Raw genomic sequence first — 57,671 nt, 5'->3', positions numbered from 1 at the left:
GAAATTTTTGCCGGACCTTCTGTATATTCAATTTGTGCCAATTCTTGAAGCGGAATTTGTTCACCATTTGGAGTTGGAACATACAGATTTCTCAAATTATCAATATCTTGACGGTTGGTTTTATCTAAACGAATTACCATATCAAAACGTTTTTCACCTTCAAAGACAGTTCCAACAGTTTTTCCAGCAAAACCAAGTGCTATCATTTCATTCAAGTCGGCAATATTCAATCCGTATCGAGCAATTTTCGAACGATTGTAAACTACGCTCATTTGAGGCAAACCTTCAGTTTTTTCGATAATAATATCGGATGCACCTTCTACATCTGCAATGGCATATTTAATTTGTTGTGCTCTTTTTGCTAATACATTCAAATCTTCTCCAAATATTTTAATAGCAACATCACTTCTAGTTCCTGAGATTAATTCGTTGAAACGCATTTCTATTGGTTGCGTGAATTCGATTTCCATGTTTGGAATTTGCTTTTCTATCTCGGTTTTAATTTTATCTGCTAATTCGTCTTTTGAATCAGCTGAAACCCAATCCCCTTTTGGTTTCAATTTCACAATAATATCTGATTCTTCCATGCTCATAGGATCGGTTGGCACTTCGGCTGCTCCAATTCTACTTACAACTTGGGTAACTTCTGGGAAATTTTTTAGAATAATCTTTTCAATTTTTGTTGTAGTTTCTATTGTTTTAGTTAATGAAGTTCCTGTTTTTAAAACCGGTTGAATTACAAAATCACCTTCATCTAAAGTTGGAATAAACTCGCCACCCATTGTTGTAAAAAGTACAATTGCAAAGACTAATAATGATATTGCTCCATAAATTACTTTTTTGGTATTACTTAAAGCCCAGGTGATTACAGGCAAATACCACGAATTCATTTTGGTGATTAATCGAGAAGAAAAAGAATTTGGATTTTCTTCTTTAGGTTTTAAGAACAATGAAGAAACTACTGGAACATAAGTGAAACAAAGTAGCATTGCTCCTACTAATGCAAAACTGAAAGTCATTGCCATTGGCTTGAACATTTTCCCTTCAACGCCAGATAGTGAAAGAATTGGAATGAAAACAATTAGAATAATCAACTGACCAAAAACAGCTGAATTCATCATTTTGGAAGCACTTTTATAAGTGATTTCGTCAATTTGAATTTGACGTTCTTCTTTAGATAAATTAACTAAATGTCTTGATTTGTGAGCAATTTGAAAAGCAATAAACTCTACAATAATTACGGCTCCATCAATTATAATTCCGAAATCTATTGCGCCTAAACTCATTAAGTTTGCATCAATTCCGAAGATGTTCATGAATGAAATCGCAAACAACAAACATAATGGAATTACAGAAGCAACTACCAATCCTGAACGCCAATTTCCTAACAAAAGAACGACTACAAAAATTACTATTAGACAACCTAAAATAAGGTTTTCTGCTACAGTAAAAGTAGTTTTTCCAACTAGTTCACTTCTTTCTAAAAATGGGTTGATATAAACGCCTTTTGGTAATGTTTTTTCGATTTCGGCAACTCTTGCTTTAACATCACCAATTACTTGCTTAGAGTTTCCTCCTTTTAGCATCATTACTTGACCAAGTACCTTCTCTCCTTCTCCATTTCCGGTAATCGCTCCAAAACGGTTGGCACTTCCAAAACCAATTTGTGCCACATCTTTTACATAAATTGGAATTCCGTTATCATTTTTAACAACAATATTCTCAATATCTTCTAACGATTTTACTTTTCCTTCTCCACGAATAAAATAGCTTTGATTTACCTTTTCAATGTAAGCGCCACCAGCAATACTATTGTTATTTTCTAAAGCATTGAAAACATCAATAGTTGAAATATTCATCGCTTTCAATTTGGATGAATTTATGGCAACTTCATATTGTTTTAAATAGCCACCCCAAGTATTTATTTCTACAACACCTTTTATTCCAGATAATTGACGTTTTACAACCCAATCTTGAATCGTTCTTAAATCGGTTACAGAATATTGATTTTTATATTCGGGTTTAACATCTAAAACATATTGATAAATTTCACCCAAACCAGTTGTGATTGGACCCATTTCTGGAGTTCCAAAACCTTGAGGTATTTTTTCGGAAGCTGTTTTTATTTTTTCTGCTATCAATTGTCTTGGAAGATAAGAACCCATATCGTCCTCAAAAACAATGGTTACTACTGAAAGTCCGAATTTTGAAATAGAACGAATTTCTTTTACGCCTGGCAAGTTTGCCATTTCAATTTCTACTGGATAAGTGATGAATTGCTCAATATCTTGAGTGGAAAGATTTCTAGAAGTTGTAATTACTTGAACCTGATTATTAGTTACATCTGGCACAGCACCAATTGAAATTTGGAATACAGAATATACTCCGAATCCGAAAATTCCTAGTGTAAATAGTAAAACTATTAGTTTGTTTTTTAAGCTAAAGGCGATGATTTTTTCAAGCATTTTCTTTCAATTTTCTTTTAACAAAGATAGTCAATTGATGAAAATTAAAACTTAGTATAAACTTAATATCTAATTAGGAAATCCTTAAATTTACAGAAGTACCTTCCTCTTTTATACTTTTAATATTTAATTCTATAGAAAGCAAATTGCAGAGTCTTTTAACAATTGATAGACCTAGTCCAGTTCCTTTAATTTCAGGATGATTAGAAATATCTGAACGGTAGAAAGAGTTGAATATTTTTTCTAAATCTTCCGCTACAATTCCAATACCATTATCTGAAATACTGCAATAAACGTTCTCCTTATCTTTTTTCAATTCAATATCAATTTTACCGCTTTTATTACTGTACTTTATTGCATTAGATATTATATTACTTAAAATTATTGAAACTAAATAAGTATCTGATTTTATATAATAATCCTCTTGAAAATTGGCAACAATTGTTATCTTTTTTTCTTTAATTTTTTCAGAAAATCTAGCTATTGTATCGAGTATTAGAGAGTTAAGATATACTTGTTCGTTTCTAATATTTTGTTTTTGATTTTCAAAACGTGCTAATAAAAGTAACTGGTCAACTAGATTATTTAATCTATCAACTTCTGTTATGCAAAAATTGATTTTCTCCTCATATTCTTGCTTTTCTCTAGGCTTTCTTATTAATACTTCCATTGTTCCTTTTATTACAGCCAATGGTGTTCGAAGTTCATGTGAGGCATCTGAGGTAAATTGTTTCTCACGTTCAATTGCATTTTCAATTCTATCTAAAAGATTATTTATCGTTTCAGAAAGTGTGTATAATTCATCTTTATTATTTGGAAGTTGAATTCTAGATTTTAAATTATCTCTAGTTATGGTGCTAGATGTTTCAATTATTGAAGTAACTGGTTTAATACTTCTTCCTGCAATAAGTCTTGCAATCAAGAATAAAACAACTAATATTAGAGGAAATGCAATTAAAAGTATTTTCTTTAAATTGGATAATATCATTGTGGCATCATCAAGTGACATTGCTACAATTACATGACCAATTATTTTATTATCATCGACAAGAGGAACCTGAATCTGTCTTATTGGTTTATTATTTAAATAGGTATCAACAAGAACGTTGTCTTTGTCTTTATCATTTAGTTTTAATAAAATTCCTTTAAGATTAGGTGACTTATCAATAAGTTGGTTGTTAATGTCATGAAACTGAACAAATACTGGATTAACATCAACAGTGTTATGTTCTCTTGCCCTCCATTGATCAACTTGTATTAGGTAAGTATTATTTCTATCGATTTCTATTTCACCTAGATGCTTTTTGACTTCATCATTTATATCATCATTTATATGATTATCAACACTATAATAAATGACTTGATAAATTACAATAAATACAAAGGCTATTAGTAAAGCAGTACTAATAATATAATTGAAAGCAATTCTATTTCTGAATGAAAATGTGAACATATTTAATTAATATCATTAGCTATATAGCCTACTCCTCTTATTGTTTTAATGCAATCATTTTCTTTACTTAAGTTAAGTTTTTTTCGAATAGCATTCATAAAAACATCTATTACTCCAGTATCATATTCGAAATGAATGTCCCAAACATCTTCAATAATTTGAACTCTTGTACAAACATTTCCTTTATTTTTTATTAGATAAACCAATAATTCAAATTCTCTTTGAGTAAGAGAAACTTCTTTATCATCAACAAAAACTTGATATTTACTTAAATCAACTTTAATATTTGAAAGTACTAATTGTTTTACTTCATCAATAGTTCTAAAATGAATTTTTATTCTTTCTAATAATTCTTCAAAACTAAAAGGCTTTTTAATATAATCATTAGCGCCAGATTTTAATCCTTCAATAGTTTCTTGAATAGTATCTTTGGCTGTAAGAAAAATAATTGGTGTTTTTGAATCTGTTTTTCTAAATTCTTTGCAAACATCAATTCCAGACATTTTAGGCAACATCCAATCTAACAAAATTAAATCTGGCTTATTTGTAATAGCTAAATCCAAACCTGACAAGCCATCTGATGCCACGATTATTTCATAACTTTCTTCTTCTAAACCTTGTTTTAGAAAATCTGAAATTCCTTTTTCGTCTTCAACAATTAAAATTTTCATTGCTATTGCATTACAAATTTGAATCCTAAACTAGCTATATTTGAACTTAAACCATCACTTCTATCGTAGTGGTTGAATCTAAAATCAATATTTTTTAAACCAAATTTCCAAATTTTTGAGCTCGTAAAAATATCCGTGTAAGATACTCCAAGTCCGTATTGATTTGCATTAAATGATGATAAATCATAATCTGAAGTATAGAATTCTTCTGTTGATAAATGTTTTTCAAACGGAGCAAAATATTTAGATTGTGTTTGTGTATAATAACGATACATTGGAGATACAGTGAATTTATCTGTCAACTTAATTGGCACTTCTATAGAAGCTGTATGCGCTGTAATATCCCAATTATCCGTATAATATCTGTAATATGTTCGAACAACAAATGTTTCATTGATATAGTAATTCCAACGTAAACCAATAGGCAATTTGAAACGAGAACTTGGTAATTTTTCTATGGCATCAGCTAATCTGTAAACTCCTGCATTAGAACTGTTTTCATAATTTGGAACAAAACTTAGATTTCCTACATAATAATCAGGTTTATCTGCAAAATAAATTCTGTGATAAGGTGTTGAAAGTTTACCATCTTGTTGCACTAAATCGAAGAAAATAGAAAATTGTGTTTTCTTAGTAAGTACTTGAGAGAAACTTATTGAAGCTGAATAAGAATTTCGAGCTGTACTGTCCCAAGCAACAAAATTTGGGCTAAATAATGGATTATAACTAGGATAATTTCCATTGCGTAATTCTCCAGGATAAATTGGTCTCCATTGATCTAGATAAGCATTTACCTTTACTGAAACTTCAGAATTTTTATCGTTGAATAATTTAGAAATTCCTCCACCAAAACCTATTGAAGTGTAATCATATTCGTTAGAAAATGATACATCTGCATTCCATATAAAATTTCTATCATTACTACTATGACTATAATTAGCAACTAAAGAAACTAAAGCGTCTTGCTCTGAAGCTCCTGACGAACTTTGCCATGGTGTAGGGTTTTTAGAATCGTAAGGATTAATGTTACTTGATGAAGCTGAAGTGTATGCTGAAATTCCAGCATCAATAGTAAGAATATCATCATCATTCATAGGAATTGCTACAACAATATTAGAAGCAATATCGGTCAATTTTTCAGAACCAATTCCGCCTGAAACTGAAGAATGCAATCCGTCTTGATTGTAATAACTAAGCATGAAATCAACTTCTGTTGACTCTAATACTCTTTTTTTGAAAGTTACTGTACTATCTTTTACCACTTCGGTTTCTTGTGAAAAGACCAAGGCTGAAAAAAGAAAAAATACTATTACTAATTTATTTTGCATGATTTTATTGAAAATTAATTACATCCACAACCACCACCAGATTTTCCTCCATTTGCTCCTGCAGCAGCTTCTCTATAAACTTGAAAAGCGGTTTCATATCGTTCTGAAGATTTTGCTGAAAGCTTCATTTCTGTACTGTTAACTTTAGCTTTTTCATATTGCTTCACTGTATTACATGATTGTAAAACAATTACAGAAAAAACTACTAATGCTATTTTCTTAAACATGGCGTAATTAATTAAGATTTATATTTTTGAATATCAATTCCTTTTGATGTATGTATTTTTCCTTTGTCGTCAACTATAATACATTCTATTCCTTTAAGTTGATTTACTAAATCCAATCCAACATCTATTCCTAATACAAAAATTCCAGTTGCTAAAGCATCTGCTATTTCAGTTTGTTTTGCAAATACAGACACACTAACAATCCCTGTTGCTGGATAACCTGTTCTCGGATCAATGATATGCGAATATCTTACACCATTAAACATTACAAATTTTTCATAGCTTCCTGAAGTTTCCACTGCACTATCTTCAAGTGGAAATGTTGCAAAAACCTTATTTTTATTCATCGGATTTATAATTCCGATTGTCCAAGGCTTATCATCTATTTGTTTTCCCCAAGTATTTATATCGCCAGAAACATTTACAATTCCTGATTTGCATCCTTCATTTTGCAATAATGCCTTTACTTTATCAGCAATGTATCCTTGACCAATTCCTCCTAAACCCAACTTCATTCCTTTTTCTTTCAAGAAAATTGTTTTGGTTGAGTCATTCATTATTATCTTTTCGTAACCAATTTTTTCAACAGAACTTTTAATTGCTTCTTTAGTTGGCATTTCTTTCATGCTGCCATCAAACTTCCAAATTTTATCCATTGAAGCGTATGAAATATCAAAAGCTCCATTGGTTAGTTTTGAAATTTTATTTGCTCTTGTTACCAATTGAAAGACTTCATCATCAACTTTTACAGGATTGATTCCAGCATTTTTGTTGACTTCAGAAATTTGTGTGGTTGGAATCCAATCAGAAATCAAATTCTCAATTCTTTTAACTTCAGCAACGGCTTTGTCAATGAAATAGTTACCTTGAATAGTATCTTTAGCTACTACAGTAATTTCAAACGGACTTCCTAACATTGACAACTTTCTTTTATGCACAATTTGACCAAAAGAATTGATAGTAATTAGTGAAATAAATAGTAATAAGAACTGTTTCATTATTTATTTAATGATTCTATTAGCTTAACATACTCCTCAGCGGTAACGTTTTTAAAACCTGTCATCCCTATAACTTTTCCAGATTTATCTATAAGAACAACAAGTGGAAAATTACCTTCTTTATTATATTTTTCAGATAATTTTTTATTTCCTTCTGCAATTTCTTTTGGCAATTGATTAGCTCGTTTATTTGGAAAATCAGCTCTTAATAAGATTAATTTTTTTTCAGAATATTGTTTAAAAACTTCAGATTTCCAAACTACTTTTTCTAATTTTATACATGGTGCACACCAATCAGAACCTGAAAAAACTAATAATATATTTTTATTTTCTTTAGCTGCTGCTGCTTTTGCCTCTTCAAAATTAGTTTTCCAATCTTGTGAATAGCCAATTGCACTAATGATTAGCATAATAAGAACAATACCTTTTTTCATAGAAGTTTATTTTAAGTACAATTTACAAATTTAATTCAAATCTATAACGCAAAATTATTCATAATATTCATGTAACGATTGATTATTTAGTTTTCTTAAGCGAATTTTAATCTTAAGCTAATATTAAGTTGATATTAAGTTATCCTTAAACAAAATTCAATGTAAATAAAATAGGTTTGTTTAAATTTTTTATAATGCAATTATTCAACAAACGTTCACCAATAATAAATTTAGGGCTTCTTTATTTGTTAGTTAGTTTTATAACAAGAATTATATTGTTATGTCATCCTATAACCCAATCTAGCTTTTCATTTGTTGACATAGTAAAAATATTTTCTTTGGGATTATTATCCGATGTATTTATTTTTATACTATCAAGTTGTTTTCTTTGGATTTACTTATTGTTTTTATCCAATTCTAAATACCAAAAACCTTGGGGTTATATCATTTTTGGATTCCTAATTTTACTTTTATTATACCTTCTATCTGGTAAATCCATTATACATGAATATGGAGGTTCCTTACCAGAAATTGGAATTGCTTTCGTCTCTTTGAAGGCCATTTTATTTGGATTGATGCTTTTTTTACCAAGATATAGAAGTAAAATTAGATTGATATTATTCTCTGTTACTATCTTCATTTTTGTTTTGATAATTATACAAAATGCTGTTAGTGAATACTTTTTTTGGAATGAATTTGGCGTTAGATACAACTTTATAGCTGTAGATTATCTAGTTTACACTAATGAAGTAATTAAAAACATCATGGAATCTTATCCTGTGATTCCTTTGTTTACAGGAGTTGGTATATTAACATTACTTATTACCTTACTTATTGTAAAACGCTCTAAATCATTTTTAAGCAAGTTACCTTCGTTTAATGAAAAAGTCAAATCGTCAATTATTTATTCAATCATTTTTGTTGGAGCAATATTCATAATTCCATTATTATCAAAACAAGAAACATCTCATAACGTTTTTGCCAACGAATTGCAGTCCAATGGTATACATCGTTTTTATTTAGCCTTTATGAATAGTGAATTGGATTATAATAAATTTTACAAAACATTACCTGATGATAAAGCTTTTGCGACTATTGAAAAATTAGTACCTGGAATTTCTCAAAATTTTTCAACAAGAACTATATCAAGTTTAAATCCTGAAAACAGAAAAAATGTTGTATTAATTACAATTGAAAGCTTGAGTGCAGATTTTTTGAAAGCTTATGGAAATGATCAAAGTATTACTCCTTTTCTAGATAGTTTAGCAAGTCATAGCTTGCAATTTTCAAATCTTTATGCTGTTGGAAATAGGACCATTAGAGGCTTAGAATCAGTTACATTATGTCTTCCTCCTACTGCTGGAGAAAGCGTTGTAAAAAGAAAAGACAATAAAAATAAATTTTCAACCGCATCTATTTTTAAAAATAAAGGATATCAAGTTAACTTTCTTTATGGAGGTGATGCTTACTTTGATAATATGGAAGATTTTTTCGGAGGAAATGGTTATAAAATAACTGACAAAAAAACTTTAAAACCAGAAGAAATTACATTTTCAAATGTTTGGGGAGTTTGTGATGAGGATATGGCTAAAAAGGCAATACAAGTGATGAACGAAGAATCAAAAACTGGAAAACCTTTCTTCAACCACTGGATGACCGTTAGCAATCATCGTCCTTTTACTTATCCTGATGGAAAAATAGATATTGATTCACATTCTAAATCTCGTGAAGGTGGTGTAAAATATACCGATTATGCATTGAAACAATTTTTTGAAATGGCTAAAAAACAGTCTTGGTTTAAAAATACAGTCTTTATAATTGTTGCAGATCATTGCGCATCGAGCTCTGGTAAAACACAATTACCATTAGATAAATATAGAATTCCAGCATTAATTTATTCTCCTGGGTTTATTCAACCTGCTGTTTATAATAAAATGGTCTCACAAATTGACTTAATGCCTACATTATTTGGTTTGCTAAACTTTAATTACAAAACCAAATTTTTTGGACAAGATGTTTTGAAAACAGATTATCAACCTAGAGCACTCATCGCAACATATCAAGATTTAGGATTGCTGAAAGACAATGTTTTAACCATTCTTTCTCCAAAACAAAAAGTAAAACAATTTAATCTAAAATTAGAACCCAAAGATAATGTAGCTGCAGATTTTCAAATTCACTACGAACAAATTCCAATTGCAAAAGAGAATACAAAGTTGGTTAATGAAACTATTTCATACTATCAAACTGCAAGTTCAATATTAAAGAATAAGAAGTACGAAAAATAAAAACTCCACAGTACATAGAATTGTATTTGTGGAGTTTTAAAAAGAGTTAAAGTCTAACTTAACTATTACAAAGATATAGCTCATTTTTATAATGGCTATACGTAGTTTTACGTGTTTTACAACAATCCGTTATATTTTCTAATAAACCATTCTGCAGCAAGTGAAATCGCAATTAAAACGAGTAGCCAAATCCAATCAATGAAAGGCGTTTTCTTTACAATATCTTTCTGAATGGCTTTATAATCTTCGTTTTCAAGTAATATTTTAATTAAATCATCTACTTGATTTGGAACAAAAACAGCACCTTTTGTTTGTAAAGCCAATTGTTTCAATTTAGCCATATCCGGATTTACGAATTGCTTTTCGATATCAAAATCTAATATTTCGAAAGTACTTGAATAACTTGAATTTGAATTAAGTTCTTTTACAGTAAACGAATATTGTCCTGCTGCCAAACCATCAAGATTTACTTTGAAACTATTATTCGTTTTTAGCAAATCGTAGCGTTTTACTTGTTTTGTTTTAGAATTTGTTACAGCAATTGTCAAACGAGCTTTCTCGTCAAATTCATAATTTTTATTGAAATATTGTGCCGTTATTTCTAAAGCATCACCAGAATTATAAAAACGTTCGTGATTCACAATAAGTGATTTTTTAGAGTCATTTGAAGCTAAAAATTGAATGGTTTTATCTAAAAAAACATCAAACTCTTCAAATGATTTTTTCTCAATAAAACTATGTGCACGCCATTTCCAAATGTTTTCTCCCATCAAAAAAGCACTTCTCCTACCTTGATTATCCGAAAAAGCTAGTAATGGCTGATTTGTTTCTACATTTCTAATTCTTGAAGATAAAAGAACGGTTACATTTTCATTAGGAGTTATAGTTCCATAAGCATTCTCAAGTGGTGGAAAATTTTCAAAACCAATATTTTCAGCAGCAAATAAATTAAAATCTGAACTAAAATTTGCTAGAAAATCTTCTTTCTGAGATGACATTCTAAAGCTTATTTGATTTTGTTGCAGATTTAAAAATCCAAAATCGGTGTTATTACCAGTTATAATCCAAGTATTTATTTTTAAATTTTTATTAGATTCAAATACTTGTTTAAATTCAGCATTTGGCTGAAATAAAACCAAAACATTATACTTGTTTAAATCATTGATTTTATTAGGTTTAAGAATAGTTACTTTACGTTGTGCATTAGTTTCAATACCTCGTTTTAAAGCACCTATATCAGGATGATTTATAGAAGAAATTATAGCTATTTCTGTTTTCTGATCGATGATTTCTACAGCAAATTTCTTTGAATTATTGTAAGTGTTTTTTTCAGATTCGTTAGATGAAATTCTTGCGTTAAAAATTTGCAAACCTGTTTTATCTGCAGGCAATAAAATATTTAAAACTGCCGATTTATTTGATGGAGAAAATGAAATACTTTGCTTATTTAAAACATTATTTCCTTGAGAAATAGCAAAATTAGCTGTTACCGATTTCGTACCTGCATATTGAAGAAATACTTCCACAGGAAATTTATTCTTATGAAAAGCATATTTATTAACGTTTATCTGACTTATTTTTAAATCTAAATAAGTAGTTGTATCTCCAACAACCAAAGGATAAACTTTATTATTTGCATCAAAACTAAAAACATAATCCGAGCCAGAAGTTTGATTTCCATCAGAAATTAAAACCGTTGGAAAAGAAAGATTTTTATTGATGCTTTTTAAGTTTTTTGCAACTTCATCAAGATTAGTTTGTTTTCCTTTAAAATTTAACTCATCTGCAGATTCAATAGGTTGAAATTCAGAATCAAAACTATAGGTTTGAACATCAAATTTATCTTTCAGTTTTGAGTTAGAACTTATTTTTTCATAAAGTTCTTTTGCAACTTGATTCGCTTTTAAATCTACAATTGAACTTGAATTATCCACTACAATTGGCAAAGGAGTTTTTACAGTTTCAAAAGTACTTCTGCTCACAATTGGATTTATTAATAAAAGTAATAAACCAAAAACAGAAAGAAAACGTAAAAAAGCTAAGAGTTTAGTCGTATTGGACTTACTCTTAGCTTTATAAAAATATTGAAAATAAGACAAACCACCAGCTACTATAACTGACAAGATTATTAATACTAAAGTGGATTTGTTCATTTTTTAGATTAAAATAATTTTATGTTAACATTCCTCCATCAACATTAAGTACTTGTCCTGAAACATAAGCACTCATGTCAGATGCGAAGAAAAGACAAGCATTAGCTACATCTTCTGGAGTTCCTCCACGTTTTAAAGGAATAGAATCTCTCCAACCTTGAACCACATCTTCGTTTAGTTTTGCAGTCATTTCGGTTTCAATGAATCCTGGAGCGATTGCATTACAACGAATATTTCTTGAACCCAATTCTAATGCAATAGATTTAGTAAAACCAATCATTCCCGCTTTTGATGCAGCGTAGTTAGCTTGACCAGCATTTCCTTTCACTCCTACTACACTACTCATGTTTACGATAGAACCTTTTCTATTTTTCAACATTACTTTTTGAACTGCTTTAGTCATATTGAAAACCGATTTTAAGTTGATTTCGATTACTTTGTCAAAATCCTCTTCGCTCATTCTCATCAACAAATTATCTTTTGTAATTCCGGCATTATTGATTAAAACATCAATGTTTCCAAATTCTGCCATAACATCGTCAACTAATTTTTGAGCTTCATTAAAATCTGCTGCATTTGATTTATATCCTTTTGCTTTAATTCCTAAAGCTGATAATTCATTTTCTAAAGCCAAAGCTGATTCAGCAGATGAACTGTATGTAAAAGCTACGTTTGCTCCGTGTTGTGCAAATACTTTTGCAATTCCGCTACCAATTCCACGGCTAGCACCTGTAATAATAGCTACTTTTCCTTCAAGTAATTTCATAAAAGTTAGGTATTTTGTTTGTCTATTAAATAAAAGCCAAATATAAGACTAATTTACTATTTCTAAAATATTAGAGTACATTTAAACCTTTTTAACAAGTTTAAGTCTTAAAGTGATACTTTAAAATAATGAAGAGCAACCAAAGCGATTTTATTGCCATTTACAACCAATATAAAGTATTGGTTTATAATGTTGCGTTGCATTACCTTCAAAATGTGGAAGATGCAGAAGAAATTACTCAAGATGTATTTGTTCAAGTTCACAATTCATTAGATTCATTTAAAGAAAATTCATCACTCAAAACTTGGATTTACAGAATTACAATTAACAAAAGTTTAGATTTTATTAAGCATAAAAATAGTGTAAAGCGCTTTTTCATTTTTGGAAAAAAATCAGAAAATGAAAAGGAACTCGAAATTCTATCCAATTTTGAACATCCCGGAATTGATTTGGTAAACAAAGAAAATGCAGCAATTCTTTTTAAAGTAATCAATGAATTAACTGAAAATCAGAAAACCGCTTTTATTCTATCAAAGTTAGATGGATTGAGTAATACGGAAATTTCTGAGATAATGAATGTTAGTATTTCATCCGTTGAATCGCTTGTTTTTAGAGCAAAAACAACTTTAAAAGAAAAATTGAGTAATAAATTTGAAAATTACCGCAAGAAATAAAAAACAATTTCGTCTAAATAATTATGGAAAGAGAAGATTTTATAAATAAAGTTTTAAAAAGTGTTGATGGAATAGCCAAAGCGACTCCAAGTGATACTATTTTTCTAAAGATTGAAAAAGAAATTAAGGAAACAACAATTTCAACAAAAGTATTGTGGCTAGTGGCAGCGTCAATTGTGGTTTTAATTTCATTTAATATAATGCTATTGAATGGTAAATCTAATTCCAATGAATCTGAAATAGCTAGTTTAGAACATTCAATAAATAAAAACAATCAATTATATAAGTAGTTATGAATAAGACTAAAGTATTAGTATTTGCAGTAATTGCATTAGTAGCATTAAATTTTGGAATTCTTGGATTTCTATTTTTGTCAAAGAATAATGATGAACCAAGAGGAAGAAAAATGCCTAGAGAAATTGTAATTGAAAAACTTCATTTTGATGAAAATCAAATTGAAGCTTATGATAAAACAATAAAAATACATCAAGAAGATATTAGAAATTTAGATGATTCGATTAGAAGTACTAAAAACGAATTATATCAGTTATTAAATTCTGATACTATTGATTCTGTTCAAAAGGACAGTTTGTTTTTGAAATTAGCTAATTATCAAAAACAAATTGAAACTACACATTTTAATCATTTTCTAGAGATAAAAAAACTATGCAAAAAAGAGCAATTGTCGGATTATGAAAATTTAACAGAAGAATTAAGCAAACTGTTTTCACACCCCAGAAGACCTAAACAATAAAAAACCAAAACAAATCAATATGCTAAAAAAAACCATTGCCTTGTTAGTAATTGCTACATCATTTTCTTGCGGAAGTGATAATGATAACCAATATGTTCCAGTTGAAACTTATTCAAATGTTACAACTGCATTTGGAAATAATATCAATTTATCTAATCTAGCAAATTATGCCAATCAAACAGTACCTTCCTATATTACAAAAAGTAATGTTGGTTCTAATTTGATTACAGATAAAGGCGCTACTTTAGGTCGAGTTTTATTTTATGATAAAAAGCTTTCTTCAAATAATACCATTTCATGTGCAAGTTGTCACCAACAAGCTAATGCTTTTAGTGATGTTGCAGTTGCGAGTCAAGGAGTAAACGGAACAACAGGAAGACACTCAATGCGATTAATCAATAATCGTTTTGCAAATGAAGCAAAATTCTTTTGGGATGAAAGAGCAATTAATTTAGAAACACAAACCACAATGCCTATAAAAGATCATGGTGAAATGGGTTATAGTGGTACTAATGGTGACGAAGCTTTTTCAGGATTAATTACAAAATTATCTGCAATTGGTTATTATAAGGAATTGTTCAAATTTGTTTATGGAACCGAAGAAATTACTGAAAACAAAATGCAATTAGCTTTAGCTCAATTTATTAAAAGCATACAATCATTTGATTCTAAATATGATGCAGGAAGAGCCTTAGCAGCCAATGATGGGCAACCATTCTCAAATTTTACTGCACAAGAAAATCAAGGAAAAAATTTATTTTTATCGCCTCCTGTTTTTAATGCAACTGGAAGTAGAACTGGTGGAGGTTTAGGATGTGCTGGTTGTCATGCCGCTCCTGAATTTGATATTGATCCAAATACAAGAAATAATGGAATAATTGGAACTATAAGTGGTGTTGGAATTGACATTACTAATACTCGTGCGCCATCTTTACGAGATTTAGTTAAAACAGATGGAACCACAAATGGTCCTATGATGCATACAGGAGTTATTACAACTTTACAAGCGGCTGTTGGACATTATGGAACTATTAACTTAGCTCCAGGAAATACTAATTTAGATCCAAGATTACGTCCAAATGGTTTTGGTCAACAATTAAATTTAACGGCTCCAGAAGTTAATGCTGTCATAGCATTCTTAAGAACACTTTCTGGAACAAATGTTTATGTTGATAGTAAATGGTCTAATCCTTTTTTGAATTAAATTATTAAACTACTTAAATAAAAAAGAGCTTTCAGTTATTGAAAGCTCTTTTTTTATCTTTAAACGAGATTTAAATTATCCCATTACTTCTTTTACTTTTTTACCAATTTCAGCTGGAGAATCTACAACGTGAATTCCGTTTTCTCTCATGATGCGTTTTTTAGCTTCAGCTGTATCATCAGCACCACCAACAATTGCACCTGCATGACCCATTGTTCTTCCTTTTGGAGCAGTTTCACCTGCAATGAATCCAACAACTGGTTTACGGTTTCCATCAGCTTTAATCCATTTTGCAGCATCAGCTTCAAGTTGACCTCCAATTTCACCAATCATAACGATACAATGAGTTTCTGGATCATTCATTAATAATTCAACAGCTTCTTTAGTAGTTGTTCCAATGATTGGATCACCACCAATTCCGATAGCTGTAGTAATTCCCATTCCTTGTTTTACAACTTGGTCAGCGGCTTCGTAAGTTAAAGTTCCTGATTTAGAAACGATTCCAACATTACCTTTTTTGAAAACAAAACCTGGCATGATACCAACTTTAGCTTCTTCTGGAGTAATCACTCCTGGGCAGTTTGGACCAATTAATCTACAATCTCTGTCTTTTATGTATGAATACGCTTTAATCATATCTGCAACTGGAATTCCTTCTGTGATGCAAATAATTACTTTAATTCCTGCATCAGCAGCTTCCATAATAGCGTCAGCAGCAAAAGCTGGCGGAACGAAAATGATTGTTGTGTCTGCTCCTGCTTGTTCAACAGCATCTTTTACAGTGTTGAAAACTGGTCTGTCTAAATGTGTAGAACCACCTTTTCCTGGAGTAACTCCACCAACAACGTTTGTTCCATATTCAATCATTTGAGATGCGTGAAAAGTACCTTCACTTCCTGTAAATCCTTGAACTATTATTTTTGAATTCTTGTTAACTAAAACGCTCATATTATGTTTTTTTATTTAGTTTTATTGTTTGTGTTGCAAAAGTATTAAAAAGTGTTCAGTATTCAGTGTTCAGTATTCAGTTTTTTTTCTACTTATTTGCAAATTTTATATATATGATTTTATGAAAATTGACTCATTTGATAACCTCGATATAATTTTCCATCTTTCACTTCCCAAATTACAAAAAAGTGTGCTAAAAGCATTTCTTCTCTAGGATTTTCAATTGTTTTTACAAAATGAGAATAACGTACAGAAACCATATTTCCTTCTTCAACTACATGTGTAATTCTCATTTTAGAACGAACGTAGGCTTTACTCAATTCATCAGATAAATTAAGTACATCTTGCTTTTTCATTTGAACAAAACCTTTACTACTGTTCCATTCGATGATTAAATCTTCGTGCAGAAATTCAGTAACTTCTGATTTATGTAAAAGCAAATCATTTTTATAAAAATCCAATACTAATTGTTTTGCTGTCATTACTTTAGATTTTTTATTATTTCTGGGATACGTTTTATATTAGCTAATTGTTTCAGTTTTTCACGTGATTCTTCAATTGGCGTTCCAAAATAGGACTTTCCGCCTTCTATTGATTTTGTTACACCAGTTTGACCAAGAACTACAGCCTTTGCTCCTATTGTAATTCCACTTGTGGTTCCAACTTGTCCCCAAAGTGTTACTTCTTCTTCAATAATAACACAACCTGCAATTCCGGTTTGGGCTGCTATTAGACATTTTTTACCAATTACAGTATCGTGTCCAACATGAACTTGATTGTCAATTTTTGTGCCTTCTCCAATAGTTGTATCACCTGTTACTCCTTTGTCTATAGTGCAAAGAGCTCCAATTCCAACATTATTTTCTATAACAACTCTTCCTGCTGAAAGTAATTGATCAAAACCTTCTGGACGTTTTTTATAATAAAATGCATCTGCTCCAAGAATTGTTCCTGCTTGAATAATTACATTATCACCAATGATACAATTATCGTAAATTGAAACATTAGAATGAATGATACAGTTTTTACCAATTTGAACATTATGTCCAATAAAACAATTGGGCTGAATTACTGTTCCGTCACCAACTATTGCAGAATTCGAAATAGAAACATTTGCAAAAGTAAAAGGTCTAAAGTGATTGGTTAATTTATTAAAGTCTCTAAACGGATCATCAGAAATTAATAATGCTTTACCTAATGGACATTCAACTTCTTTGTTAATTAAAACAATTGTTGCAGCTGATTGTAATGCTTTATCATAATATTTTGGATGATCTACAAATACTATATCGCCTGAAGTTACCACATGAATCTCGTTCATGCCATAAACAGGGAAATCATCGGCACCAACATATTGGCAACCAATGATTTCTGCAATTTCTTTAAGAGTATGTGTTTTTGAAAACTTCATATTTTTAGTGTTCAGTATTCAGTGTTCAGTTTTACCTGATTTTGTTCACTAAAATTATTCTTTTACACGTTCCATATAAGAACCTGTAGCTGTATCAATTTTGATTTTATCACCTTCATTAATAAATAAAGGAACATTTACAGAAGCACCAGTTTCTACTTTTGCAGGTTTAGTAGCATTTGTAGCTGTATTTCCTTTAACTCCTGGTTCAGCATAAGTAACTTCAAGAACAATTGAAGCTGGCATATCTACAGAAAGTGGCATGTCAGTTTCAGTGTTAATTTGAACCATTACATTAGTTCCTTCTTTCAATAAATCTGGAGCATCTAAGATTTTTTTATCTAAAGTAATTTGCTCATAAGACTCAGTATTCATGAAGTGAAATTGATCACCTTCAGCATATAAATACTGAAATGTTTGAGTTTCAACACGAATGTCTTCAATTTTGTGACCTGCAGAAAAAGTATTATCTAAAACTTTTCCGTTAGTTAAACTTTTTAATTTAGTTCTAACGAAAGCAGGACCTTTTCCTGGTTTAACGTGAAGAAATTCGATAATTTTATAAATATCGTGATTGAATTTAATACATAATCCGTTTCTAATATCTGATGTAGATGCCATTTTTATTGTTTTTAATTTTTATTTTTAATTAATAAGAACCTGAATAACCTTTCATGATTCCGCGAGATGAGTTTCTTATAAAATCTAATATTTCGTCACGTTCTGGAGATGCAGCCATTTCGGCTTCAATTATTCCAACAGCTTGTGAAGTATTGTAATTTTTTTGATATAAAATTCTATAAATATCTTGAATTTCTCTAATTTTTTCAGAAGTAAAACCTCTTCTTCTTAAACCAACTGAGTTGATTCCAACATAAGACAAAGGTTCCTTTGCTGCTTTTGTATAAGGAGGAACATCTTTTCTAACCAATGAACCACCAGAAATCATGGCGTGATCACCAATATGAATAAACTGATGTATTGCCGCTAAACCTCCAATAATTGCATAATTACCAACAATAACGTGACCTGCCAAAGCAACTCCATTAACAATAATTGCATTATCTCCAATATGACAATCGTGAGCAATGTGAGCTGTTGCCATAATCAAACAATTTTTTCCAATTTTAGTTTGACCTGAAGCTACAGTACCTCTATTAATTGTAACACATTCTCTTACAGTAGTATTATCTCCAATTATTGCAAGTGATTCTTCACCTCCAAATTTTAAATCTTGTGGAACTGCTGAAATAACTGAACCTGGAAAAATATTGCAATTTTTACCAATTCTTGCTCCTTCCATTATGGTAACATTAGAACCAATCCAAGTTCCTTCTCCTATTTCAACATTATTGTGAATAGTTGTGAAAGGATCAATTACAACATTTCTTGCAATTTTTGCTCCTGGATGTACGTATGCTAGTGGTTGATTCATACTTTATATTTTTATTGCTTTTTAGCTATTTGTGCCATTAATTCAGCTTCTGCAACTAACTTTCCATTAGCATAAGCATTGGCTTGCATGTGACAAATTCCTCTTCTAATTGGTGAAATTAAATCACATTTGAATAATAAGGTATCTCCAGGCAACACTTTATGCTTGAATTTTACATTATCAATTTTCATAAAATAAGTAAGGTAATTTTCTGGATCTGGAACAGTACTTAATACTAATATTCCTCCTGATTGAGCCATAGCCTCAACAATTAAAACTCCTGGCATAACTGGTGCATCTGGAAAATGTCCAACAAAGAAATTTTCATTCATTGTAACATTTTTCATACCTACCACATGTGTTTCTGACATTTCAATAATCCTATCGATTAATAAAAATGGTGGTCTGTGTGGTAAAATATTCATAATTTGATGAATATCCATCAATGGTGGCAAATTCAAATCATAACATGGAACATGATTTTTTTGCTCAATCTTAATGATTTTTGATAATTTTTTAGCAAATTGTGTATTTACAAAATGTCCTGGTTTATTTGCTATAACTTTACCTTTAATTCTAATTCCGACTAAAGCCAAATCACCTACAACATCTAATAATTTATGACGTGCAGCTTCGTTTGGATAATGCAACGTTAAGTTATCAAGAATTCCATTTTCTTTTACAGAAATTGAATCTTTTCCGAATGCTTTTTTAAGGTTTTCCATTGTATTTGCAGAAATCTCTTTATCTACATATACAATAGCGTTATTTAAGTCACCACCTTTAATTAAACCATTATCTAATAAACTTTCTAACTCGTGAAGAAAACTAAAAGTTCTACAATTGGCAATTTCAGTTTTAAATTCTGAAAGACTTTTCATTGTAGCATTTTGAGTACCAAGAACTTTGGTTCCAAAATCAACCATTGCAGTTACTTGATAATCATCACTTGGCATTACAAGTATTTCGCTTCCTGTAGCTTCGTCTGCGAAAGAAATAACTTCTTTTACAACATAATACTTACGTTCAGCATCTTGCTCTTCTACGCCTACTTTTTCAATTGCTTCTACAAAATACTTTGATGAACCATCCATAATTGGTGGCTCAGAAGCATCTAATTCTATAATTGCATTGTCAACATCACAACCTACAAAAGCAGCTAAAACGTGCTCTGAAGTTTGAATCTTAACGCCCAGTTTTTCTAAGTTGGTACCTCTTTGTGTATTGACTACATAATTAGCATCTGCTTCAATAATTGGACTTCCTTCTAAATCAACTCTTACAAATGTAAAACCGTTGTTTATAGGCGCAGGTTTAAAAGTCATTTTAACTTCTTTTCCTGTATGTAATCCAACACCTACGAGTGAAATTTCACTTTTGATGGTTTTTTGCTTAACCATAATATTCAATCTAGTTTATGTTTGTTATTTAATTTTCTTTTTTAAATCGTCTAAGTCAGAAACAATTTTAGGTAAATTTCTAAAATGAACATACGACTTACTGAAATCACCATAATTAAATGCTGGTGTTCCTTGCACTACTTCTCCATCACCAATGCTTTTACCAATTCCAGATTGGGCTTGTATTCTAACATTATTTCCAATTGTGATGTGTCCGACTATACCTACTTGTCCGCCAATCATGCAATTTCTACCAATTTTGGTCGAACCAGCAATACCTGTTTGAGAGGCAATTACCGTATTCTCTCCGATTTCAACATTATGAGCTATTTGGATTTGATTGTCCAACTTTACTCCTTTTCTTATTATTGTCGAGCCCATTGTCGCTCTATCAATTGTGGTACACGAACCAACTTCTACATCATCTTCAAGGATCACATTCCCAATTTGTGGAATCTTACTGTAAGTTCCATCTTCATGAGGTGCAAAACCAAATCCATCAGAACCAACAATAGTTCCTGAATGAATTACACAATTATTTCCAATTTCTGTTTCTGAATAAACTCTAACTCCAGCAAAAAACACACAATTATCACCAATAACTACATTATCGCCAATAAAAGTATTTGGATAAATCTTTACATTATTTCCAATTTTGACATTCTTTCCAACATAACAAAAGCTACCTAAATACAAATCGGTACCATATGTAACATTTTCAGAAATCACAGAAGGTTGTTCAATACCAGACTTCATCAACTTTACCTGATTGTAATATTCCAACAATTTAGAAAATGCTTGATAAGCGTCTTCAACTTTAATCAATGTCGTTGAAATAGCTTGCTCTGGTTCAAAAGTTTTATTTACAATTGTAACAGATGCTTCTGTAGAATAGATAAAATTTTGATATTTTGGGTTGGACAAAAATGTAAGCGAACCAATAGTTCCTTCCTCTATTTTGGACAATTTGAAAACTTCAGCATTAGGATTACCTATTACTTCACCTTCTAGAATACCTGCAATTTGTTCAGCTGTAAATTTCATTGCTGCAAAAATATTAAATTTTAATGAAATACTATGTATCTAGTAACACTTTTGGAAAACATATAAAATATTTGGTCACTGGTTTTGACAATGCTTTCAAATGCAATTGATCTGAAGCTTCTACAACATCTTCTATTGTTTTGTCTTTTTTCAGAATTCGAATAGGCTCACTTGATTTACTATAAGCCTGATTTTTAAGTTTTCCTTTGAAAATAAAGTAATCAGCTTCTTTTTCTGAAATTGGATGTAATTTCATGAATTTTTGCTTCAAAACCACCAAATTCTCTTTTTCAGGTTTTTCATCAGACATTTGAATTTTCAATAAATCTCTATTGATAATCATCTTACATAACGAACTCAAAACAAAATCATCATTGAATTGCCATGCTTTTATTGCTCCCATTACATCATGATCATCTAACAAAGCAAAAGTTTTAATCGTTTCTTTATCAAATGTTTCTAATGAAATTTTATTTTCCATAAAAAACAAAAGTGGTTTACTACATTCCAAATGAATTCCTTTTTGAGTTAATTCTTTAGCTCTTTTAAGGATTTTCATTAAAATAATTTCGGCAACAACACTTGTTTTATGCAAATAAGCTTGCCAATACATCAATCGTCTTGCCACTAAAAATTTTTCTACTGAATAAATTCCTTTTTCTTCAATTACTAAAAAATCATCTTGAACATTCATCATCTGAATTAAACGTTCGCTATTGATATTTCCTTCAGCAACACCGCTGTAGAAACTATCTCTACGTAAATAATCCATTCTGTCCATATCTAACTGACTTGATATCAATTGATACATAAATTTTCTATGGTACTCTCCTTTGAATATTTTAATTGCTAATGACAATTTACCATCAAATTCTTCATTCAATTCATTCATAAAAAGCAATGAAATTTCTTCATGATGCACATCTTCTACAATACTATTTTCCATAGCATGCGAAAATGGACCATGTCCAATATCGTGCAATAAAATAGCAATTAACAAAGCATTTTCTTCCTCTTTTGAAATTGCAACATCTTTAAATTGAAGTGTTTGAATGGCTTTTTGCATTATGTGCATACATCCCAAAGCATGATGAAAACGAGTATGATGTGCACCAGGATAAACCAAATACGACATTCCCATTTGAGAAATACGTCGCAAACGTTGAAAATAGGGATGCTGAATTAAATCGTAAATTAAGGTATTTGGTATGGTTATAAATCCGTAGATTGGATCATTGAATATCTTGAGTTTATTGGTAGGATTCACAAACGAGCAATTTTATTTTAAACAAATATAAGCTAATTGTTAAAAACAAAAAACTATTTTTTTAATGAGACTCTTTATCTTGGTAGTAATTTTTATAAATTTGCTTAAACAATAGTTAATTTTTAGTTTCAACAAATGGGAAGTAAAACAAAAATAACCGTAGAATGTACCATCAAAAGTAGTTTAGATAAAGTATGGAAATACTGGACAACACCTGAGCAAATAATGTTATGGAATAATGCTTCAGACGATTGGCACTGTCCTAAAGCAACCAACAATCTTAAAATTGGTGAACGATTCAACTATACTATGGCTGCTAAAGATGGAAGTTTTAGTTTTGATTTTGAAGGAACTTACACTGAAGTAATTGAAAACAAATCAATTAAATATGTTTTAGACGACGAAAGAGAAGTCAGCGTCGATTTTATTGCTATTGGAGACACTGTTGAAGTAGTTGAAACTTTTGAAGCAGAAACTCAAAACCCAGTAGAATTACAACAGTTTGGATGGCAAGCTATTCTTAATAATTTCAAAAAGTTGGTAGAAAACAACTAACTATTCTTTTTCCTTTCTACCGCGTAAAATATCTTCTAGAGTACAGCACTTTACAATTTCTTCTTCACCAAAAACTAACATCGGCAAATGGATGTACTCCACTGCCGATAAGTCTTCGTTTAAATAAAATTTCATATCGTCCAAATTGTAAAACCATTCCTTGTCAAATTGAACTTTGTGAACAGTAGCGTCTTCCAACAACAATTTTTCCGTTAAAGGTTTCATGCTAATTAATATTTCAATAATTCCAATAATCCCTCTTCAAATCTAACTTTAGGCAAATATTGATCTTCCAGTGCTTTTACAAATGGAATAGCGCTTTCAATACTTCCAACACGTTTTACAGGTGCATCTAAATATTCAAAACAATTCTCCATAATCATAGAAGAAATATCACTTGAAATACCACCAAATAAAGTATCTTCTTGTAAAATAATACATTTTCCTGTTTTCTTAACCGAAGCAAAAATAGTCTCAGTATCTAAAGGTTGTAATGTTCTCAAATCAATCAAATCTGCTTTGATTTCAGTGTTTTTAGATAACGTTTCTAAAGCCCAATGGACTCCTGCTCCAAAGGAAATTATGGTTACATCATTACCTTCTTTAAGCACAGAAGCTTTTCCAAAAGGTAACGTATAATAATCTTTAGGAACATCTTGATAAACGGAACGATACAATTGTTTGTGTTCAAAAAACACAACTGGATTCGGGTCATTAATTGCTGTATTCAACAAACCTTTAAAATCGTATGGAAATGCAGGATAAACTACTTTCAAACCTGGTGTTTTGGTAAACCAAGCTTCGTTAGTTTGAGAATGAAATGGCCCAGCTTGAGTGCCACCACCACAAGGCATTCTAACCACAACATCCGATTTTTCATTCCAACGATAATGTTGTTTGGCTAATAAATTCACAATTGGATTAAATCCTGAAGAGACAAAATCAGCAAATTGCATTTCAACAATAGCTTTATGACCATTGATTGACAAACCATTTGCAGCAGAAACTACAGCACTTTCGCAAATTGGTGTATTTCTAACTCTTCCTTTTCCAAATTGTTCTACAAAACCTTCAGTAATCTTGAAGGCACCACCATATTCCGCAATATCTTGTCCCATAATAACCAAATTATCATGGCGTTCCATAGATTGTCTTAAAGCGGTTGAAATGGCATCAATTACTCTTATGTTTTCTATTTCACTTGAAGGATCAACTTCTTCAAATTGATATGGTTGAAACATATCATTTAATTCTTCACTTAAATCAGCTACAACTTCAGGTTCAGCTTGTGTGATTGCCCAATGTTCATCGATTTCAGCTTTTATAGTTGCTTTAAATTCTGTATCTAATTCTTCTGATAAAACACCAACATTAACCAAATACTCTTTATAATTTGAAATTGGATCTTTAATTGCCCACATGTCCATCAACTCTTGCGGAACATATTTTGTACCACTCGCTTCTTCGTGACCACGCATTCTAAAAGTTTTAAATTCCAATAAAACTGGTCGCGGATTTAGAGCTAAAGACGCTTTCAATTCGGCAATTTTAGTATAAACTTCTAAGATGTTATTTCCATCAATAATGTGGCTTTCCATTCCGTAACCAATGCCTTTGTCAGCAAGGTTTTCACAACGATATTGCTCGTTAGTTGGCGTTGAAAGTCCGTAACCATTATTCTCAATCACAAACAAAACCGGCAATTCCCAAACAGCAGCAATGTTCAATGCTTCATGAAAATCACCTTCAGAAGTTGCTCCTTCACCAGTAAAAACAGCGGTTACTTTGCCATTTCGTTTTAATTTATTAGCCAAAGCAATTCCATCAGCAACACCCATTTGTGGACCAAGATGCGAAATCATTCCGATAATTTTGAATTCTTGTGTTCCAAAGTGAAAACTTCTGTCACGACCTTTGGTAAAACCAGTTTTCTTGCCTTGCCATTGTGAAAACAAACGGTGCAAAGGAATATCTCGACCAGTAAAAACTCCCAAATTTCGGTGCATTGGTAAAATGTACTCGTCTTGGTCTAAAGCAGCCGTAATTCCCACAGAAATAGCTTCTTGACCAATACCAGAAAACCATTTAGAAACTTTACCTTGACGAAGAAGAATAAGCATCTTCTCCTCTATCAATCTAGGTTTTAGTAGTTTTTTATATAAATCCAACAATTGAATATTGGACAATTCTTTTCTATCAAAGTTCATGAGATTGTTTATTTACGATTGCAAAAATATAAAAAAAGGATTCTTTTATACTAACCTTTTTGCGGAATTGTTTGGAATTTTGATTGTTTTTTGACAATTCTCTTCCTTTACAAGAATGATAGAAAGTCAAGGTGTTTTTTTGGAACACGTATTGAAGAAGTTAGAAAAATTTTAAAATTTCTTTGATTGCTTGAATGTGCGTTACTAAACTCAATAAATATTTGTTAATAACTTAAACACAATCAAAATAAAATTTTCATACATTTGTAGTTATGATTGGAACTTATCCAATTTTAGTTATTAACAAAAAAGTTTTAGTAAATGCAACAAATCCCTAGTGTTGACTTACGTGATTTCCTGTCGGATGATCCGGCACGTAAACAAAAATTTGTAAATGAAATCGGAAAAGCTTACGAAGAAATTGGTTTCGTAGCGTTAAAAGGTCACTTTCTTGATGACCAATTGGTTGAAAATCTTTATGCTGAAGTGCGTAATTTCTTTAATCTTCCTCTTGAAGTAAAAGAAAAATACGAAATTCCAGGCATTGGCGGACAACGTGGCTATATTTCTTTTGGAAAAGAACATGCTAAAGGTCGTTCTGCAGGAGATTTGAAAGAATTTTGGCACTTCGGACAATACGTTTCGGAAGGCTCAAAATATGCTAATGAATATCCAGAAAATGTAACTGTAAATGAATTAGCAAACTTCAATGCTACAGGTAAAGAAGCGTATCAAATGCTTGAAAAAACAGGTGTTTATGTATTGCGTGCTTTAGCAATTCACATTGGATTAGACGAATTCTATTTTGACAATTACATCAAAGACGGAAACAGTATTTTACGTCCAATTCACTATCCACCAATCACTGACGAACCTAAAGATGGTGCTGTTCGTGCTGCTGCTCATGGTGACATCAACTTGATTACACTTTTAATGGGTGCACAAGGAAAAGGATTGCAAGTTCAAAATCACGATGGTCAATGGATTGATGCTATGGCGCAACCAGACGAATTGATGATTAACGTTGGCGATATGTTGTCTAGACATACTAACAACAAATTGAAATCAACGATTCACCAAGTTGTAAATCCACCAAGAGAATTATGGAATACTTCAAGATATTCTATTCCTTTCTTCATGCATCCTGTAAGTGATATGAAATTAAATTGCTTACCAGAATGCATCGACGAAAACAACCCAAAATTATATGAAGACATCACCGCTGGTGACTATTTATATGAAAGATTGGTTGATTTAGGATTGATTAAGAAATAAAGGGAAGAAATTCCAATATAAAAATTCCAAATTCCAATTAATGTTTTCAATTGGAATTTGGAATTTGATTTTTATTTGGAATTTGGGTTTTAAATTTTGGAATTTAAAGAAATATGGATTTACAAGAACAACTAAAAAAACTATTTCCAGACCACGAAGTTTCTAACGAACCAGAAATTGTTGAGGAAAAAGAACACGAATTATTCGTTCAAAAAGAACCAATGATTTGTAAATTTGAAAAACGCAAAGGAAAACCCACAACCATTATTTCTGGTTATGAAGGTGAAGATGAAGATTTCAAATTATTGGCAAAAGAATTAAAAAATAAACTCGCTGTTGGAGGAACTTTCAAAGACGGCGAAATCATTATTCAAGGCGATTATCGTGATAAAATAATGAAGTTATTACAAGACAAAGGATTTAAAACAAAACGAGTTGGTGGATAATTCAATTAATAATTAATAATTGCGAATTACCTAATAAACAAATTATCAAATGATACAATCATCAGAATTAATATTAAATCCGGACGGAAGTGTATACCACTTGAACCTAAAACCGGAGCATATTGCGAAAGACATCATCTTTGTAGGTGATCAAAATAGAGTCGAAAAAATAACTAAACATTTTTCAAGCATTGAGTTTTCGCAACAAAAACGTGAATTCAAAACACAAACTGGAATTTACAAAGGAAAACGAATTACAGTAATGTCATCAGGAATTGGTCCGGATAACATTGATATTGTAATGAATGAGTTAGACGCTTTGGTTAACATCGATTTAAAAACTCGTGAAATCAAACAAGAATTGACTTCTTTGAATATTGTCCGAATTGGAACTTCAGGTTCATTACAAGCAGATATTCCTTGCGATAGTTTTGTTATGAGTCAATACGGATTAGGATTAGACAACATGCTTCGCTCCTATTTGATTGATGAAATTTCAGAAACTGCTATGGAAGACGCTTTTATCGCTCAAACCAATTGGGATATGAAAAAAGGTCGTCCGTATGTTATTAAAGGAAGTGAAATTCTTGAAAAACGTTTGGAAAGTGACAAAATATTTAAAGGTTTTACAGGAACAGCAGGCGGATTTTATGGTCCACAAGGTCGCGTTTTAAGATTAGACATTCAAGATCCAGAATTGAATAGTAAAATGGACAAATTCGAATTTGAAGGTATCAAAATGACTAATCTTGAAATGGAAACCGGAGCTATTTATGGTTTAGGAAAATTGCTGGGACATCAATGTTTATCATTAAATGCAATCATTGCCAATCGTGCAACTGGAACTTTCAGTGAAGATCCATACAAAGCGGTTGATGCCTTGATTGAATATGCTTTGGATAAATTAGCAGAGTAAATGGGTTTTGAGGAATTAATATTAAATTTTTTAGGCGGAACAATAAGATGGTTTTTCGGTTCCATTTATTGTTTGTTATTGAATAAAAAAAAGTATACTTTTTGGGAATACATTAATGGTCCAAAAAATTCTAAAGATTATTATGACCAAATGGGTCATGCCTCTAACAATATAATTATTGCATTTATAGTTATGTTTATCTTCTGTTTAATAATATATTTCTTTAATTTATGACTTTCAGATTTGCAAGACATACCAACAATTTAGAACAACTCAAATCCTTTTATATTGATATTTTAGGATTGGAATTACTTGGTGGTTTTGAAAATCACAATGGTTACGATGGCGTTTTTATTGGTAAACCCAATGAAAATTGGCATTTAGAATTTACCAAATCGGACGAGATTGTTACATTTAATTTTGGTGAGGAAGATATTTTAGTTTTTTATCCAAATACTAAATTAGAATTTGGACTGATTCATAATAAATTATTAGCAAATAAAATCGAATTAATTAAAGCTAAAAATCCCTATTGGAATGAAAATGGAAAGATAATTCTCGATCCTGATGGATATCGTGTAGTGATTTCTCATTTGAAGATAGAATAAAACTCAAAACTAAACAATGAAAGAAAAAATAACAAAATTTGAATTCGTTTTGAATGAGTTAACGGCTTCAAATATTTTTATAAAAGCTACGGATTTTGAAATAAAACCATCAGAAAACAAATGGTCTAAAAAGGAAGTCTTAGGTCATTTAATTGATTCAGCAATTAACAATATTCAGCGATTTACTGAAATTCAAACATTTGATAAACCTTATAAAATAAGAACTTATAATCCTGATGATTTAGTAAAATCGAATGATTATCAAAATAAAAACAATCAAGAATTATTTGATTTATGGATGAATTTAAATCTTCATACTTTGTACATTGTAAAAAATCAAACCAATGAAACACTAACTTATAAATTGATTCTTCCAAATGGTGAGCTGTCCGATTTACAATTTTTAATAGAAGATTACTTCGACCATTTGTATCATCATTTAAATCAAATTAACCCAGAATGGATTTAATATTAGAAACTGAAAGACTACTACTTCGACCATTTGAAAAATCAGATGCTGAAGCATTATTTGAAATGGATAAAAATCCAGAAGTCCATAATTATTTATGGCAAAAGCCTTGTATTGATATTCAAGAAGTTTACGATTATATTGAAATGGTTCAAAAACAATATCTAGAAAGAGGAATTGGTCGTTTCTCTACTATTTTAAAAGAAACTAATGAACTAATTGGTTGGACAGGAATCAAATTTGTAAATGACCATGTTGAAAATGGTAATACAAATTTCTTTGATTATGGTTATCGCTTGAATGAAAAATTTTGGAACAAAGGTTATGCAACCGAAGCATCACTTGCTTGGCTTGATTATGGTTTCAATCAAATGAATATTAAAGAAATGAATGCTTACACACATGCAGAAAATGGAGCTTCAAATCATGTTTTGCAGAAAGTAGGTTTCAATTTCATGGAAGATTATCCTGATAATGATGGAGTTATTTGGAAATGGTGGAAAATTAGTAGGCAGTCGCAGTAAGCAGTTTTCAGTTTATGAACTTTGAAGAAATAATAAAAAAAGTAAAACATGTTCCTTATGGAAGAAATTCTAATAGGTATGATTTTTCGTTAGTACTTTCTGAAAATAAAGGAACTTGTAGCTCAAAACATGCTTTTTTAAAAGATTATGCAGATAAAAATGAAATTGAAAACGTAAAATTATATATTGGAATTTTTAAAATGAACGAAGTAAATACACCTAAATTAGGAGATTTACTTTCAAAAAGTGGTATTGACTACATTCCAGAGGCGCATTGTTATTTAAAGATTAATGGTATTCCGTTAGATGTCACAACTTCGGAATCATTTTACGATAAAATAAAAGAGGAAATTATAGAAGAAATCGAGATAATTGCTAAACAGGTTGGCGATTTTAAAGTAGATTATCACAAAGCTTTCTTGAAAAAATGGATTGAAGAAACCAATCAAAATTTTACCTTTGATGAAATTTGGGACCTAAGAGAACAATGTATTCAAAAACTCTCTGAACAATCTTAATACTTAATACTACAATCTTAATACTAATAAATGAAAACTATAAAAATAGCTGGCGTTCCAGAGCATTTCAATCTTCCTTGGCATTTGTGTATTGAAAATGGTGAATTTGAAGCCGTTGGAATCGATTTACAATGGACTGATGTTCCTGAAGGTACAGGTAAAATGTGTCAAATGCTTCGCGATGGTGAAACTGATATTGCTGTAATTTTATCAGAAGGAATTGTAAAAGATATCAATGCTGGAAATCCTTCTAAAATAGTGCAAGTTTACGTTGAAAGTCCTTTAATTTGGGGAATTCATGTGGCTGCTAACTCCAATTTTAAAAAGCTTTCTGATTTAGAAAATAAAAAAGTGGCTATCTCAAGATTAGGTTCAGGTTCACAATTAATGGCTTATGTTAATGCCAATAATCAAGGTTGGAGTACCGAAAAACTACAATTTGAAATTGTAAATACCATTGATGGCGCTGTTGAAAGCTTAACCAAAGGAGAATCCGATTATTTCATGTGGGAACATTTTATGACCAAACCTCTTGTAGATAAAGGAATTTTCAGGAGAATTGACGATTGCCCTACTCCATGGCCATGTTTTGTAATTGCCGTTCGTGAAGAAATTTTGAAAAAGCATCCTAATGCCATTGCTCAAATACTTGAAATTATAAATATCACAACGCAAGAGTTCAAAGAAATTCCGAGTATTGATAGAACATTTGCTACTAAATACCATCAAAAAATAGAAGATATACAAGAATGGTTGCGTTTAACAGAATGGTCGCAAAAGCCATTATCAGAAAAAATGTTAAACAAAATTCAAAATCAATTATTTGACCTCAAAATTATTGAGAAAAAAGGTACTTTTGCTGAACTTGTAAAAGCCATCTAGCTTTTTGCAAATTCTTAAAATGATAGAAAAAACAAAACTTTATTACTTGTACTTAAAAGACAAACTTACGGTAAAAAAACCGTGGGATATGGTAATTATTTTTGTTTTAAATGTACTTATAACCATTCCAATTTTTATTATTTTACATCAAAATATTATTGAATTTGAATGGTCTTTACACATAGATAGAATACTTCTTTTTATTGTTCTTTTGGTTTTAATACAACTTATATTGAGAGCCATGAGAAAAATTACATTAATAAGTATTTTTCTCTATTTAATAGCATTAGTTTATGGAACTATTTTTGGAGGTTATGGCTTTCAAACCGTTTTTGAAGACTATCAATCAATGCTTTACACAATGAGTTATAATCCATATCCTCAAGATATTATTATTGACAAATTACTTCCTTTTCCAAATAAATCTAAGATACTTAATGCCATAGATTATTCTAATCCTAAAGTTAGAAATTTTTCTTTGATGGCTGTAAACAAGCATTTCAAAGACGCTAAAGGATACAATGATTATTTTACCATAATTCAATGTTTTTCTGTGTTTAAAGAAATAAATAGCAATTGGAATTATGTAAGTGACCCAAAAGGTAGAGAATATATTGCTAGCGCCAGTGAATCAGCAAAATACTTGTCTGGCGATTGTGATGATCACTCTATTTTAATGGCGGCTTGTATTCGATCTATTGGTGGAATACCAAGACTTATTCATACAGATGGTCATATTTATCCTGAAATCTTAATTGGAAAACAAGCCGATTTAGAAACCATAAATTATTTGGTAAAAAAAGTGCTTTTTCCTGAAGAAAGTAAAGGAAAATCATTGCATTACCATATTGATGAGCGTGGTAATATTTGGCTGAATTTAGATTATACAGCTAAATATCCTGGTGGACCATTCATGAATGAAGAAATTTTGAGTGCACTTACTTTAAATTAATTTTTCAAAATACATCAAATAAAATAGTATATTAGCTATTTAAAATCAGAATTATATGAAAAAAATAATAGGTTTATTCTTGTTAGGAACTTTGTTTGTTTCTGCACAAGAAAGTAGTCCTTTTGACAATAAAAAAAATGAATTTCGTGTCGATGTGCTATCAGCTATAGCTTACGGAAAGCTAAGTTTTAGTTATGAACGTTTTCTTGGAAAGGATTTTTCAGTTGGAGTAAATACTAATTTTTCTAATAGTCAAAAAATAGAGGATGATTTTAATGATGGTTTTAGAAATAACTTACCCAAGTATGAAATCAATCCTTATTTAAGATATGCTTTGTCAAAAAGTAAATCACGATATTATTTTGCTGAAATTTTTGCTTCTGCTAATGGTGGCGATTTTAAAGAAATTATAAGAGATACAGATTCAAATGGCAATGGGTTTTACACCATAAAAAAATCAAACTATACCGATTTTGGACTTGGAGGTAGTTTAGGATACAAAATGTACTTTAAAGAATCTTGGGCGTTAGAGTTCTTGGTTGGTTTCGGTTCTAACTTGACCAAAAGAGAACAAAGTCCAGATGTAATATCACGAGTTGGAATTAATTTAGGTTATAGATTTTAAAAAAAAATATAGTATGAAGACATTAAAAATAATAACATTATTAATTTTATTTGTAACAACATTCAATTCATGTGATACAAATGATGATGATTTTTATAACACAGAATATATATCTGTTCCAAATTTAGTTTCAATTCAAACGCAAGCTAATTATAATGTTGGCGATTATCTTTATGTAAATTCCTATATCAATCGCCTTTTAGCTGAACCTAATCAAACAAATTTATTAGATATTAGAAAAACTACAAACAATGCTCCTTCTTTTGCATTTAGCTATTTATTAGAAAAAAAAGTGGGTAATGATTGGATACTAGTTGATGCAAGCACTCCAAATATAGATTTAGATTTGGGTAAATTTGTAACAGGTGGTTTTTATAATGCCACAGCAGAATTTAATGTTGCAAATGATCGATATGAATTTTTATGTGGAATAAAATTACCTTCTTCTGGACAATACAGAATAAGTTTTGGCTACAATAGTTCTTCAACAAGTCAAGTTGAAATACGTTCCAACAGTAGTTCTGATAGTATATCTCTTACCATTTTTTCTAATGTAAGCAATTTAGATTCCGAAGGTTATTATAACTTTACAGTAAATTAAAATAGTAAATCCATCCTAAGTGATGGATTTTTTTTACCATTCAATTTCTTTAAAGTTTTTACTTTTTAAAAATGAATTTGTTGCACTAAAATGTTTATTTCCAAACCAGAAGCCTCTATTTGCACTCAACGGAGATGGATGTCCTGTTTCTAAAACAAAATGTTTATTTCTATCAATCTTTGCTCCTTTTTTCTTTGCAAATCCTCCCCATAAAAGAAAAACAACATGCTCTTTTTCATCAGAAATCTTTTTAATTACGGCATCAGTAAACTCTTCCCATCCTTTTTTTTGATGGCTACCTGCTTCACTTTCTCTAACTGTTAAGGTAGCGTTTAACAAAAGTACTCCTTGCCTAGCCCATCTTTCAAGATTTCCTGAAATTGGAATTGGTAATTTCAAATCTTGTTCAATTTCTTTAAAAATATTAATTAGTGATGGAGGAAAAGTTACGCCATCATTTACAGAAAAACACAATCCGTTTGCTTGCCCAAATCCGTGATAAGGATCTTGTCCTATTATTACAACTTTTACATTATCAAATGGACAATAATCGAAAGCTGAAAATATTAGATTATCATTAGGAAAACATCTGTGAGTTGTATATTCATTTTTAACAAATTCAACTAAATTGACAAAATAGCTCTTATCGAACTCCTCGTTCAATTTTTCCTTCCATGACGAATTAATTTCAATCAACATATCTTAATTTTTTACCAAAAATATAAAAATCTATTGCAATATGCTTGTCAACATTCGTAACTTTGAATTCACAAAATATTAGAATGATTTCTATCACCAATAAAACGCTTCAAGATTTAGAATTTGACACTATATTAAATACTATTTCAGAGCGATGTAATACCGAATTAGGCAAAATAAAAGCCCTTGAAATTACTCCATTTAAAGAGAAAAATCTTTTGATGGATAATTTGCTGCAAACCTCTGAGTATGTTTCCTCCTACTCAAATAATAATGCTATTCCAAATCATGGTTTTGATTCTATAAATAACGAGTTAAAATTTTTAGCCATTGATGGAAGTCAATTAGAAGTTTCTGGATTTAGAAAAATAGCAACGGTTTCAGAAACCGCAAATACTTTGATTTTATTTTTCAAGAAATTTCAAGAATATTATCCCAAACTTAATGAGAAAGCTAGTCAAATACAAGTTACCAAAGAAATTGTAAAATACATTGATGAAGTTATTGATAAACACGGAGAAGTAAGAGATAATGCATCGCCAGATTTATTGAATATTCGTCGTGATATGAATGTTGTTCGTGGAAAAGTCAATCAAAGTTTTGGCATGGCAATGAGCCAATATAATTCTTTGGGATATTTGGATGACATCAAAGAAAGTTTTGTAGAGAACAGAAGAGTTTTAGCTGTTTTGGCAATGTACAGAAGAAAAGTAAAAGGCTCTATTTTAGGAAGTTCTAAAACAGGAAGTATTGCCTACATTGAGCCAGAAGCTACCTTAAAATATTCTAGAGAGTTAAACAACTTAGAATATGAAGAGAAAGAAGAAGTTACACGAATTTTGAAACAACTTACCAATGATATTCGTCCTTTTCATGAATTAATTGTTAGTTATCAAGAGTTTTTGAGTGATGTTGATGTTATTGCTGCAAAAGCTAAGTATGCCAATAAAATCAATGGAATTCTACCAAATATTTCGGATAAAAAACGTTTGTATTTTAGAGATGCTTTGCATCCTATTCTTTATTTGAATAACAAATTAAAAAATGAGATAACTCATCCACAAACAATTGAATTGAATCCTGAAAGTACCATTATAGTTATTTCTGGACCAAATGCAGGTGGGAAAACAATTTCACTTAAAACGGTAGGATTACTTCAATTAATGTTGCAAAGTGGTATCTTAATTCCTGTTCATGAACGTAGCGAAACCTTTCTTTTTGATAGAATTTTGACAGATATAGGAGATAATCAATCTATTGAAAATCATTTAAGCACCTATAGTTATCGTTTGAAAAACATGAACTATTTTTTGAAAAAATGTAATTCTAAAACGTTATTTTTAATTGACGAATTTGGTACTGGTTCTGATCCTGATTTGGGTGGCGCTTTAGCAGAAGTTTTCTTAGAAGAATTTTACCATAGAGAAGCTTTTGGTATTATTACAACACACTATACCAATTTAAAAATATTGGCAAACGAATTACCTAATGCCACAAATGCCAATATGTTATTTGATGAAAGAACACTCGAGCCAATGTATAAGTTGCACTTAGGACAAGCCGGAAGTTCTTTTACTTTTGAAGTGGCACAAAAAAATGGAATTCCATTTGGTTTAATTAACAGAGCCAAAAAGAAAATTGAAGGTGGCAAAGTAAGATTTGACAAGACTATTGCAACTTTGCAAAAAGAGCGTTCTAAAATGGAAAAAACTTCTTTAAATTTGAAAGAAGAAGAATCTAAAGCTCGTGAAGAAAGCAAAAAAATGGAATCTATTAACGCTAAGATAAAAGATAAATTAGAACGTTACCAAGAATTGTATGATGCCAATCAACGATTGATTTATATGGGACAAAAGATTGATGAAATTTCTTCTAATTATTTTAACAATAAAGACAAAAAAACACTTATCGGTGAATTTTTAAAAGTGGTAGAAATTGAAAATTCCAAACGAAAAAAAGCAACAGCTAAAGAGTTAAAGGAAAAAGAAGTTATTCAAAAAAAGGTTGCAGAAGAGGTTAAAGTTAAAGTTGAGGAGATTCGACAAGAAAAGAAAGAGAAAAAATTAAAACTAAAAGAAGTTCCAGAAAAACCAAAAGTTGCACTTAAAATTGGTGACCGAGTTAGAATGTTTGATGGCAAAGCAGTTGGAACACTTGATGGTATTGAAAAAAATAAAGCAACAGTAAATTATGGAGTATTTACATCAAAAGTTAGTTTGGATGCTTTAGAATTTGTGGAAAGACCTAAATAATTATGGAAGAATTACCAAAAGATAAAAAAATCATTCTTTTTGATGGTGTATGCAATTTGTGTGATGCCACGGTACAATATGTGATAAAAAAAGATGTTAAAGACACTTTTAGATTTGTTGCTATTCAATCTGAACTTGGACAAAAAATTATTGATTACATTAAGGTTGATACTTCTCAAACGGATAGTATTATTCTTTATATTCCAGGAAAGGCTTATTATGTTAAAGCTGATGCGGCATTTAACATTGCAAAAGATTTAGGAGGATTAATCAGTTTAACAAGTTACCTCTCTATACTTCCAAATTTTTTAAAAAATTTCGGATATGATTTTGTTGCCAAAAATAGATACAAATGGTATGGCAAAAAAGATAGCTGTATGATGCCAACTCCAGAGTTAAAATCTAAATTTCTCTAGTATGATATTTGTCATATTTCAATAAGTTTATTTGAAATACTTTTGGGTATCCTAAACAATTGAAATCATGAACAACTTATTGTTACCTCTTTATTCTCATGATAATGGAACTTTCATTATGATTGGAGTCTTTGCTTTAGTTATAATTGGATTAGTTGGAGCCGTTTTCCTTATGATGGGAAGTGATAAAAAGAAAAAAGACTAAGCAAATGCTTAGTCTTTTTTTTATTTAATAAAGAATACTAATTATTCTTTTATCACTTTTTTAGTAACAATTCCTTTATCAGAAACTATTTTCATTGTGTACATACCTTGAGCTAAATCTGAAACAGTTACTTGAACTTCAGCTACATTAGAGAATTGTTGGTTTTTAACAACTCTACCATTGATATCTGTAATTTCAATTCCAGAAATTAAAGCGTCTGTAGTATTAGCAACATTAATTACATTTTTAGCTGGATTTGGATAAGTAGAGAATTTAGACTCTAACACTTCATTACTAGCTAATGTTTGAGAAACTGTGAAGTTATCAATGATTAACGCGTGAGTTGAGTTTGCAACACCATTTATAGGAGATGTATTTCTTACACCAATATAGTAAACACCAGTTGTTGGAGGTGTAAATGTAAATGTTTTCAATGCAAATGCTGCAGCTGTAGCTGTCCCTGTTCCAACTGCAATAGTTTGAGCAGCTACAGTTTGATCTGTTCCAGCAGTTATTGTAAAACTTGATGTGTTTGTAGCACCAGCTGCTTGATAGTTACTTGCTTGAAAAGTAATAGTCACTGGGTTACCACTTGCTTGTAAATTAATACCTCTAGAATACATGATACCAGATGCTTGAGCTGTTGCACTTCCTAGAGAAACACATGAGTATAGTCCATTTTGAACTAAAGCACTACCAGTTCCACCATATACCATAAACCAATCTGTTCCATTTGGTTCTTCATCAGCAACCCATCCAATGTTTGGATGATTGTCAATTTCAAAACTTGTGTTGTAGCTAGGAGTTGCTGGTTGGAAAGTAGTATGAAATGATACTGGAACAGTATTAGAACTAGTACCTAAAAATGCCCCACAATCTGATTTAGTATAGATTTCATAAGCTGTACTCGGCTGTAAGCCACTCAATGTATAAGGAGAAGAAACTCCATTAACATAAGTTCCGGTTGTTGCTGGATCAAAATCGTAAGCTCCATATTGAATATTAACAGGATTACTTGACGCAAATGTTATATTAGCAGAATTTAAAGTTGTACTTGGCACGGCTACATTTAATGGTCTTGCACAATCAACCAATTTACCTAAAATAGTTTGTGGTCTGAAAGTTGAAAAAGCTCCTAATGTCGCTGGAGCAGCAGTAGCACTAGTTGCCGTTCTTGTTCCACTAGCAACAGCAGTATTTGCAGGAATAGTACTTGGTACTGTAGCAAGATTACCTGCAGCATTTTGATAATCAAAAGCAACATAAAGGGAACCACCTGTATAATTAAAATTTGTTGAAAGTGGCATGTAGAAATCTCCTGAAGCTGTTGGCAAAGTAACTGAACCGTTGTATGTACTTGTCATACCGGTAATAACCGAAGTCCATGCAGTACCTTTTGTATTTGCTGTATCCGTAGAGTTTTGCAAATAAATTTGAATGTTACCAGTTGTAGCAATATCAAGACCATTAATATAATTAAATCCTAATGCATTGATAGTATTACCTGTTGTAAATCCAGCAGCAGTCATTTCTGCAGCAGTCAAAATCCAAACACTTCTATGGAATCTGTTAGTACCTTGAGGTCCACGAACTTGTGTAGAACTATTACCAGCGCCTACAGGCAAGTAATCAGTTTGAGCATAAATATCTGTAGAAATTGCAGTAAGCAATAACACAAATAATAAAGTAATTTTTTTCATAAAAATAATTTAAAGTTTTTTTTCGAATTCAAATTTAGTTATTATTTTTTAATTTTTTAATTTTTTAACTTTCTTTTTCCCATTTTCCTACTACTGAAGTTGCCAAAGCATTACCTAATACATTAGTTGCGCTTCTAAACATATCGCAAAAATGGTCAATTGGAAGAATTAAAGCAATACCTTCTATTGGTATATCAAACATTCCACAAGTAGCAGCAACTACTACTAAACTTGCTCTTGGAACACCTGCTATTCCTTTACTTGTAAGCATTAATACTAAAAGCATTGTCATTTGAGTTCCCAAATCTAATGGAACACCATAAGCTTGTGCAATGAAAATACTTGCAAAAGTCATATACATCATACTTCCATCAAGATTAAATGAATAACCAAGTGGAAGCATAAAAGAAACTATTTTATCTTTTACGCCAAATCGTTCCAATTCCTCTGTCAATTTTGGAAAAACGGCTTCACTACTTGTGGTTCCAAAGGCAATTATTAATGGACTAAGAATTCTTTTAAGTAAAGTTGTCATATGTCCTTTTAAAAATATGTATCCTACAAGTAGAAGAACTATCCAAAGAGAAGAAATTCCAACTAAAAAAGAACCGAAAAATTTGGCATAAGTCAACAACAATTCTTGCAAATCTCTAATGGCAAAAACGCCTGCAATGGCGCCAAATACTCCAATTGGAGCAAATTTCATTACATAATTTACCATTTTCAAAATGATGTGTGAAATAACATCTAAAACTTTCACAACAGGTTTTGCGTGATCACCAATAGATGCAGCAGCTAATCCGAAAAAAATTGAAAAAATTACAATCTGTAATATTTCATTGGTTGCTAGTGCTTCAAAAATACTTTTGGGAATAATATGTTCTACAAAATTTTGCGCAGAAAAACTTTTAGTTTTATCAGTAACTTCAGCAGCAGTAGAAACATCAACATCGGTCAAATTCAAACCAACTCCAGGTTGAAGAATATTTACCCAAAACAAACCTATCAATAACGAAATAAAAGAAGCAGTAAAAAACCATCCCATGGCTTTACCTCCTATTCTACCAACCGATTTTATATCACCCAACTTGGCAATTCCAACAACCAAAGTCGTAATTACTAACGGCGCAATAATCATTTGAACTAATCTAATGAAAATGGTTGCTAACATTTTAATTTTATCACTAAAATTCTTTGCAAATTCAGTGTCAAAATTGTTATGAATATATATTCCGAGAATAGCTCCAAGAACCATTGCTATTAAAATTTGAACTGTTAGATTACTAAAAAATGATTTTTTTTGTTCTATTTGTGATGTCATTATTTTGTTTGATAAATTTTGTTTATTAAATAAAAATCGGCCAATACGATAGCAGCCATTGCTTCCACAATTGGAACCGCTCTTGGCACAACACAAGGGTCATGACGACCTTTACCTTGTTGCTCAATTATTTCATTTTGATTAGTCAACACTTCTTGCTTTTGAATTAAAGTTGCCACTGGTTTAAAAGCAACTCTGAAATAGATATCCATTCCATTAGAAATTCCGCCTTGAATTCCACCAGAAAGATTTGATTTTGTAGTTCCATCTTCGTTGTACAAATCATTATGTTCGCTACCTTTCATTTTGGCTCCACAAAAACCGCTTCCAAATTCAAATCCTTTAACAGCATTTATGGATAGCATTGCTTTACCAAGTTCAGCATGAAGTTTATCAAAAACTGGTTCACCTAGTCCAATAGGAACATTTTGTATTACACAAGTTATAGTTCCTCCAACTGTATCACCTTGTTTTTTTATTTCTTTTATGTAAGCTTCCATTTTTTCGGATGAAGCTAAATCTGGGCATCGAACCGCATTTGTTTCTGTTAAAGAAAAATCTAAATCCTGATAAGGTTTGTCGATAAAAATTTCTCCAACTGATGACACAAAAGCATTGATTTTTATATTCTTTAGAACTTGCTTTGCAATAGCTCCTGCAACTACTCTACTCGCTGTTTCTCTTGCTGAACTTCTTCCACCACCACGATAATCACGAATTCCATATTTTTTTTCGTAAACATAATCGGCATGACTTGGTCGATAAGAATCTTTTATGTGCGAATAATCATCCGATTTTTGATTGGTATTTGGAATGATAAAACCAATTGGAGTTCCAGTTGTTTTTCCTTCAAATAAACCAGATAATAATTGAACTTCATCTTCTTCTTTACGTTGTGTAACGATAGTAGATTGTCCTGGTTTACGTCGTTGCATTTCTTTTTGAATAGCTTCAATATCCAACTCAATTCCTGCAGGACATCCATCAATTATTCCTCCGAGTGCGTCTCCATGAGATTCTCCAAAAGTTGTAATCCTAAAAAGTGTTCCGTAGCTATTCCCAGCCATTTTTAATAGTTTTGAACAAATATAGTTGAATTGTTTAAAGTTTAAAAGTTTACAGTTTAATTTTAAATAAGAATTCTATTTGTAAAATGATTTTTACATTTGATTAGTGTTAAAATAATTTTTATTAATTTAGCAAAAAACAAATTAATTGTATATGAAAACTAAATTTTTAATTACATCATTGTTACTGATTTTTTTAACTTCTTGCTCAAGCGATAATGACAATAACACCGATGATGGAAATGAAGTGCCAACTGGATTTATGCCTTTAAAAAATAATAATTATTGGACTTATGATATTGATAGTGATTTAAGTAGTTCTACTAACCCATTAACAAGAGATTCAATATATGTTTCTGGTGATACATTAATAAATTCAGTAACTTATAAAAAAATTAAATCCTTAACAATTCCTACAGGTTTTTTCAGTTCGACTTTAAGAAATAATGGAATAAAAATTGACGGTAGTAAATTACTTATGACCGGGAATTTTAGTTTTAATTTCGGTTTGACCTCACCTATTAATCTTGGAGTTACAGATTTTATTTTCTTTAAAGAAAATGCTACTGTTGGTCAAGTTTTAAGTACTGCTTCAGGTACAATTAATCAAACAGTTCAATCGTTTCCTCTAACAATTGATTATACTTTGAAATCTGTATATAATGGTGGTCAAGCTACTTACGTTTTCCCAAATGGAGATGATTATTCAGATATCAAAAAGACAAAAATTATTTTAAACTTAAAAATCACTACCGTTCAAACTATTTCTGGCATTTCATTTCCTATAACAATAATGAATGCACAAGATGTAATCGTATCTGATCAATATTATAGTAAGAATGTTGGAATGATTTATACTAGTACTGTTTTAAATTATCAACTGAATAGTATTCCAAATGTTACTTTACCAATTCCTTCAACTTTCAATCAAACACAAACAGAGAGTATAAAATCGTTTCTTATAAACTAAGATATTTTTTTAATATTATTCTAAGTGACAAATTTGGTATTCTAAATTTGTCACTTTTTTTTATCATACTACCAATGACTTAACTGGTATAAACTTGCTTTTAATATATTTTAACAACTAGCGGCACAATAATTGACAATATAAGGTTGTTATAATATAAACTTTAAATAACAATTTTATGAAGAAAGTAATTCTATCAGCGATGATGTTAATTGGATTAGCATTTACTGCACAAGCACAAGACATTTCAAAAAACGCATTAGGTTTGCGACTTGGAGACAACGATGGGTTTGGTGGTGAAATATCCTATCAAAGAGGTTTGTCTAAAAACAATCGTTTAGAACTTGATTTGGGTTTTAGAAATAGTAATAATGTAGATGCCTTTAAACTAACAGGTATTTATCAATGGGTTTGGAATATTGATGGTGGTTTTAACTGGTATGCTGGTGTTGGTGGTGGTTTAGGAAGTTGGAGCTATGATTATAGAGCTAATGGAAATCAATACAAAGACAACGGAACTTTTGTTTTTGTAGCTGGTGATTTAGGTATTGAATACAATTTTAAAGAAGTGCCAATTCAACTATCTTTAGACATTAGACCTGAACTTTATTTTAACTCTGATAATTATCGTGAAGATAATTTTGGTCCAGATTTAGCTTTAGGAATTAGATACAAATTCTAATAAAAAAATCCCGATTTTTCAATCGGGATTTTTTTTATCTTATTTCTATTGGCTTCTTAGATTTTATTTTTATTACATAACATGGTTTAGTAACTGCCATTGTGGCTACTCCTTTAGGTTCAATTTCTTTTAAAGTGACAATTACTTTGTCAGCTAATTCTTCTACCTTTTGAACTTCAAGCGTATAACCACCTGATTTTTTTTCACCCATGTTGACTAATATAAAATTACAAGTTTCTATATCTTCCTTTTTTACATAGGGTTTTATCATATCATCTGTTAGTAAAATATTAAATTCCTTCTCATCTGATACAATTTCGTAAAATTGAAAAGAGGCTCCACCATATTCACTACCAAAAAGAACATCATACATAGGTTCTGAAATCATTGGAGGTTTTGATGAAGAGCAAGAAAAAAGTGTTATAACTAATAAAATTGCACCGAGTTTTTTTATCATGATAAATTTATTTGCTTAGATTTTTCAATTGCTTTATGATAGATTTCTTCATAAATTGGCAATATATTTTTTATATCAAATTGTTTTGCTACCGATAAAGCATTTTCTTTAAACGTATTTAAAGTGTCAATATTGCTTAAAATTTTTATAGCATTATCTGCCATTTCATCAACATCACCTACATTACTTAAATATCCTGAAACTCCGTCAAAATTCACTTCAGGCAAACCTCCAGAATTACTTGAAATAACAGGAACAGACCAAGCCATAGCTTCTAAAGCGGCTAAACCAAAACTTTCTGTCTCGGATGGCAATAAAAATAAATCTGAATAAGAAAGAATTTGATCAATTTCATTACTATTTCCAAAGAAAATCACCTTATCTTGAATTCCAAGTTCTTCGCACATTCTTTCGGCAATCTCTCGTTCAGGACCATCACCTACCATCATTAATTTGGCAGGAATTTGTTGTTGTATTTTGAAGAAAATCTTAACAACATCAGGAATTCTTTTTACTTTTCTGAAATTACTTATGTGAGTTATTATACTTTCATGCTTTTCAGCCATTACAGAACGTTGGCAAGATATTAAGGGTTCATTGCGATGCTTTTCTAACTCTATAAAGTTTGGAATAACATGAATTTCTTTATTTATATCAAAATGTTTATACGTATCGTCTTTTAAACTTTGCGAAACAGAAGTAACTACATCCGATTTGTTGATGCTAAAACAAACAGCCGTTTTATAAAATGGGTGTTTTCCTACTAAGGTAATATCCGTTCCGTGAAGCGTAGTAACCATTGGAATATTAATTCCTTCATCTTTCAACATTTGCTTAGCCATATAACCTGCATAAGCATGTGGAATTGCATAATGTACATGTAATAACTCAATACCATATAATTTTACCATATCTACCAATTTGCTAGATAGTGCCAATTCATATGGCTGATAATGAAACAAAGCGTATTCAGGAACATTAACTTCGTGATAATGCACATTTGAGTTCAAAAGTGCTAAACGAACAGGTTGCTTGTAAGTAATAAAATGAATTTCGTGTCCGCGATGTGCTAATTCAAGACCGAGTTCAGTAGCGACAACACCACTCCCACCAAAAGTTGGATAACAAACGATTGCTATTTTCATTGCTGATTTTTAGAAGTACGAAGTTACTGAAAATCCTAATGAAATTCGTTAACAAAAAATTAAAAATCTATTTATCTAAAATAGCTTCTTGAATAATCTTCTGAATATCTTCTCTAATATTTTCTTTAGAAAGTTTATTTATCTCTGTATTACCAGGATAAGTTCTGTTTGACAAAAACACATATACAATTTCAGTTTCTGGGTCAGCCCAAGCTATAGTTCCGGTAAAACCTGTATGTCCAAAACTCGACATCGATACACATCCACAAGTAGGACCTTCTTTTCCTAATTGAGGTTTGTCAAAACCTAATCCTCTCCTATTTCCTTCTGAACAGAAATGACATGTATTGAAAGTATCAAATGTTGAAGGAGAAAAATATTGTTTATCACCATAATTACCTTTTTGAAGATACAATTGCATCATTTTGGCAATATCCATAGCGTTTGAAAAAATTCCAGCATGACCAGCAACACCACCTTGCATTGCAGCTGTCATATCATGAACATAACCTTGAATTATGGTATGACGAAAATAGTTGTCATTTTCTGTTGGTGGAATTACGCTATAATCAAACTTTCTAAGTGGATTAAACATGGTATTGTTCATTCCTAAAGTTTTATAGAAATTCTCTGTACTCAATTTATCAAGAGTTTTTCCAGTAGCTTTTTCTAGATATTCTTTTAAAATGATAAAAGTAAAATCGCTGTATTTATATTCTTTTTTGTCTAAAAGTTTACTATCAGCAATCTGTTTTAAAATACTATCTTGATAATCATTTCTGATGTATAGATTCTCAGCAACTTGATAATTAAATCCTTCTTTATTATACAAACTATATATTTTATCAGATGGACATTTCTCAGCATCTAAAGTGTTTTTGTAAAAAGGAATCCATGCTTGTAATTTTGCATAATGAGATAGCAAATCTTTAAACACGATATCTTGCTTGTTAGTTCCTTGAAACATCGGCAACATATCACCCAATTTAGAATCTAAAGTTACTTTTCCTTTATCATATTGTTGCATTACATTTGGTAATGTAGCTACCATTTTTGTAATCGAAGCTACATCATAAATATCTGAATTAGATACTTTTGTTTGATTGTCATAAGTATGATATCCATAGGATTTTTGAAAAATAACTTTACCTCTTCTTGCTACTAAAATTTGCATTCCAGGAGCCATTTTACCATCAATAGCCTTTTTAGCATAAGTATCAATTTTAGATAAAATACTTGGACTCATTCCTACATTTTCTGGAGCAGTGAATCCTAATCTATTTAATTTTTCAGTTCTTAAACCGAAACCTTCTTTAAACTCTTCGTTGATTGTAACAGGTAATTTTCCTTGCGGTTCAAAAGCTCCAAAAAGTAATTGAGCACTAACTTCTTGAGCAATATCACCATTTTGATAAGACATTACCACTCCTTCAATATCATCAAAACTTGATATTGCAGATAAAGAATATGGTTTTGTAAATGCATCTAAAATTACTACATTATTTTTAGCAATTTCTTGAAGCCAAAGTAATTCCGTTTCAGAAAAATCATGTTTTTTCCAAGCTCTATCCGATTTGTGAAAACCTACTATGACAGTATTATAGTCTTTAAGTCTTACTTTAAGTGAGTCAATGTTATCTTCTGAAATTTCGGTTATTTCAGTATATTTTTTTATAGTGTTAACAAAAGAAGAATTTACATCATCACCCAACTTTACGTAAGCAATCTTTTGGTCAAGATTTTTAATGGGAAGAATATTATCCTTATTTTTTAAAACCGTTGTAGCATGCTCGAAAAGTTGATATTGTAGCGCATCTTTAAATGTCGTATTCAAATCAGATGCTATATTTTTTACATCAACTGGTTTGTAGTGATTTAAACCGATTTTGAATTTATGAGCCAAAATCTTTTTAACCGATTTTGCTAAACGTTCTTCTGTAATTAGTCCATTATTATAGGCTTCAGAAATTTTTTGATAAGCCAAAGGAACATTTTCTGCAAAAAGTAAAATATCATTTCCAGCCATAAAAGCTTCTAAATCGATATCTCCGGGTTTCATGAACTTACTCGCAGCTTTCATATTCAATGCATCGGTAAAAATCAAACCATCAAATCCCAATTCCTCTTGAAGCAAATTAGTTACAACATTATACGAAACAGAAGTCGGAAAATTATCTCGTGGCTCAATACTTGGAATGTTCAAATGGGCTACCATAACAGAAACTAATCCTTCATCAAACATTCTCTTGTAAGGATACAATTCAACTTTTTCTAATCGGTCTTTTGTAAAATTCACTAATGGCAAAGCATAATGAGAATCTAAAGCAGTATCACCATGTCCAGGAAAATGCTTTCCTGTACAAAAGACACCTTCACTTTGAATTCCTTCCATAATAGCAATGGCGTGCTCGGTAACATTTACTTTGTTTTCACCAAAAGAACGATGTCCAATGATAGGATTTTTAGGATTGGTATTAATATCTAAAACTGGCACAAAGTTGAAATGTGCTCCAATTCGTTTGGCTTCTTGAGCCATATTCCTACCCACTTTTTCTATAAGTCGTAAATCTTTTATTGCTCCAAGTGTCGTATTCCATGGATATTTGTAAGTGGAATCTAATCGCATACTCAATCCCCATTCAGCGTCAATCCCAATAAACAAAGGCACTTTTGATTTTGATTGAAAACGATTAGTCAATTTGGCTTGTCGAACAGGACCGCCTTGAAAAAAGATTAAACCACCAACTTTATTTTGAGTAACTAACTTTTCGACAGCATTGAAATGAACCGTATCCTTATTAGAATAAGCAGCAACCATAAACAATTGTCCTACTTTTTCTTCAAAAGTCATTTGAGTATAAATACTATCAACCCATTTTGTTTCTAATGAAGTTTCTTTGAAATAATTTTTACGTTCCGATTTTGGAACTGGAATATAAAGATCTTCCTCAATTACTAACTCAGGTTTTTTGATTACACCAACAGAAGATTTTCCCTTTGTAGGTCCGCAGTTGGTTACAAAAGTTATTATTACAAACAATAAAAGTAGCTTACTTATATTTTTCATGAAAGGAGATAAAGATTAAAAGAATCTACTGTGCCAGCTTTCACTTGCAGGAATTTCCCAACCTTCATTGAGTTCTTCAATAGTATTAACGAGATTATTGAAAACTATTGTGTTTTCAGAAACCGATTTATCTTTTGCTAGTTTTTTAAATTCTAAAAGTGTTTTATAAGTAATAAATTCGCCTTGTTTAAAAGCAACATTCATTTTATCTAATAAATCTACACTATATTTTTGTTCTAAATTTTGAATAAATCCAACCGATGAATCTATAGAACATCCAGTTGCAGGATGAAATTCTTGATTGACTGAGAGAATTATAAATCGATTGTATCTAATAGTGAAGGAAGCTTCAAGTGAAGTTCCGTGAGCTGACCAATTTTCAATAAATTGCATCAAATCTTTTTCAATTTCAGCAACTTCTTCATCAGAAAATTTTCTACTGGATTGGTAAATCCAAATTCTAGATTCTTGAGGTAAATTTTCAAATGGAATATACATGTGTTTTTTATTTAAAAAGTAGAAACTAATCCAAAACCTGTTGCTTTTCCATCATAATATGGGATAAAAACAGTATTTTTTTTACTTGATTTATTATTTGTAAATAATTTATTTATTGATGGTAATAGCCAGTAAGCAGCTTTAGTACTTAAAATTCCTATACCTGCACCTGCAACAACATCACTTAACCAATGCCTATTGTTATACATTCTAAAAGCGCCAGTACCTGCAGCAACTAAATAACCAGAAACTCCATACCAAATTGAGACGTCTTTGTATTCTTGATATAATAATTCAGCACCCATAAAAGCTGTAGCTGTATGTCCTGACGGAAACGAATTTAAACTGGTACCATCTGGTCTTTCAACAGTAGCAGTTGCTTTTAAACTATTAACAGTTAATCCCATAATTAGATACGAAGTTGTCAAAATAATAGCTTTATCCTTTATGCTATTTTTTCCTTTAATACCTATACCTTCTAATCCAAATGCACTTACTGCTGGTAAATATTGAGAAAAATCATCAATCGAAATTTTTTCGTCAATATGTTCACTTACTTCTTGTTTAATATTGTTATTAAACAATTTTATTTGATTGCTTTCCAATCCTATAACTCCATATCCAATTAAAACTGTTGGAATAATAAGCTGTTTGTAATTAAACTTTAGCTCTTTATTACTTCTTACATCAATTGAATCAATTGCAGTAGAATCAACAACATTTTGTGCTATTGAAAAAAAAGGAATAAAAAACAACAGATAAAAAAACAAAGAGTATCGCATTTTTTTAATCTATAAATCTTGAGCGTTTGCTATTAATTCGGCAATATCAAGAACTTTTACTTCAGCTTCTTTTTCTTTGTTTTTAACACCATCTGTCATCATAGTGTTGCAAAATGGACAACCTGCAGCTATAATATCTGGTTTAGTTTCAAGAGCATCCTCTGTTCTTTCGATGTTGATTTCTTTGTTTCCTTTTTCAGCATCTTTAAACATTTGTGCTCCACCTGCACCGCAACAAAGTCCGTTGGCTTTAGAACGTTTCATTTCAACCAATTCAGCATCCAATTTTTGAATTAAATCTCTTGGTGCTTCATAGATATTGTTAGCTCTTCCTAAATAACATGGATCGTGAAAAGTAATTCTTTTACCTTTAAATTGTCCACCTTCAATGGTTAATCTGCCTGAATCTAGTAATGATTTAAGAAATTCTGTATGATGAATAACTTCATATTTTCCACCTAATTCTGGATATTCATTTTTTAAAGTATTGAAGCAATGCGGACAAGCTGTTACGATTTTCTTAGCTTCATAAGCATTTAGAACCTCAATGTTCATCATGGCTTGCATTTGAAAAAGGAACTCGTTTCCAGCACGTTTTGCAGGATCACCTGTACAACTTTCTTCTGTTCCAAGAACCGCAAATTCTACATTAGCACGATTTAAAATTCGTACAAATGCTTTGGTTATTCTTTTTGCTCTATCGTCAAAACTTCCTGCGCAACCTACCCAAAATAATACTTCTGGTTGCTTGCCTTGAGCTAACATCTCTGCCATTGTTGGCACGTTCAATACTTCTGACATCTTTTAATTTTAGATTTTAGATTTTAGATATTAGATATATTTTGAAAATCTAATATCTAAAATCTTATATTTAATATTACTCATGTTGTCCATCGTCAAAAACCTCGATGGTTACTTCTTTTTCTATTAAATCGGTGAATTTTCCTCTGTAACGAGTCGCTTTCACTAAATGATTATCTATCCAATGGTAATTTCCTCCACGAGGTTTTCCCATTACCATTCCGTGGTATTTAAAACCGTGTTGTTTTAACCAACGCTCAGTATACTCTCTATGCGCTTCTGTTCTAGAAGTGAAGAAAAAGATAATGTGACCTTCATCATACCAACGATTTAATGTTACTAATGCATCTGGATAAACCTCTGCGGTTAACATTCTCTCTGGTTCTTCGTTTGGAATATCATCACAGATGGTTCCGTCAATGTCGATTAAATAATTCTTAACTCCTTCTGGTAAAATTGGACTTAAATGTTGTCCGTTTTCAGTAACTGGTTGTAAGGTTTTGTCAATGTCTTCCGCTTTCATTTTTTTTTTAATTTTATTATTTCACATTCATATAGACAAGTTTCCAATCCTCACAACATGGAAAATTATCATTTATTTTAATTAATTATTGTTCATCTTTCCAATTCAATCGATCCATTTGATTGTATTGCCATGGTGCACCATTATTTTCAATATTGGTCATCATTGCATTTAATGATTGTGGTGCAGCACTTTGCTCCATAACCAAGAAACGACGCATATCCATTATAATTGATAACGGACTAATATTAACTGGACATTCTTCAACACACGCATTACATGAAGTACACGCCCATAATTCTTCTGCTGTAATGTAATTGTTTAATAACGATACGTTATCTGGAACAAAAACACCTTTATTTTTATCAATATTTCTTCCAACTTCTTCAAGTCTATCTCTTGTATCCATCATGATTTTACGTGGAGACAGTTTTTTACCTGTTTGATTAGCTGGACAAGCTGAAGTACAACGTCCACATTCGGTACATGTGTATGCGTTTAATAATTGTACCCAATTCAAATCCATTACATCTGAAGCACCAAATTTACTTGGAACTGCATTCTCATCAACAGGTTGCGCTGCGAATGGATCGGCATTTGGATCCATCATTAACTTTACTTCTTTGGTAACACTTTCTAAATTATCAAATTTTCCTTTAGCATTTAAATCCGCAAAATACGTATTTGGGAATGCTAAAAGAATATGTAAATGCTTAGAGAAATATAAATAGTTTAAGAAAATTAAAATTCCGATAATGTGTAACCACCAAAATGTTCTTTCCAACATGAATACCAATTGTGTACTCATTCCGTCAAAAATTGGAGTTAGAAACTGTGAAATTGGAAACGAACCTGCTTTTTCATAATGACCAAAAACTTCTGGAAGATTTTGAAGATGCAAATCAGCTGCGTTCATTAATAGAAATAATGACATTAGAACAACTTCAAAATATAAAATATAATTTGCATCATTTCTTGGCTTTCCATTCAAATCGGAACTTGCAAAACGCTTAAGTTTAGTAACATTTCTTCTAATCCAAAAAATGATTACAGCAACAAGTACTAAAAAGGCAAGAATTTCGAACGAACCAATAAGCACATCATACAAACCACCCATGAATTTGAAAACTCGATGCGTACTAAAAAGTCCGTCGATGATGATTTCTAATAATTCAATATTGATGATTACAAAACCTACATATACAATAATATGAAGAAAACCTGCAACAGGTCTTTTTACCATTTTTGATTGACCAAGAGCAATCATTGCCATGTTCTTCCATCTTTCAGATGAATTATCGGAACGGTTTACATCTTGTCCAAGTTTAATGTTTCGGATAAGTTTCTTTACATTAATTGTAAAATATCCAAATCCTATAATTAATAATAGTGCAAAAAATATATTGGCTAAAATTCCCATAATAGTCGTTTTATTCTATTTAATTGTATCGTTTATTGGCGCAACGTAAGGTTTGTTTTTCTTTCCGAAAAGTGAAACGTTAACATAGCGTGTTGGGTTTAATCTTAAGTCTTGTAATAATAACTCCAATTCTTTAGAAGTTTTGGTAAAATTATTATACATCGCGTCGTCTTTCATCAATTTACCCATTGTTCCTTTACCAGCTTGCATATCACCCATCATTTTATCAACATTAGCAAGTGTTTTTTCTAAATTCTTAACCGTTTGACCAATATTTGCTTTAGCCAAAGAATCAGAAACTTTAGAGAAATTTGCAGAAGCTTTTTCAACATTCGACATAGTTCCACTAATTTTAGACTTGTTTTGAGCTAACATTTCATTTACTTCTTTTGAAGCACCTTTAAATTGTGCTAAAGTCTCGTTTAAGTTAGCCAAACTATTTCTAAGATTCTCTTTAGATTTTGCATCCAAAACTTGATTTACATTTTCTAACATTACATTAGCATTATCAAGAAGTTTGGTGATTTTATCTTTTAGAGGTTCTATTTGCTTTGCTAATTCATCTGTCAAACCAAGTTTACTTGAAGAAATTAGAAAATCGCCATCTACAGCATCTTGACCTTCTTTAGTTGGTGAAATAGAAATTTGTTTTCCACCAATTGGACTTGGAGCATAAATTTCGGCAACACTAGTTTTCTTAATTGGAAAATCAGAATTGATTTGCATTTCAACTTTGATTTTTCCTGTTTCATTATTGATAACTATGCTATTTACTTTTCCAACAACCAATCCGTTGATAGTAACAGGAGAAGAAACTGTTAATCCTTCAACATTTACATATTCTACATATAAATTTTTGTAGTTGGTAAATAAGTCTCTTCCTTTTAAAAAGCTATAACCCCAAATAAATAATAAAATAGAGGCAATAACTAAAATAGCGGTTTTAATTTCTCTTGATAATTTCAAAATTGTTGTTTTTTTTAGGTTACAAAAATAGTATATTATTTGATAACATCTTTCACATCTACGCTTTTCCCATCTTTAAAAGCAATAATAAATGCTGATGCGTAACCTTTGTTTTTGGCATCTTGTAATAATTTTTTGGCTTCATCATAATTTGATGTTTCACCATACATATATTTATAGATACTATTATTGTATGAACTAGATATGTTTTTCAATCCATTGAAATTACTCGGTGTGTTGTCTAATTTCTTAGAACTTGCCGATATTTGAACTTTAAACACCACTCCTTTTGCAGTTGGTTTTGATTCCACTTTAGGTTCCGTTTTTTTAATAACAGAATCCACTTTCTTTGGTTCTGGAGTAGTTTTTATTGGTTTATCTTCAATTCTTTGAGATGGTTTAATATCTGGAGTTGCATCTGCTTCACCACCATCAAAGAAATCTTTTTTATAACTGATGATAGCTTTAGCAATAGCTTCAGCAATATCTTGTTGCCCTTCTTCAGAATCTAAAACATTTCCTTCAACCGGATTTGATAAAAAACCTGTTTCAATAAGAACTCTTGGCATGTAAGCTTTGTGCAAAACCATATAAGGAGCTTGCTTTACGCCTCCTCCTCTACTTTTCTTACCTAAATCTTGTACAAATCTATCTTGAATTTTACCAGCTAAAGCAATACTATTTCCAAGAAATTCTTCTTGCATAATAGTCATTCCAAGCATCGTTTCTGGTTTGTTAGGATCAAAACCTTGGTATTTTTGCTTATAATCTTTTTCAAGTGTAATAACAGAGTTCTCTCTTTTTGCAGCTTCAAGATTAGATGCGTTTTTATTCATACCCATCACATAAGTTTCTGTACCATCTGCAACAGTATTTTTATTAGCATTACAATGAATAGATACGAAAATATTAGCATCTGCTTTGTTAGCAATATCAGCTCTTTCAATTAATCCAATGAAAACATCTGTTTTTCTTGTGTATATAACATCTATACTAGAATTTTTTTCTAATATCTTTCCCACTTTTAAAGTTATGGCCAAGTTGATGTTCTTTTCGATATGACCATTATATACTGCACCAAAATCATGGTCTCCATGTCCGGCATCTAAAGCTACTTTAAATTTATTGGATTGCGAAAAACCAATTAAGGAACACATCAATAATGTTAAAGAAATGGTATATTTGATTCTATTTGTGTTAATCATTGTTACAAAAGTTAATTTTAATTAAAACTGCAAGGTTATAAATTTATTATTTATCTATTTTTGACGAAAAATAATATGTAAGTTTGGCTCTTCAAAAATCAAGCCATATTTTTACAAAAATAGCATTTAAACCTTTGCGTACAAACTTATTTTATATCGTTTTATCAGCATATTTCCTAACAATTGGAAGTTCCAATTTATTTGCGCAAGATTTACCTAAAAGCAAGAAATCTTTTCCTGCTAAAAATCAAGCAACTAAGCCTGAAAAACCGTTAGAATCAGAACCTGAATTACCTAATCCTACGATTAAAAAAATTGACACTTTAAAGCTCGATACCGTTAAAAAAATGAAATCGGTGCTAGAAGGAAAGGTAAAATATCGTGCAAAAAAGTATGCTAAGTTTGACCAAAAGAAAAAAATAATCACACTCTACGATGGTGCCGAATTAAACTACTTAGACTACGAATTAAAATCGGGTATTATTGTTTTTGACTACGAAAAGAACGAAGTTTATGCTGGTAGATTAAAAGATTCCTCAGGTAACTACACCCAACTTCCTTTATTTAAACAAGGTTCCAATATTGTTGAACCCGATTCTATTCGTTTCAATTATAAAACTAAGAAAGCCTTAATTTGGAATTCTAGAACTTCTCAACAAGAGATGAACATCAAAACAGATATTGTTAAAAAAGAAAACGATTCTGTTTATTTTATGAAAGGCGCTCGAATCACTACTGCCAAAGATCTTGATGACCCTGAATACTATTTCTTTGCAAGAAAAGCCAAATTAGTTCCAGGTAAAAAAGTAGTGGTCGGATTAACAAACATGTACATAGCCAATGTGCCAACACCAATTGCGTTACCTTTTGCCTTCTTTCCTATTACAGAAAAAAGTCGTTCTGGAATTATTCCGCCAAGTTTTGGTCAAAATAATACTCGTGGTTATGCTTTACAAAACGGTGGATATTATTTTGCTTTAAGCGATAAATATGATTTGACCGTTCTCGGTGATTATTTCACTAACGGAAGTTATGCCTTGCGGTTTGAATCGAGTTATGCCAGTAAATACAATTTTAACGGAAATGTAAACGTACGTTTTGAAAACCAAATTAATAGCGAAAGAGGTTTTCCCGATTATTCCAAAAGTAGAGTTTACAACATTCAATGGTCGCATATGAAAGACCCTAAATCGAATCCGAATTCTCGATTTTCGGCTTCTGTTAATTTAGGAAGTAGTCAGTATTTTCAACAATCCATAAATATTGCAAATATTGGTTCTTCGTTAAATAATACTTTGAATTCGTCTATATCCTATCAGAGAACATTCAATTCTGTGCCGCAAGTGAACTTATCGGTTACGGCAAATCATTCTCAGAATACTCAAACAAAGCTGATTAGTATGACTTTGCCAACGCTACAAGCAAGTGTTGACAGAATATTCCCTTTTGCACCAAAAGATGGAATTAAAAAAGGGTTTATCAAAAACATCAATTTACAATACAACCTTAGAGCTGAAAACCAATTTCAAACGACGGACACAATATTTTTCAAAAAGGAAATGTTTGACCAAGCTAGAACAGGAATGCAACACACCATTCCGTTGAGTACTAACTTTAAAGTATTCAAACATTTTAGTGTATCAACCTCAGTAAATTATCAAGAAACTTGGTATTTAAAAACCGTTAAAAAAGACTTTCAAGTTACTTCAAGCACACCTTTTTTACCTACTGGAAAAGTAGTTACCACAGATGTAAATGGTTTTGATGCTTTTAGAACTTACTCGTTTTCAAACTCTGTTGGAACTGTAATTTATGGTACTTTCAAATTTAAAGAAACTGCAAAAATTCAATCCATTCGTCATACTATTACACCTTCTATTTCTCATAGTTATTTGCCAAGTTTTGAAAAGTATTACGATACTTATGCTACAGATGCAAGCGGAACAATGGCAAGTTATACAAGATTTGAAAATGGTGCTTTTGGTGCACCAAGTAAAACATTTGCCAACAATATTGGATTTAGCATCAACAATAAATTTGAAGCCAAAGTAAGAGATAAAGATTCTACTGCAACTGCACCAAAGAAGATTATTTTATTGAATAACTTAACCTTCTCAGGTAGTTATGATATGGCAGCCGATTCTTTACGTTGGTCACCAATGCGTATTAGTGGTGGAACTTTATTGTTCAAACAAAAAATGAATGTGAACTTTGCTGCAACTTTAGATCCTTATGCGCTTGGTTCAGAAAATCAAAGAATCAATACGTTTAATATTGAAAATGGTGGCGGACTTTTTAGAATGACCAGCGCTAATATGACTATAAATTACTCTTTAACCAGTTCTAAAGACGATAAAAAGAAAAATATTCAAGGTGCCAGAAATGGTGGTCGTGAAGATGATTTATTTGGAGACAATGCCGAAATAAATTCACCCGAAGACTTTGAACCAAAAGAGGACGAAGATGACACTTTTAAAGGTTTCTACAATGCCGAAATACCCTGGGATGTTAATTTAGCCTATTCGGTCACCTACTCCAATATAATTGGTGAAAAGAAAATCTCCAGTCATTCCTTGATGGTTTCTGCTAATACTGATTTGACACCCAAATGGCGTATCGGAGTTTCCTCTGGATATGATTTCACCAATAAAGGTGTAACTTTTACACAGATACGTTTAAATCGTGATTTAATGAGTTGGAACATGAGTTTCAATTGGTCGCCTTTTGGACAAAACTCCTATTGGGGATTCTTTATTGGAATCAAAGCTGGTGTCTTGAGTGACATTAAGTGGGATAAACAACAACAAAGAGATCAAACGTTGAGATAATTTTAGATATTAGATTTTAGATATTAGATTTTAGATTTTAGATTTATGAAGAAGATAATTATTACAGATAAAGCTCCGGCTCCTATTGGACCTTACAATCAAGCTGTTTTGGTGGGCAATACACTTTATACTTCTGGACAAATTGCTTTGAATCCTGCAACAATGGAATTGGTTTTAGACGATATCGAAACCGAAACCAAACAAGTAATGGAAAACATGAAAGCCGTTCTAGAAGCTGCTGAAATGACTTTTGAAAACGTAGTAAAAACAACGATTTTCATCATGGACATGAACGATTTCGCCAGAATAAACAGCGTTTACGGAAGTTACTTCGACGAGAAAACAGCACCAGCAAGAGAAACCGTTCAAGTAGCTGGTTTGCCTAAAGGTGTGAATGTTGAAATTTCAATGACTGCTGTTAAGTAGAAAACACCAAAACGAAGGTAAATTTTGAAAATTATTTTGTAGCTTTGATTACTACAAACTACTTTTTAGTAATGAAACGCCTTTTAAATTTAGCTTTACTCATTGCCTTTCAATTTTGTTATTTAGAATGGCCTCCTAGCAATGCTATGTTTATTTTTGAAGGTGAAATAGAAATTTTCTCCAAAACTGAAAGTTGGATTAGCAACTTCACACATCCTATAATTCTTATTGGATTTTTAACTCAAATGGTATTGCTTTTAGGAGCTGTCATTCCCAACTTTAATAGAAAACTAAACACTTTAGCCGTTCTTCTTTTAGGTATTTTAGTGTTTTTCTTTTTCATTATTGGAGTTATGGCTTTGAATTACAAAATTGCTCTATCAACTCTTCCCTATTTAGCATTGATGCTTTTGTATTTTATTAAGTATAGAAAATTGTGATTTTAAAATCAAGTAAAACTACCTTGTGATTTTTTGAAACTATTTATCTATATTTGGTTTCAATGAATTAAATTATTTTTCATCTAAACCTAAAGCTATGAAACAAGCTGGCCTATTGCTTTTACTTCTTTGTATCAACTTTTCTTTTGCTCAAGATAAAGAAACTATTACCATACCAAAAGGAATTGTTTACAATTATTGCGACCCTAAGGTAGTTGAAAAAGCCAAAAAACTAATCACACAAAATTTATCAAATTCTGATAATAATAAATTATTGCAAAATACTTTAATCATTGGTCCAGA

At 30.9% G+C, this 57,671-nt stretch carries 59 protein-coding genes (2 of these 59 running past the window's edge); 26 read left to right on the top strand and 33 right to left on the bottom strand.

Annotated elements, in window-relative coordinates; translation table 11 throughout:
- From ACYU7A_RS13195 to ACYU7A_RS13165, 7 genes are all read right to left on the bottom strand, one after another.
- A protein-coding gene (locus ACYU7A_RS13195; protein WP_460577261.1) for a CusA/CzcA family heavy metal efflux RND transporter crosses the window boundary here: on the bottom strand, positions 1-2,465 show its 5' portion. Its footprint begins 1,867 nt before the window's first position; only the first 2,465 of its 4,332 coding nucleotides appear in the window; it begins with the start codon at positions 2,463-2,465; its stop codon lies beyond the left edge, outside the window.
- A gap of 73 nt (positions 2,466-2,538) precedes the next feature.
- A complete protein-coding gene (locus tag ACYU7A_RS13190; protein ID WP_460577260.1) occupies positions 2,539-3,918 on the bottom strand; it encodes a sensor histidine kinase in 1,380 nt (459 codons plus the stop codon).
- 2 nt (positions 3,919-3,920) lie between these two features.
- On the bottom strand, positions 3,921-4,589 hold the full coding sequence (locus tag ACYU7A_RS13185; protein WP_460577258.1) for a response regulator transcription factor: 669 nt from the start codon (positions 4,587-4,589) through the stop codon (positions 3,921-3,923).
- Positions 4,590-4,591: 2 nt separating this feature from the next.
- Positions 4,592-5,917 (bottom strand): DUF3570 domain-containing protein, encoded by a 1,326-nt coding sequence (locus ACYU7A_RS13180; protein ID WP_460577256.1) that lies wholly within the window; start codon positions 5,915-5,917, stop codon positions 4,592-4,594.
- Positions 5,918-5,931: 14 nt separating this feature from the next.
- The gene (locus tag ACYU7A_RS13175) at positions 5,932-6,144 is read right to left on the bottom strand and encodes a DUF4266 domain-containing protein (RefSeq protein ID WP_344816404.1); all 213 of its coding nucleotides are present in this window, start codon (positions 6,142-6,144) and stop codon (positions 5,932-5,934) included.
- An 11-nt stretch (positions 6,145-6,155) separates the two neighbouring features.
- The gene (locus ACYU7A_RS13170; protein ID WP_460577254.1) at positions 6,156-7,142 is read right to left on the bottom strand and encodes an FAD:protein FMN transferase; all 987 of its coding nucleotides are present in this window, start codon (positions 7,140-7,142) and stop codon (positions 6,156-6,158) included.
- A complete protein-coding gene (locus tag ACYU7A_RS13165; RefSeq protein ID WP_344816402.1) occupies positions 7,142-7,576 on the bottom strand; it encodes a thioredoxin family protein in 435 nt (144 codons plus the stop codon). Before ACYU7A_RS13165 ends, ACYU7A_RS13170 begins: the two co-directional genes overlap by 1 nt.
- Positions 7,577-7,770: 194 nt before the next feature.
- Here ACYU7A_RS13165 and ACYU7A_RS13160 point away from each other — a divergent pair, with 194 nt between their 5' ends.
- Positions 7,771-9,864, top strand: a complete 2,094-nt coding sequence (locus ACYU7A_RS13160) for an LTA synthase family protein (protein ID WP_460577252.1) — start codon at positions 7,771-7,773, stop codon at positions 9,862-9,864.
- Positions 9,865-9,980: 116 nt separating this feature from the next.
- Here ACYU7A_RS13160 and ACYU7A_RS13155 read toward each other — a convergent pair whose 3' ends face one another.
- Positions 9,981-12,017, bottom strand: coding sequence for a hypothetical protein (locus tag ACYU7A_RS13155; protein WP_460577250.1), 2,037 nt, complete (start codon positions 12,015-12,017; stop codon positions 9,981-9,983).
- 19 nt (positions 12,018-12,036) lie between these two features.
- Positions 12,037-12,783, bottom strand: a complete 747-nt coding sequence (gene fabG, locus ACYU7A_RS13150) for a 3-oxoacyl-[acyl-carrier-protein] reductase (RefSeq protein ID WP_298136317.1) — start codon at positions 12,781-12,783, stop codon at positions 12,037-12,039.
- Between the two features lie 128 nt (positions 12,784-12,911).
- Here fabG and ACYU7A_RS13145 point away from each other — a divergent pair, with 128 nt between their 5' ends.
- From ACYU7A_RS13145 to ACYU7A_RS13130, 4 genes are read left to right on the top strand one after another with little or no spacing between them, the layout of a single operon-like run.
- Positions 12,912-13,457, top strand: coding sequence for an RNA polymerase sigma factor (locus tag ACYU7A_RS13145; protein WP_460577248.1), 546 nt, complete (start codon positions 12,912-12,914; stop codon positions 13,455-13,457).
- Positions 13,458-13,480: 23 nt separating this feature from the next.
- Positions 13,481-13,747: a hypothetical protein gene (locus ACYU7A_RS13140; RefSeq protein ID WP_460577246.1), complete on the top strand. Its 267-nt coding sequence runs from the start codon at positions 13,481-13,483 to the stop codon at positions 13,745-13,747.
- Positions 13,748-13,749: 2 nt separating this feature from the next.
- The gene (locus ACYU7A_RS13135; RefSeq protein ID WP_460577244.1) at positions 13,750-14,211 is read left to right on the top strand and encodes a hypothetical protein; all 462 of its coding nucleotides are present in this window, start codon (positions 13,750-13,752) and stop codon (positions 14,209-14,211) included.
- A 19-nt stretch (positions 14,212-14,230) separates the two neighbouring features.
- On the top strand, positions 14,231-15,415 hold the full coding sequence (locus ACYU7A_RS13130; protein ID WP_460577242.1) for a cytochrome-c peroxidase: 1,185 nt from the start codon (positions 14,231-14,233) through the stop codon (positions 15,413-15,415).
- A gap of 75 nt (positions 15,416-15,490) precedes the next feature.
- On the opposite strand, the gene sucD is transcribed toward ACYU7A_RS13130, so the two are convergent.
- The 8 genes from sucD to ACYU7A_RS13090 form a co-directional block, all read right to left on the bottom strand.
- Positions 15,491-16,363 (bottom strand): succinate--CoA ligase subunit alpha, encoded by an 873-nt coding sequence (gene sucD, locus ACYU7A_RS13125; protein WP_298177966.1) that lies wholly within the window; start codon positions 16,361-16,363, stop codon positions 15,491-15,493.
- 119 nt (positions 16,364-16,482) lie between these two features.
- The gene (locus ACYU7A_RS13120; RefSeq protein ID WP_344816390.1) at positions 16,483-16,845 is read right to left on the bottom strand and encodes a nuclear transport factor 2 family protein; all 363 of its coding nucleotides are present in this window, start codon (positions 16,843-16,845) and stop codon (positions 16,483-16,485) included.
- On the bottom strand, positions 16,845-17,774 hold the full coding sequence (locus ACYU7A_RS13115; protein ID WP_460577239.1) for a UDP-3-O-(3-hydroxymyristoyl)glucosamine N-acyltransferase: 930 nt from the start codon (positions 17,772-17,774) through the stop codon (positions 16,845-16,847). The genes ACYU7A_RS13120 and ACYU7A_RS13115 overlap by 1 nt, the downstream gene beginning before the upstream one ends.
- A gap of 54 nt (positions 17,775-17,828) precedes the next feature.
- Entirely contained in the window at positions 17,829-18,395 is a 567-nt protein-coding gene (efp, locus tag ACYU7A_RS13110; protein WP_344816388.1) for an elongation factor P, read from the bottom strand.
- A gap of 28 nt (positions 18,396-18,423) precedes the next feature.
- Positions 18,424-19,209 carry an acyl-ACP--UDP-N-acetylglucosamine O-acyltransferase gene (lpxA, locus tag ACYU7A_RS13105; RefSeq protein ID WP_345094515.1) on the bottom strand — a complete coding sequence of 262 codons (786 nt, stop codon included), beginning with the start codon at positions 19,207-19,209 and terminating at the stop codon, positions 18,424-18,426.
- Positions 19,210-19,220: 11 nt separating this feature from the next.
- Positions 19,221-20,609, bottom strand: coding sequence for a bifunctional UDP-3-O-[3-hydroxymyristoyl] N-acetylglucosamine deacetylase/3-hydroxyacyl-ACP dehydratase (locus ACYU7A_RS13100; protein WP_460577236.1), 1,389 nt, complete (start codon positions 20,607-20,609; stop codon positions 19,221-19,223).
- A gap of 24 nt (positions 20,610-20,633) precedes the next feature.
- Positions 20,634-21,653, bottom strand: coding sequence for a UDP-3-O-(3-hydroxymyristoyl)glucosamine N-acyltransferase (gene lpxD / locus ACYU7A_RS13095; RefSeq protein ID WP_460577234.1), 1,020 nt, complete (start codon positions 21,651-21,653; stop codon positions 20,634-20,636).
- Between the two features lie 31 nt (positions 21,654-21,684).
- Positions 21,685-22,920 (bottom strand): HD domain-containing protein, encoded by a 1,236-nt coding sequence (locus ACYU7A_RS13090; protein WP_460577232.1) that lies wholly within the window; start codon positions 22,918-22,920, stop codon positions 21,685-21,687.
- A 135-nt stretch (positions 22,921-23,055) separates the two neighbouring features.
- On the opposite strand from ACYU7A_RS13090, the gene ACYU7A_RS13085 reads away from it, so the two are divergent.
- Positions 23,056-23,475: an SRPBCC family protein gene (locus ACYU7A_RS13085; RefSeq protein WP_460577230.1), complete on the top strand. Its 420-nt coding sequence runs from the start codon at positions 23,056-23,058 to the stop codon at positions 23,473-23,475.
- Here ACYU7A_RS13085 and ACYU7A_RS13080 read toward each other — a convergent pair whose 3' ends face one another.
- Both ACYU7A_RS13080 and ACYU7A_RS13075 read right to left on the bottom strand, forming a co-directional pair.
- Entirely contained in the window at positions 23,476-23,700 is a 225-nt protein-coding gene (locus tag ACYU7A_RS13080) for a hypothetical protein (RefSeq protein WP_396143203.1), read from the bottom strand.
- Between the two features lie 5 nt (positions 23,701-23,705).
- The gene (locus ACYU7A_RS13075) at positions 23,706-25,682 is read right to left on the bottom strand and encodes an alpha-ketoacid dehydrogenase subunit alpha/beta (RefSeq protein ID WP_460577228.1); all 1,977 of its coding nucleotides are present in this window, start codon (positions 25,680-25,682) and stop codon (positions 23,706-23,708) included.
- Between the two features lie 321 nt (positions 25,683-26,003).
- Here ACYU7A_RS13075 and ACYU7A_RS13070 point away from each other — a divergent pair, with 321 nt between their 5' ends.
- The 11 genes from ACYU7A_RS13070 to ACYU7A_RS13020 all read left to right on the top strand — a co-directional run bounded on the left by ACYU7A_RS13070 (position 26,004) and on the right by ACYU7A_RS13020 (position 33,498).
- A complete protein-coding gene (locus ACYU7A_RS13070; protein WP_396143199.1) occupies positions 26,004-26,957 on the top strand; it encodes an isopenicillin N synthase family dioxygenase in 954 nt (317 codons plus the stop codon).
- Positions 26,958-27,070: 113 nt separating this feature from the next.
- Positions 27,071-27,403, top strand: coding sequence for a translation initiation factor (locus tag ACYU7A_RS13065; RefSeq protein ID WP_298304029.1), 333 nt, complete (start codon positions 27,071-27,073; stop codon positions 27,401-27,403).
- Positions 27,404-27,452: 49 nt separating this feature from the next.
- Positions 27,453-28,319: a nucleoside phosphorylase gene (locus ACYU7A_RS13060; RefSeq protein WP_460577225.1), complete on the top strand. Its 867-nt coding sequence runs from the start codon at positions 27,453-27,455 to the stop codon at positions 28,317-28,319.
- A 230-nt stretch (positions 28,320-28,549) separates the two neighbouring features.
- A complete protein-coding gene (locus tag ACYU7A_RS13055; RefSeq protein ID WP_460577223.1) occupies positions 28,550-28,927 on the top strand; it encodes a VOC family protein in 378 nt (125 codons plus the stop codon).
- A 16-nt stretch (positions 28,928-28,943) separates the two neighbouring features.
- A complete protein-coding gene (locus tag ACYU7A_RS13050) occupies positions 28,944-29,396 on the top strand; it encodes a DinB family protein (RefSeq protein WP_460577221.1) in 453 nt (150 codons plus the stop codon).
- Positions 29,387-29,920, top strand: coding sequence for a GNAT family N-acetyltransferase (locus ACYU7A_RS13045; RefSeq protein WP_460577219.1), 534 nt, complete (start codon positions 29,387-29,389; stop codon positions 29,918-29,920). The genes ACYU7A_RS13050 and ACYU7A_RS13045 overlap by 10 nt, the downstream gene beginning before the upstream one ends.
- Before the next feature lie 14 nt (positions 29,921-29,934).
- Positions 29,935-30,438, top strand: a complete 504-nt coding sequence (locus ACYU7A_RS13040; RefSeq protein WP_460577217.1) for a hypothetical protein — start codon at positions 29,935-29,937, stop codon at positions 30,436-30,438.
- Between the two features lie 30 nt (positions 30,439-30,468).
- Positions 30,469-31,320, top strand: a complete 852-nt coding sequence (locus ACYU7A_RS13035; RefSeq protein WP_460577215.1) for a substrate-binding domain-containing protein — start codon at positions 30,469-30,471, stop codon at positions 31,318-31,320.
- Between the two features lie 19 nt (positions 31,321-31,339).
- A complete protein-coding gene (locus ACYU7A_RS13030) occupies positions 31,340-32,272 on the top strand; it encodes a transglutaminase (RefSeq protein ID WP_460577213.1) in 933 nt (310 codons plus the stop codon).
- Positions 32,273-32,327: 55 nt separating this feature from the next.
- Positions 32,328-32,897, top strand: a complete 570-nt coding sequence (locus ACYU7A_RS13025; RefSeq protein ID WP_460577211.1) for a DUF3575 domain-containing protein — start codon at positions 32,328-32,330, stop codon at positions 32,895-32,897.
- 13 nt (positions 32,898-32,910) lie between these two features.
- Positions 32,911-33,498, top strand: a complete 588-nt coding sequence (locus ACYU7A_RS13020; RefSeq protein ID WP_460577209.1) for a hypothetical protein — start codon at positions 32,911-32,913, stop codon at positions 33,496-33,498.
- 33 nt (positions 33,499-33,531) lie between these two features.
- On the opposite strand, the gene ACYU7A_RS13015 is transcribed toward ACYU7A_RS13020, so the two are convergent.
- The gene (locus tag ACYU7A_RS13015) at positions 33,532-34,197 is read right to left on the bottom strand and encodes a uracil-DNA glycosylase (protein WP_460577207.1); all 666 of its coding nucleotides are present in this window, start codon (positions 34,195-34,197) and stop codon (positions 33,532-33,534) included.
- 83 nt (positions 34,198-34,280) lie between these two features.
- On the opposite strand from ACYU7A_RS13015, the gene ACYU7A_RS13010 reads away from it, so the two are divergent.
- The 3 genes from ACYU7A_RS13010 to ACYU7A_RS13000 all read left to right on the top strand — a co-directional run bounded on the left by ACYU7A_RS13010 (position 34,281) and on the right by ACYU7A_RS13000 (position 37,070).
- Positions 34,281-36,449 (top strand): endonuclease MutS2, encoded by a 2,169-nt coding sequence (locus ACYU7A_RS13010; protein ID WP_460577322.1) that lies wholly within the window; start codon positions 34,281-34,283, stop codon positions 36,447-36,449.
- Between the two features lie 2 nt (positions 36,450-36,451).
- Positions 36,452-36,865 carry a thiol-disulfide oxidoreductase DCC family protein gene (locus ACYU7A_RS13005; protein WP_460577205.1) on the top strand — a complete coding sequence of 138 codons (414 nt, stop codon included), beginning with the start codon at positions 36,452-36,454 and terminating at the stop codon, positions 36,863-36,865.
- Positions 36,866-36,932: 67 nt separating this feature from the next.
- Positions 36,933-37,070: a hypothetical protein gene (locus ACYU7A_RS13000; RefSeq protein WP_298304004.1), complete on the top strand. Its 138-nt coding sequence runs from the start codon at positions 36,933-36,935 to the stop codon at positions 37,068-37,070.
- 41 nt (positions 37,071-37,111) lie between these two features.
- Here the strand turns inward: ACYU7A_RS13000 and ACYU7A_RS12995 are convergent, their stop codons facing one another.
- The 3 genes from ACYU7A_RS12995 to aroC form a co-directional block, all read right to left on the bottom strand.
- The gene (locus ACYU7A_RS12995; protein WP_460577202.1) at positions 37,112-38,770 is read right to left on the bottom strand and encodes a T9SS type A sorting domain-containing protein; all 1,659 of its coding nucleotides are present in this window, start codon (positions 38,768-38,770) and stop codon (positions 37,112-37,114) included.
- A 64-nt stretch (positions 38,771-38,834) separates the two neighbouring features.
- Positions 38,835-40,091, bottom strand: a complete 1,257-nt coding sequence (locus ACYU7A_RS12990; protein WP_460577200.1) for a dicarboxylate/amino acid:cation symporter — start codon at positions 40,089-40,091, stop codon at positions 38,835-38,837.
- On the bottom strand, positions 40,091-41,158 hold the full coding sequence (aroC, locus tag ACYU7A_RS12985; RefSeq protein WP_460577198.1) for a chorismate synthase: 1,068 nt from the start codon (positions 41,156-41,158) through the stop codon (positions 40,091-40,093). Before aroC ends, ACYU7A_RS12990 begins: the two co-directional genes overlap by 1 nt.
- Positions 41,159-41,312: 154 nt before the next feature.
- On the opposite strand from aroC, the gene ACYU7A_RS12980 reads away from it, so the two are divergent.
- Positions 41,313-42,128 carry a hypothetical protein gene (locus tag ACYU7A_RS12980; protein WP_460577196.1) on the top strand — a complete coding sequence of 272 codons (816 nt, stop codon included), beginning with the start codon at positions 41,313-41,315 and terminating at the stop codon, positions 42,126-42,128.
- A gap of 178 nt (positions 42,129-42,306) precedes the next feature.
- A complete protein-coding gene (locus ACYU7A_RS12975) occupies positions 42,307-42,810 on the top strand; it encodes a hypothetical protein (RefSeq protein ID WP_460577194.1) in 504 nt (167 codons plus the stop codon).
- 34 nt (positions 42,811-42,844) lie between these two features.
- Here the strand turns inward: ACYU7A_RS12975 and ACYU7A_RS12970 are convergent, their stop codons facing one another.
- The 10 genes from ACYU7A_RS12970 to ACYU7A_RS12925 all read right to left on the bottom strand — a co-directional run bounded on the left by ACYU7A_RS12970 (position 42,845) and on the right by ACYU7A_RS12925 (position 53,674).
- Positions 42,845-43,267, bottom strand: a complete 423-nt coding sequence (locus ACYU7A_RS12970) for a protease complex subunit PrcB family protein (RefSeq protein WP_344816364.1) — start codon at positions 43,265-43,267, stop codon at positions 42,845-42,847.
- Positions 43,264-44,412, bottom strand: a complete 1,149-nt coding sequence (gene bshA, locus ACYU7A_RS12965; protein WP_460577192.1) for an N-acetyl-alpha-D-glucosaminyl L-malate synthase BshA — start codon at positions 44,410-44,412, stop codon at positions 43,264-43,266. The genes ACYU7A_RS12970 and bshA overlap by 4 nt, the downstream gene beginning before the upstream one ends.
- Before the next feature lie 67 nt (positions 44,413-44,479).
- A complete protein-coding gene (locus tag ACYU7A_RS12960) occupies positions 44,480-47,479 on the bottom strand; it encodes a glycoside hydrolase family 3 N-terminal domain-containing protein (RefSeq protein WP_460577190.1) in 3,000 nt (999 codons plus the stop codon).
- 15 nt (positions 47,480-47,494) lie between these two features.
- Positions 47,495-47,977 (bottom strand): ABC transporter ATPase, encoded by a 483-nt coding sequence (locus tag ACYU7A_RS12955; protein WP_460577188.1) that lies wholly within the window; start codon positions 47,975-47,977, stop codon positions 47,495-47,497.
- Between the two features lie 11 nt (positions 47,978-47,988).
- Positions 47,989-48,747, bottom strand: coding sequence for a phosphatase PAP2 family protein (locus ACYU7A_RS12950; protein WP_460577186.1), 759 nt, complete (start codon positions 48,745-48,747; stop codon positions 47,989-47,991).
- Positions 48,748-48,768: 21 nt separating this feature from the next.
- Positions 48,769-49,560, bottom strand: coding sequence for a (Fe-S)-binding protein (locus ACYU7A_RS12945; RefSeq protein ID WP_298303987.1), 792 nt, complete (start codon positions 49,558-49,560; stop codon positions 48,769-48,771).
- A gap of 76 nt (positions 49,561-49,636) precedes the next feature.
- On the bottom strand, positions 49,637-50,083 hold the full coding sequence (locus ACYU7A_RS12940) for an LNS2 domain-containing protein (RefSeq protein WP_298303985.1): 447 nt from the start codon (positions 50,081-50,083) through the stop codon (positions 49,637-49,639).
- Between the two features lie 85 nt (positions 50,084-50,168).
- A complete protein-coding gene (locus ACYU7A_RS12935) occupies positions 50,169-51,503 on the bottom strand; it encodes a 4Fe-4S dicluster domain-containing protein (protein WP_460577184.1) in 1,335 nt (444 codons plus the stop codon).
- Between the two features lie 15 nt (positions 51,504-51,518).
- Entirely contained in the window at positions 51,519-52,469 is a 951-nt protein-coding gene (locus ACYU7A_RS12930; protein ID WP_460577182.1) for an MlaD family protein, read from the bottom strand.
- Between the two features lie 35 nt (positions 52,470-52,504).
- On the bottom strand, positions 52,505-53,674 hold the full coding sequence (locus ACYU7A_RS12925; protein ID WP_460577180.1) for an N-acetylmuramoyl-L-alanine amidase family protein: 1,170 nt from the start codon (positions 53,672-53,674) through the stop codon (positions 52,505-52,507).
- Positions 53,675-53,757: 83 nt separating this feature from the next.
- Here ACYU7A_RS12925 and ACYU7A_RS12920 point away from each other — a divergent pair, with 83 nt between their 5' ends.
- The 4 genes from ACYU7A_RS12920 to ACYU7A_RS12905 all read left to right on the top strand — a co-directional run.
- On the top strand, positions 53,758-56,502 hold the full coding sequence (locus tag ACYU7A_RS12920) for a putative LPS assembly protein LptD (RefSeq protein ID WP_460577178.1): 2,745 nt from the start codon (positions 53,758-53,760) through the stop codon (positions 56,500-56,502).
- A gap of 45 nt (positions 56,503-56,547) precedes the next feature.
- On the top strand, positions 56,548-56,928 hold the full coding sequence (locus ACYU7A_RS12915) for a RidA family protein (protein WP_345094596.1): 381 nt from the start codon (positions 56,548-56,550) through the stop codon (positions 56,926-56,928).
- A gap of 71 nt (positions 56,929-56,999) precedes the next feature.
- Positions 57,000-57,368 (top strand): hypothetical protein, encoded by a 369-nt coding sequence (locus tag ACYU7A_RS12910; RefSeq protein WP_460577176.1) that lies wholly within the window; start codon positions 57,000-57,002, stop codon positions 57,366-57,368.
- Positions 57,369-57,465: 97 nt separating this feature from the next.
- On the top strand, positions 57,466-57,671 hold the 5' end (the start) of the coding sequence (locus ACYU7A_RS12905) for a hypothetical protein (RefSeq protein ID WP_460577174.1). The gene runs 697 nt beyond the window's last position; 206 of the gene's 903 nt are visible here — the first part of the coding sequence; its start codon is at positions 57,466-57,468; its stop codon lies beyond the right edge, outside the window.

Source organism: Flavobacterium koreense (assembly GCF_054776075.1).
The sequence above is the reverse complement of the archived record's forward strand: the minus strand, read 5'-3'. Positions and strand labels throughout refer to the sequence as shown.

Bases quoted from the DNA above. Each gene is read 5' to 3' on its own strand.
- ACYU7A_RS13190 (WP_460577260.1), bottom strand. From the start codon at position 3,918: ATGTTCACATTTTCATTCAGAAATAGAATTGCTTTCAATTATATTATT.
- ACYU7A_RS13185 (WP_460577258.1), bottom strand. From the start codon at position 4,589: ATGAAAATTTTAATTGTTGAAGACGAAAAAGGAATTTCAGATTTTCTA.
- ACYU7A_RS13180 (WP_460577256.1), bottom strand. From the start codon at position 5,917: ATGCAAAATAAATTAGTAATAGTATTTTTTCTTTTTTCAGCCTTGGTC.
- ACYU7A_RS13175 (WP_344816404.1), bottom strand. From the start codon at position 6,144: ATGTTTAAGAAAATAGCATTAGTAGTTTTTTCTGTAATTGTTTTACAA.
- ACYU7A_RS13170 (WP_460577254.1), bottom strand. From the start codon at position 7,142: ATGAAACAGTTCTTATTACTATTTATTTCACTAATTACTATCAATTCT.
- ACYU7A_RS13165 (WP_344816402.1), bottom strand. From the start codon at position 7,576: ATGAAAAAAGGTATTGTTCTTATTATGCTAATCATTAGTGCAATTGGC.
- ACYU7A_RS13160 (WP_460577252.1), top strand. From the start codon at position 7,771: ATGCAATTATTCAACAAACGTTCACCAATAATAAATTTAGGGCTTCTT.
- ACYU7A_RS13155 (WP_460577250.1), bottom strand. From the start codon at position 12,017: ATGAACAAATCCACTTTAGTATTAATAATCTTGTCAGTTATAGTAGCT.
- fabG (WP_298136317.1), bottom strand. From the start codon at position 12,783: ATGAAATTACTTGAAGGAAAAGTAGCTATTATTACAGGTGCTAGCCGT.
- ACYU7A_RS13145 (WP_460577248.1), top strand. From the start codon at position 12,912: ATGAAGAGCAACCAAAGCGATTTTATTGCCATTTACAACCAATATAAA.
- ACYU7A_RS13140 (WP_460577246.1), top strand. From the start codon at position 13,481: ATGGAAAGAGAAGATTTTATAAATAAAGTTTTAAAAAGTGTTGATGGA.
- ACYU7A_RS13135 (WP_460577244.1), top strand. From the start codon at position 13,750: ATGAATAAGACTAAAGTATTAGTATTTGCAGTAATTGCATTAGTAGCA.
- ACYU7A_RS13130 (WP_460577242.1), top strand. From the start codon at position 14,231: ATGCTAAAAAAAACCATTGCCTTGTTAGTAATTGCTACATCATTTTCT.
- sucD (WP_298177966.1), bottom strand. From the start codon at position 16,363: ATGAGCGTTTTAGTTAACAAGAATTCAAAAATAATAGTTCAAGGATTT.
- ACYU7A_RS13120 (WP_344816390.1), bottom strand. From the start codon at position 16,845: ATGACAGCAAAACAATTAGTATTGGATTTTTATAAAAATGATTTGCTT.
- ACYU7A_RS13115 (WP_460577239.1), bottom strand. From the start codon at position 17,774: ATGAAGTTTTCAAAAACACATACTCTTAAAGAAATTGCAGAAATCATT.
- efp (WP_344816388.1), bottom strand. From the start codon at position 18,395: ATGGCATCTACATCAGATATTAGAAACGGATTATGTATTAAATTCAAT.
- lpxA (WP_345094515.1), bottom strand. From the start codon at position 19,209: ATGAATCAACCACTAGCATACGTACATCCAGGAGCAAAAATTGCAAGA.
- ACYU7A_RS13100 (WP_460577236.1), bottom strand. From the start codon at position 20,609: ATGGTTAAGCAAAAAACCATCAAAAGTGAAATTTCACTCGTAGGTGTT.
- lpxD (WP_460577234.1), bottom strand. From the start codon at position 21,653: ATGAAATTTACAGCTGAACAAATTGCAGGTATTCTAGAAGGTGAAGTA.
- ACYU7A_RS13085 (WP_460577230.1), top strand. From the start codon at position 23,056: ATGGGAAGTAAAACAAAAATAACCGTAGAATGTACCATCAAAAGTAGT.
- ACYU7A_RS13080 (WP_396143203.1), bottom strand. From the start codon at position 23,700: ATGAAACCTTTAACGGAAAAATTGTTGTTGGAAGACGCTACTGTTCAC.
- ACYU7A_RS13075 (WP_460577228.1), bottom strand. From the start codon at position 25,682: ATGAACTTTGATAGAAAAGAATTGTCCAATATTCAATTGTTGGATTTA.
- ACYU7A_RS13070 (WP_396143199.1), top strand. From the start codon at position 26,004: ATGCAACAAATCCCTAGTGTTGACTTACGTGATTTCCTGTCGGATGAT.
- ACYU7A_RS13065 (WP_298304029.1), top strand. From the start codon at position 27,071: ATGGATTTACAAGAACAACTAAAAAAACTATTTCCAGACCACGAAGTT.
- ACYU7A_RS13060 (WP_460577225.1), top strand. From the start codon at position 27,453: ATGATACAATCATCAGAATTAATATTAAATCCGGACGGAAGTGTATAC.
- ACYU7A_RS13055 (WP_460577223.1), top strand. From the start codon at position 28,550: ATGACTTTCAGATTTGCAAGACATACCAACAATTTAGAACAACTCAAA.
- ACYU7A_RS13050 (WP_460577221.1), top strand. From the start codon at position 28,944: ATGAAAGAAAAAATAACAAAATTTGAATTCGTTTTGAATGAGTTAACG.
- ACYU7A_RS13045 (WP_460577219.1), top strand. From the start codon at position 29,387: ATGGATTTAATATTAGAAACTGAAAGACTACTACTTCGACCATTTGAA.
- ACYU7A_RS13040 (WP_460577217.1), top strand. From the start codon at position 29,935: ATGAACTTTGAAGAAATAATAAAAAAAGTAAAACATGTTCCTTATGGA.
- ACYU7A_RS13035 (WP_460577215.1), top strand. From the start codon at position 30,469: ATGAAAACTATAAAAATAGCTGGCGTTCCAGAGCATTTCAATCTTCCT.
- ACYU7A_RS13030 (WP_460577213.1), top strand. From the start codon at position 31,340: ATGATAGAAAAAACAAAACTTTATTACTTGTACTTAAAAGACAAACTT.
- ACYU7A_RS13025 (WP_460577211.1), top strand. From the start codon at position 32,328: ATGAAAAAAATAATAGGTTTATTCTTGTTAGGAACTTTGTTTGTTTCT.
- ACYU7A_RS13020 (WP_460577209.1), top strand. From the start codon at position 32,911: ATGAAGACATTAAAAATAATAACATTATTAATTTTATTTGTAACAACA.
- ACYU7A_RS13015 (WP_460577207.1), bottom strand. From the start codon at position 34,197: ATGTTGATTGAAATTAATTCGTCATGGAAGGAAAAATTGAACGAGGAG.
- ACYU7A_RS13010 (WP_460577322.1), top strand. From the start codon at position 34,281: ATGATTTCTATCACCAATAAAACGCTTCAAGATTTAGAATTTGACACT.
- ACYU7A_RS13005 (WP_460577205.1), top strand. From the start codon at position 36,452: ATGGAAGAATTACCAAAAGATAAAAAAATCATTCTTTTTGATGGTGTA.
- ACYU7A_RS13000 (WP_298304004.1), top strand. From the start codon at position 36,933: ATGAACAACTTATTGTTACCTCTTTATTCTCATGATAATGGAACTTTC.
- ACYU7A_RS12995 (WP_460577202.1), bottom strand. From the start codon at position 38,770: ATGAAAAAAATTACTTTATTATTTGTGTTATTGCTTACTGCAATTTCT.
- ACYU7A_RS12990 (WP_460577200.1), bottom strand. From the start codon at position 40,091: ATGACATCACAAATAGAACAAAAAAAATCATTTTTTAGTAATCTAACA.
- aroC (WP_460577198.1), bottom strand. From the start codon at position 41,158: ATGGCTGGGAATAGCTACGGAACACTTTTTAGGATTACAACTTTTGGA.
- ACYU7A_RS12980 (WP_460577196.1), top strand. From the start codon at position 41,313: ATGAAAACTAAATTTTTAATTACATCATTGTTACTGATTTTTTTAACT.
- ACYU7A_RS12975 (WP_460577194.1), top strand. From the start codon at position 42,307: ATGAAGAAAGTAATTCTATCAGCGATGATGTTAATTGGATTAGCATTT.
- ACYU7A_RS12970 (WP_344816364.1), bottom strand. From the start codon at position 43,267: ATGATAAAAAAACTCGGTGCAATTTTATTAGTTATAACACTTTTTTCT.
- bshA (WP_460577192.1), bottom strand. From the start codon at position 44,412: ATGAAAATAGCAATCGTTTGTTATCCAACTTTTGGTGGGAGTGGTGTT.
- ACYU7A_RS12960 (WP_460577190.1), bottom strand. From the start codon at position 47,479: ATGAAAAATATAAGTAAGCTACTTTTATTGTTTGTAATAATAACTTTT.
- ACYU7A_RS12955 (WP_460577188.1), bottom strand. From the start codon at position 47,977: ATGTATATTCCATTTGAAAATTTACCTCAAGAATCTAGAATTTGGATT.
- ACYU7A_RS12945 (WP_298303987.1), bottom strand. From the start codon at position 49,560: ATGTCAGAAGTATTGAACGTGCCAACAATGGCAGAGATGTTAGCTCAA.
- ACYU7A_RS12940 (WP_298303985.1), bottom strand. From the start codon at position 50,083: ATGAAAGCGGAAGACATTGACAAAACCTTACAACCAGTTACTGAAAAC.
- ACYU7A_RS12935 (WP_460577184.1), bottom strand. From the start codon at position 51,503: ATGGGAATTTTAGCCAATATATTTTTTGCACTATTATTAATTATAGGA.
- ACYU7A_RS12925 (WP_460577180.1), bottom strand. From the start codon at position 53,674: ATGATTAACACAAATAGAATCAAATATACCATTTCTTTAACATTATTG.
- ACYU7A_RS12915 (WP_345094596.1), top strand. From the start codon at position 56,548: ATGAAGAAGATAATTATTACAGATAAAGCTCCGGCTCCTATTGGACCT.
- ACYU7A_RS12910 (WP_460577176.1), top strand. From the start codon at position 57,000: ATGAAACGCCTTTTAAATTTAGCTTTACTCATTGCCTTTCAATTTTGT.